Source organism: Micromonospora sp. URMC 107 (assembly GCF_051386315.1).
GTDB lineage: Bacteria > Actinomycetota > Actinomycetes > Mycobacteriales > Micromonosporaceae > Micromonospora.
Map to the genome: position 1 here is coordinate 1 of NZ_JBPQTK010000028.1, position 55,939 is coordinate 55,939.

52 protein-coding genes and 1 pseudogene (1 of these 53 cut by a window edge) are annotated in these 55,939 nt (G+C 74.2%); 23 read left to right on the forward strand and 30 right to left on the reverse strand.

From position 1 onward, the window contains the following. The 5 genes from ACSNN9_RS09380 to ACSNN9_RS09400 all read left to right on the forward strand — a co-directional run. Positions 1 to 946 (forward strand): carbohydrate ABC transporter permease (locus tag ACSNN9_RS09380; protein WP_436672562.1); only part of this gene is annotated, 946 nt, incomplete at its 5' end. A 10-nt stretch (positions 947 to 956) separates the two neighbouring features. Continuing rightward, positions 957 to 1,856, forward strand: a complete 900-nt coding sequence (locus ACSNN9_RS09385; RefSeq protein ID WP_436672563.1) for a carbohydrate ABC transporter permease — start codon at positions 957 to 959, stop codon at positions 1,854 to 1,856. Then, positions 1,853 to 2,866, forward strand: coding sequence for a glycoside hydrolase family 43 protein (locus ACSNN9_RS09390; RefSeq protein WP_436672564.1), 1,014 nt, complete (start codon positions 1,853 to 1,855; stop codon positions 2,864 to 2,866). Before ACSNN9_RS09385 ends, ACSNN9_RS09390 begins: the two co-directional genes overlap by 4 nt. A 593-nt stretch (positions 2,867 to 3,459) precedes the next feature. Further along, entirely contained in the window at positions 3,460 to 5,124 is a 1,665-nt protein-coding gene (locus tag ACSNN9_RS09395; protein WP_436672565.1) for a glycoside hydrolase family 10 protein, read from the forward strand. Positions 5,125 to 5,302: 178 nt separating this feature from the next. Beyond that, entirely contained in the window at positions 5,303 to 5,842 is a 540-nt protein-coding gene (locus ACSNN9_RS09400) for a phospholipase (protein WP_436672567.1), read from the forward strand. A gap of 77 nt (positions 5,843 to 5,919) precedes the next feature. On the opposite strand, the gene ACSNN9_RS09405 is transcribed toward ACSNN9_RS09400, so the two are convergent. Both ACSNN9_RS09405 and ACSNN9_RS09410 read right to left on the reverse strand, forming a co-directional pair. Further along, entirely contained in the window at positions 5,920 to 8,748 is a 2,829-nt protein-coding gene (locus ACSNN9_RS09405) for an ATP-binding protein (protein ID WP_436672568.1), read from the reverse strand. 200 nt (positions 8,749 to 8,948) lie between these two features. Further along, complete coding sequence (locus ACSNN9_RS09410; RefSeq protein WP_436672569.1) at positions 8,949 to 9,170, reverse strand: FmdB family zinc ribbon protein; 222 nt, start codon at positions 9,168 to 9,170, stop codon at positions 8,949 to 8,951. A 236-nt stretch (positions 9,171 to 9,406) separates the two neighbouring features. Here ACSNN9_RS09410 and ACSNN9_RS09415 point away from each other — a divergent pair, with 236 nt between their 5' ends. The 3 genes from ACSNN9_RS09415 to ACSNN9_RS09425 all read left to right on the forward strand — a co-directional run bounded on the left by ACSNN9_RS09415 (position 9,407) and on the right by ACSNN9_RS09425 (position 15,341). After that, on the forward strand, positions 9,407 to 10,876 hold the full coding sequence (locus tag ACSNN9_RS09415) for a lytic murein transglycosylase (protein ID WP_436672570.1): 1,470 nt from the start codon (positions 9,407 to 9,409) through the stop codon (positions 10,874 to 10,876). 72 nt (positions 10,877 to 10,948) lie between these two features. After that, complete coding sequence (locus tag ACSNN9_RS09420) at positions 10,949 to 11,965, forward strand: GNAT family N-acetyltransferase (protein ID WP_436672634.1); 1,017 nt, start codon at positions 10,949 to 10,951, stop codon at positions 11,963 to 11,965. Between the two features lie 97 nt (positions 11,966 to 12,062). Then, a complete protein-coding gene (locus ACSNN9_RS09425) occupies positions 12,063 to 15,341 on the forward strand; it encodes a lamin tail domain-containing protein (protein WP_436672572.1) in 3,279 nt (1,092 codons plus the stop codon). Positions 15,342 to 15,406: 65 nt separating this feature from the next. Here ACSNN9_RS09425 and ACSNN9_RS09430 read toward each other — a convergent pair whose 3' ends face one another. From ACSNN9_RS09430 to ACSNN9_RS09460, 7 genes are all read right to left on the reverse strand, one after another. Beyond that, positions 15,407 to 15,898, reverse strand: coding sequence for a helix-turn-helix domain-containing protein (locus tag ACSNN9_RS09430; protein WP_436672573.1), 492 nt, complete (start codon positions 15,896 to 15,898; stop codon positions 15,407 to 15,409). Between the two features lie 580 nt (positions 15,899 to 16,478). Further along, positions 16,479 to 16,715, reverse strand: coding sequence for a hypothetical protein (locus ACSNN9_RS09435; RefSeq protein WP_436672574.1), 237 nt, complete (start codon positions 16,713 to 16,715; stop codon positions 16,479 to 16,481). Positions 16,716 to 17,101: 386 nt separating this feature from the next. Further along, a complete protein-coding gene (gene hemB, locus ACSNN9_RS09440; protein ID WP_436672577.1) occupies positions 17,102 to 18,085 on the reverse strand; it encodes a porphobilinogen synthase in 984 nt (327 codons plus the stop codon). A gap of 19 nt (positions 18,086 to 18,104) precedes the next feature. Further along, a complete protein-coding gene (locus tag ACSNN9_RS09445; RefSeq protein WP_436672579.1) occupies positions 18,105 to 19,685 on the reverse strand; it encodes a uroporphyrinogen-III synthase in 1,581 nt (526 codons plus the stop codon). After that, positions 19,682 to 20,677, reverse strand: coding sequence for a hydroxymethylbilane synthase (gene hemC, locus ACSNN9_RS09450; RefSeq protein ID WP_436672580.1), 996 nt, complete (start codon positions 20,675 to 20,677; stop codon positions 19,682 to 19,684). Before hemC ends, ACSNN9_RS09445 begins: the two co-directional genes overlap by 4 nt. Further along, positions 20,674 to 22,095: a glutamyl-tRNA reductase gene (locus ACSNN9_RS09455; protein ID WP_436672583.1), complete on the reverse strand. Its 1,422-nt coding sequence runs from the start codon at positions 22,093 to 22,095 to the stop codon at positions 20,674 to 20,676. The genes hemC and ACSNN9_RS09455 overlap by 4 nt, the downstream gene beginning before the upstream one ends. Continuing rightward, positions 22,092 to 22,862, reverse strand: coding sequence for a redox-sensing transcriptional repressor Rex (locus ACSNN9_RS09460; RefSeq protein ID WP_357877913.1), 771 nt, complete (start codon positions 22,860 to 22,862; stop codon positions 22,092 to 22,094). The genes ACSNN9_RS09455 and ACSNN9_RS09460 overlap by 4 nt, the downstream gene beginning before the upstream one ends. A gap of 431 nt (positions 22,863 to 23,293) precedes the next feature. Here ACSNN9_RS09460 and ACSNN9_RS09465 point away from each other — a divergent pair, with 431 nt between their 5' ends. After that, positions 23,294 to 24,595 carry a sensor histidine kinase gene (locus tag ACSNN9_RS09465; protein ID WP_436672585.1) on the forward strand — a complete coding sequence of 434 codons (1,302 nt, stop codon included), beginning with the start codon at positions 23,294 to 23,296 and terminating at the stop codon, positions 24,593 to 24,595. A gap of 24 nt (positions 24,596 to 24,619) precedes the next feature. Then, positions 24,620 to 25,273, forward strand: coding sequence for a LuxR C-terminal-related transcriptional regulator (locus ACSNN9_RS09470; RefSeq protein ID WP_436672586.1), 654 nt, complete (start codon positions 24,620 to 24,622; stop codon positions 25,271 to 25,273). A gap of 12 nt (positions 25,274 to 25,285) precedes the next feature. Here ACSNN9_RS09470 and ACSNN9_RS09475 read toward each other — a convergent pair whose 3' ends face one another. From ACSNN9_RS09475 to ACSNN9_RS09485, 3 genes are read right to left on the reverse strand one after another with little or no spacing between them, the layout of a single operon-like run. After that, the gene (locus tag ACSNN9_RS09475; protein WP_436672587.1) at positions 25,286 to 25,936 is read right to left on the reverse strand and encodes an HAD family hydrolase; all 651 of its coding nucleotides are present in this window, start codon (positions 25,934 to 25,936) and stop codon (positions 25,286 to 25,288) included. Positions 25,937 to 25,958: 22 nt separating this feature from the next. Next, a complete protein-coding gene (locus ACSNN9_RS09480; RefSeq protein ID WP_436672589.1) occupies positions 25,959 to 26,210 on the reverse strand; it encodes a glutaredoxin family protein in 252 nt (83 codons plus the stop codon). Then, positions 26,203 to 27,945, reverse strand: coding sequence for an AMP-binding protein (locus ACSNN9_RS09485; protein WP_436672590.1), 1,743 nt, complete (start codon positions 27,943 to 27,945; stop codon positions 26,203 to 26,205). Before ACSNN9_RS09485 ends, ACSNN9_RS09480 begins: the two co-directional genes overlap by 8 nt. Before the next feature lie 554 nt (positions 27,946 to 28,499). On the opposite strand from ACSNN9_RS09485, the gene ACSNN9_RS09490 reads away from it, so the two are divergent. The 3 genes from ACSNN9_RS09490 (at position 28,500) to ACSNN9_RS09500 (ending at position 31,648) form a co-directional block, all read left to right on the forward strand. Beyond that, positions 28,500 to 29,474, forward strand: coding sequence for an ECF subfamily RNA polymerase sigma factor, BldN family (locus ACSNN9_RS09490; RefSeq protein ID WP_436672592.1), 975 nt, complete (start codon positions 28,500 to 28,502; stop codon positions 29,472 to 29,474). Between the two features lie 288 nt (positions 29,475 to 29,762). Then, entirely contained in the window at positions 29,763 to 30,647 is an 885-nt protein-coding gene (locus tag ACSNN9_RS09495) for a DUF5667 domain-containing protein (protein ID WP_436672594.1), read from the forward strand. Positions 30,648 to 30,772: 125 nt separating this feature from the next. Next, positions 30,773 to 31,648, forward strand: coding sequence for an HAD family hydrolase (locus ACSNN9_RS09500; RefSeq protein WP_436672596.1), 876 nt, complete (start codon positions 30,773 to 30,775; stop codon positions 31,646 to 31,648). 21 nt (positions 31,649 to 31,669) lie between these two features. Here the strand turns inward: ACSNN9_RS09500 and ACSNN9_RS09505 are convergent, their stop codons facing one another. The 9 genes and pseudogenes from ACSNN9_RS09505 to ACSNN9_RS09545 form a co-directional block, all read right to left on the reverse strand. Then, positions 31,670 to 32,572: a lysophospholipid acyltransferase family protein gene (locus ACSNN9_RS09505; protein ID WP_436672636.1), complete on the reverse strand. Its 903-nt coding sequence runs from the start codon at positions 32,570 to 32,572 to the stop codon at positions 31,670 to 31,672. A gap of 221 nt (positions 32,573 to 32,793) precedes the next feature. Then, positions 32,794 to 33,867, reverse strand: coding sequence for an NAD-dependent epimerase/dehydratase family protein (locus tag ACSNN9_RS09510; protein ID WP_436672598.1), 1,074 nt, complete (start codon positions 33,865 to 33,867; stop codon positions 32,794 to 32,796). Positions 33,868 to 33,987: 120 nt separating this feature from the next. Next, positions 33,988 to 34,089: a 30S ribosomal protein bS22 gene (locus ACSNN9_RS09515; RefSeq protein ID WP_007465623.1), complete on the reverse strand. Its 102-nt coding sequence runs from the start codon at positions 34,087 to 34,089 to the stop codon at positions 33,988 to 33,990. 216 nt (positions 34,090 to 34,305) lie between these two features. After that, complete coding sequence (locus ACSNN9_RS09520; protein ID WP_007465625.1) at positions 34,306 to 34,515, reverse strand: helix-turn-helix domain-containing protein; 210 nt, start codon at positions 34,513 to 34,515, stop codon at positions 34,306 to 34,308. A gap of 300 nt (positions 34,516 to 34,815) precedes the next feature. Beyond that, a pseudogene (locus ACSNN9_RS09525) lies at positions 34,816 to 34,986 on the reverse strand (ABC transporter ATP-binding protein); the annotation flags it as partial. Between the two features lie 32 nt (positions 34,987 to 35,018). After that, positions 35,019 to 36,629 (reverse strand): hypothetical protein, encoded by a 1,611-nt coding sequence (locus tag ACSNN9_RS09530; RefSeq protein WP_436672602.1) that lies wholly within the window; start codon positions 36,627 to 36,629, stop codon positions 35,019 to 35,021. Between the two features lie 79 nt (positions 36,630 to 36,708). Continuing rightward, positions 36,709 to 37,044, reverse strand: a complete 336-nt coding sequence (locus ACSNN9_RS09535) for a DUF2568 domain-containing protein (RefSeq protein WP_436672603.1) — start codon at positions 37,042 to 37,044, stop codon at positions 36,709 to 36,711. Then, positions 37,041 to 37,610, reverse strand: coding sequence for a TetR/AcrR family transcriptional regulator (locus ACSNN9_RS09540; protein WP_436672605.1), 570 nt, complete (start codon positions 37,608 to 37,610; stop codon positions 37,041 to 37,043). The genes ACSNN9_RS09535 and ACSNN9_RS09540 overlap by 4 nt, the downstream gene beginning before the upstream one ends. Next, positions 37,603 to 38,400 carry an alpha/beta fold hydrolase gene (locus ACSNN9_RS09545; RefSeq protein WP_436672608.1) on the reverse strand — a complete coding sequence of 266 codons (798 nt, stop codon included), beginning with the start codon at positions 38,398 to 38,400 and terminating at the stop codon, positions 37,603 to 37,605. Before ACSNN9_RS09545 ends, ACSNN9_RS09540 begins: the two co-directional genes overlap by 8 nt. 77 nt (positions 38,401 to 38,477) lie before the next feature. Here ACSNN9_RS09545 and ACSNN9_RS09550 point away from each other — a divergent pair, with 77 nt between their 5' ends. Beyond that, positions 38,478 to 38,888 carry a VOC family protein gene (locus ACSNN9_RS09550; RefSeq protein WP_436672610.1) on the forward strand — a complete coding sequence of 137 codons (411 nt, stop codon included), beginning with the start codon at positions 38,478 to 38,480 and terminating at the stop codon, positions 38,886 to 38,888. 1 nt (position 38,889) lies between these two features. On the opposite strand, the gene ACSNN9_RS09555 is transcribed toward ACSNN9_RS09550, so the two are convergent. Then, positions 38,890 to 39,810, reverse strand: a complete 921-nt coding sequence (locus tag ACSNN9_RS09555) for a proline dehydrogenase family protein (RefSeq protein ID WP_436672611.1) — start codon at positions 39,808 to 39,810, stop codon at positions 38,890 to 38,892. 131 nt (positions 39,811 to 39,941) lie between these two features. Between ACSNN9_RS09555 and ACSNN9_RS09560 the strand changes: the two genes are divergently transcribed. The 3 genes from ACSNN9_RS09560 to ACSNN9_RS09570 are packed head-to-tail and all read left to right on the forward strand — an operon-like array spanning position 39,942 to position 41,971. After that, a complete protein-coding gene (locus ACSNN9_RS09560; RefSeq protein ID WP_436672613.1) occupies positions 39,942 to 40,211 on the forward strand; it encodes a hypothetical protein in 270 nt (89 codons plus the stop codon). Between the two features lies 1 nt (position 40,212). Beyond that, positions 40,213 to 41,379, forward strand: a complete 1,167-nt coding sequence (locus ACSNN9_RS09565) for a glutathionylspermidine synthase family protein (protein WP_436672614.1) — start codon at positions 40,213 to 40,215, stop codon at positions 41,377 to 41,379. A gap of 19 nt (positions 41,380 to 41,398) precedes the next feature. Continuing rightward, positions 41,399 to 41,971 (forward strand): CGNR zinc finger domain-containing protein, encoded by a 573-nt coding sequence (locus ACSNN9_RS09570; RefSeq protein WP_358083116.1) that lies wholly within the window; start codon positions 41,399 to 41,401, stop codon positions 41,969 to 41,971. Positions 41,972 to 41,990: 19 nt separating this feature from the next. Here ACSNN9_RS09570 and ACSNN9_RS09575 read toward each other — a convergent pair whose 3' ends face one another. Together ACSNN9_RS09575 and ACSNN9_RS09580 are read right to left on the reverse strand one after the other, a co-directional pair. Then, positions 41,991 to 42,797, reverse strand: a complete 807-nt coding sequence (locus ACSNN9_RS09575) for a sugar phosphate isomerase/epimerase family protein (protein ID WP_436672615.1) — start codon at positions 42,795 to 42,797, stop codon at positions 41,991 to 41,993. Between the two features lie 163 nt (positions 42,798 to 42,960). Further along, complete coding sequence (locus tag ACSNN9_RS09580) at positions 42,961 to 43,905, reverse strand: Ppx/GppA phosphatase family protein (protein ID WP_436672617.1); 945 nt, start codon at positions 43,903 to 43,905, stop codon at positions 42,961 to 42,963. Positions 43,906 to 43,979: 74 nt separating this feature from the next. Between ACSNN9_RS09580 and ACSNN9_RS09585 the strand changes: the two genes are divergently transcribed. Further along, positions 43,980 to 44,789, forward strand: a complete 810-nt coding sequence (locus tag ACSNN9_RS09585; protein ID WP_436672618.1) for a hypothetical protein — start codon at positions 43,980 to 43,982, stop codon at positions 44,787 to 44,789. A gap of 53 nt (positions 44,790 to 44,842) precedes the next feature. Here ACSNN9_RS09585 and ACSNN9_RS09590 read toward each other — a convergent pair whose 3' ends face one another. Further along, positions 44,843 to 45,526: a response regulator transcription factor gene (locus tag ACSNN9_RS09590; RefSeq protein ID WP_088998216.1), complete on the reverse strand. Its 684-nt coding sequence runs from the start codon at positions 45,524 to 45,526 to the stop codon at positions 44,843 to 44,845. Positions 45,527 to 45,549: 23 nt separating this feature from the next. After that, positions 45,550 to 46,836, reverse strand: a complete 1,287-nt coding sequence (locus tag ACSNN9_RS09595; protein ID WP_436672619.1) for a sensor histidine kinase — start codon at positions 46,834 to 46,836, stop codon at positions 45,550 to 45,552. 199 nt (positions 46,837 to 47,035) lie between these two features. Between ACSNN9_RS09595 and phoU the strand changes: the two genes are divergently transcribed. Next, positions 47,036 to 47,689 carry a phosphate signaling complex protein PhoU gene (gene phoU, locus ACSNN9_RS09600; protein ID WP_436672621.1) on the forward strand — a complete coding sequence of 218 codons (654 nt, stop codon included), beginning with the start codon at positions 47,036 to 47,038 and terminating at the stop codon, positions 47,687 to 47,689. A gap of 63 nt (positions 47,690 to 47,752) precedes the next feature. Here the strand turns inward: phoU and ACSNN9_RS09605 are convergent, their stop codons facing one another. Then, positions 47,753 to 48,520 (reverse strand): phosphoglyceromutase, encoded by a 768-nt coding sequence (locus ACSNN9_RS09605; protein ID WP_358083131.1) that lies wholly within the window; start codon positions 48,518 to 48,520, stop codon positions 47,753 to 47,755. Between the two features lie 151 nt (positions 48,521 to 48,671). Between ACSNN9_RS09605 and ACSNN9_RS09610 the strand changes: the two genes are divergently transcribed. The 3 genes from ACSNN9_RS09610 (at position 48,672) to ACSNN9_RS09620 (ending at position 51,663) form a co-directional block, all read left to right on the forward strand. Further along, positions 48,672 to 50,057, forward strand: a complete 1,386-nt coding sequence (locus ACSNN9_RS09610; protein ID WP_436672623.1) for an MDR family MFS transporter — start codon at positions 48,672 to 48,674, stop codon at positions 50,055 to 50,057. A gap of 83 nt (positions 50,058 to 50,140) precedes the next feature. Beyond that, a complete protein-coding gene (locus ACSNN9_RS09615) occupies positions 50,141 to 51,535 on the forward strand; it encodes an MFS transporter (protein ID WP_436672624.1) in 1,395 nt (464 codons plus the stop codon). Positions 51,536 to 51,537: 2 nt separating this feature from the next. After that, the gene (locus ACSNN9_RS09620; RefSeq protein WP_436672626.1) at positions 51,538 to 51,663 is read left to right on the forward strand and encodes a hypothetical protein; all 126 of its coding nucleotides are present in this window, start codon (positions 51,538 to 51,540) and stop codon (positions 51,661 to 51,663) included. Positions 51,664 to 52,010: 347 nt separating this feature from the next. Here the strand turns inward: ACSNN9_RS09620 and ACSNN9_RS09625 are convergent, their stop codons facing one another. The 3 genes from ACSNN9_RS09625 to mshA all read right to left on the reverse strand — a co-directional run bounded on the left by ACSNN9_RS09625 (position 52,011) and on the right by mshA (position 55,110). Then, complete coding sequence (locus ACSNN9_RS09625; protein ID WP_436672627.1) at positions 52,011 to 52,916, reverse strand: hypothetical protein; 906 nt, start codon at positions 52,914 to 52,916, stop codon at positions 52,011 to 52,013. A gap of 190 nt (positions 52,917 to 53,106) precedes the next feature. Further along, entirely contained in the window at positions 53,107 to 53,685 is a 579-nt protein-coding gene (locus tag ACSNN9_RS09630) for a YbjN domain-containing protein (protein WP_436672629.1), read from the reverse strand. Positions 53,686 to 53,745: 60 nt separating this feature from the next. Beyond that, a complete protein-coding gene (gene mshA, locus ACSNN9_RS09635; RefSeq protein ID WP_436672631.1) occupies positions 53,746 to 55,110 on the reverse strand; it encodes a D-inositol-3-phosphate glycosyltransferase in 1,365 nt (454 codons plus the stop codon). Positions 55,111 to 55,291: 181 nt separating this feature from the next. Here mshA and ACSNN9_RS09640 point away from each other — a divergent pair, with 181 nt between their 5' ends. Beyond that, positions 55,292 to 55,939, forward strand: the 5' portion of a protein-coding gene (locus tag ACSNN9_RS09640) for an SDR family NAD(P)-dependent oxidoreductase (protein WP_436672632.1). The gene runs 114 nt beyond the window's last position; 648 of the gene's 762 nt are visible here — the first part of the coding sequence; it begins with the start codon at positions 55,292 to 55,294; its stop codon lies beyond the right edge, outside the window.

Sequence of the window (55,939 nt, forward strand, 5' to 3'; positions counted from 1 at the left end):
CCCCCCCCCCCCCCCCCCCCCCCCCCCCCCGGCGGCCGACGCCGCCCGCCCGGACGCCCCGGCGCGCCGGGCCGGGCGGGCGACGCCGTACCTCTTCCTCGCCCCGTACCTGCTCCTGTTCGGGGTCTTCGGCCTGCTGCCGATCCTGCTCGGTCTCTGGCTCAGCGTGCACCAGTGGGACTTCCAGTTGCCCAACCGGCCCTTCGTCGGGCTGGACAACTACCAGGAGCTCTTCTCCAGCGACTCGGCCGTCTACGGCGACTGGTGGCAGAGCGTCCGGGCGACGGCGATCTTCACCGTCTTCGCGGTGCCGCTGCTGGTGGTCGTCCCGCTCGGGCTGGCGCTGCTGCTGAACCGCTCGTTCCCCGGCCGGACCTTCTTCCGGGCGATCTACTTCGCGCCGTACGTGCTGGGCGTGGCGGTGATCGGCCTGCTCTGGCGCTTCCTGCTCGACGCCAACCTGGGCCTGGTCAACCGGCTCGCCGGCATGGTCGGGCTGCCGGCCGACACCCCGTGGGTGACGGACGTGCCGTGGGCCTGGGTCTCGCTGGTCGGGGTGACCGTCTGGTGGACCTCCGGCTTCAACGCCGTGATCTACCTGGCCGGGCTCCAGGACATCCCGCAGGAGCTGTACGAGGCGGCGAAGGTGGACGGCGCGACCGCCTGGGAACGGTTCCGGCACGTCACGCTCCCCGGGCTGCGTCCGGTGCTGCTCTTCGTGATCACCACGACCGTGCTCGCCTCGGCGAACGTGTTCGGCCAGTCGTTCCTGATCACCCAGGGCGCGCCGGGCACCGAGACCCGCACGGTGGTCTGGTTCATCGTCGAGGAGGGGCTGCGGGACAACGACGCCGGCCGCGCCGCCGCGATGAGCATCGTGTTCGCGCTGATGCTGGCGGTCGTGAGCATCGCCAACTTCCGCTTCTTCCGCTACCGGGAAGACTGAGGGGACCGCCATGACGACGCCCACGCGCACCACGCGCGCCCCCGCGCCGACCCGCACCGGAGCCCCGGCGACGAGCCGCGCCCCGGGGACCGCGCTGCGCCGGACCGCGCTCTACGCCACCCTGGTCGCGCTCGCCCTGGTCTTCCTGCTGCCGCTGGTGTGGATGGTCATCACCTCGCTGAAGACCTACACCGGGGCCCAGCAGATCCCGCCGACCTGGCTGCCGGACCCGCTCTCCGGGTACGGCTACGAGCAGATCCTGAACAACTCCGCCAACCCCGTGCTGCGCTGGTTCGTCAACAGCATGCTGGCCGCCACCGCGCACGCGCTACTGGTGCTGGCGACCGCCTCGATGGCCGCGTACGCCCTGGCGCGGATGCGGTTCCGCGGCCGGGGGGTGCTCTTCGCGCTGATCGTCGGGACGCTGTTCATCCCGCCGACCTCGCTGATCATCCCGAACTTCCTGATCGTCGACGAGCTGAACTGGATCGACACCCTGACCGTGGTGATCGTCCCCGGAGCGGCGAGCGCGTTCGGGGTGTTCTTCCTGCGGCAGTTCTTCCTCTCCCTGCCCCGGGAACTGGAGGAGGCCGCGGTGCTGGACGGGGCCAACCAGTGGCAGATCTTCTGGCGGGTGGTGCTGCCGCTGTCCAAGCCGGCGCTGGCCACCCTGGCGGTGCTGTCGTTCCTCACCAACTGGAACGACTTCCTCTGGCCGATCTTCGTGCTGTTCAGCCCGGAGACGCTCACCCTGCCGCCGGGCCTGGGCCTGCTCCAGGGCTCCTACGTCACCGACTACCCGGTGATCATGGCGGGGGCGGTGCTGGCCAGCGTGCCGGTGCTGATCCTCTTCGTGCTCGCCCAGCGGCACATCATCCAGGGCGTCTCCCGCAGCGGCCTGAAGGGATGACGGTCGGGATCCGGTGGCGCGGCGCGGCGGCGGTGCTCGCCGCCGCGCTGCTCGCCGCCGGTTGCGGTGGTGCAGATGAACCTTCGAGCACGGGAGACGACGCGCGCATGTTCACCAACCCGGTCGTACGCACCGACGCGCCCGACCCGCAGGCGATCCGGGTGGGCGACACCTGGTACCTGTTCCACACCAACGCCGGGGGCCGCAACGTCCCGGTGCTCACCTCTGCGGACCTGGTCGACTGGACCCCGGCCGGGGACGCGCTGCCCGAACTGCCGGCGTGGGCGGACGCCGGGAAGACCTGGGCGCCCGAGGCGATCGAACTGGCCCCGGGCCGGTTCGCGCTCTACTACACCGTCGCCGGGCGCGAGTCGGGGCGGCAGTGCGTCGGGCGGGCCGTGGCGAGCGCGCCGCAGGGGCCGTACCGGGACGACTCGACCGGGCCGCTGATCTGCCAGGCGGAGCTGGGCGGGGCCATCGACGCCAGCCCGTTCCGGGACGCCGACGGCAGCCTCTGGCTGCTGTGGAAGAACGACGGCAACGCCATCGGGGTGGACACCTGGATCTGGTCGCAGCGCCTCTCGGACGACGGGCTGCGCCTGGTGGGCGAGCCGACGAAGCTGCTGAAGCAGACCGAGCCGTGGGAGGGCACCCTGATCGAGGGCCCGTTCCTGCACCGCCAGGACGGCAGGCTCTTCCTGTTCTTCGCCGCGAACGCCTACGACCGCGCCGAGTACGCGGAGGGCTACGCGGTCTGCGAGTCGCCGGCCGGGCCGTGCGTGAAGGCCCCGGAGAACCCGATCCTGAAGACCAACGAGGTCGCCTCCGGGCCGGGGCACGCCTCGATGGTGGTCAAGGACGGGCGCACCTGGCTGCTCTACCACGCCTGGCCGCCCGGCCAGGAGGGCACCGTCGACCCGGGCCGCCAGGTCTGGCTCGACGAGGTCGTCTGGACCGACGGCAGGCCCGTGGTCAAGGGCCCGACGGCGGGGCCGCAGCAGAGGCCCTGACGGCCGGAGACACCGACAGCGCGGCACCCGACGGGATCGGGTGCCGCGCTGTCCTCGTACACCAGGGCAAGCGCGACCGAACCGCGGCGGCCGACCCCGGAGGGTTTCCGATGAGCCGGAACCCCGCCCGAGATGGTCCCAGCCGATGATCCAGGCGAGGCCGGTGAGGTCGCGGGCGCCGAGCCGGCGCTTCAGGCCGGGCCCGCCGTCGTCGCCGTCGGCCTCGCTCTGCGCGATGACGTCCCCGATCGGTTTGGTACGCAGCACGGACACGTGTCACCCCTCCCACCGCCCGGACCACCCCCGTGGCGGCCGGTGACCGGCGATGCCACCCAGGGCGGAACCCCCTCAACCCCCACGTCTCGGGTCATCAGGGTCACCACCCGGCGTGTGCGTCCCACCACGGTGCGCCCCGTGAGCCCGGCCACAGGGAGGAGCCGGTGTCGACGGACGGATCGATCCCGCCCAGACTCTTGCGCAGAGCCCGTGAGGTGTGAAAATTTCCTACCAGCGGCAGATTGTCAACGGCGAATCTTGCCGTCTGCGTCGCGATCCACCCCTGACACGGGAGCCCCAACGAAGGGACACAGCGCATGAAGGCAACTCGGCTCGGAGCCGCCGGGCTGGCCGCCGCACTGCTCGGCGCGCTCGTCGCCGCCACCCCGGCGAGCGCGGCGCCCGACACGGCGACCACCGCCGCCTCCACCACCACCTGCGTCACCGACCCGGCCACGCCGAAGCGGCAGTTCCGGGCCATGTGGATCTCCTCGGTCGTCAACATCGACTGGCCGAGCAAGGCGTCCCAGACCTCGCCGGACCGCGTCGCCGCGCAGCAGGCCGAGTACCGCCAGCTGCTCGACCTCGCCGAGCGGCTCAACCACAACGCCGTGGTCGTCCAGGTCCGGCCGACCGCCGACGCGTTCTGGCCGTCGCCCCACGAGCCCTGGTCCGAGTACCTGACCGGGGTCCGCGGCGAGAACCCGGGCTGGGACCCGCTGAAGTTCGTGGTCGAGGAGGCGCACAAGCGGAACCTGGAGTTCCACGCCTGGTTCAACCCGTACCGCGTCTCCATGCCCGCCCCGGGCGGCGCCGGCGCCGACATCACCAAGCTCGCGCCGAACCACCCGGTGCGCGAGCACCCCGAGTGGACCTTCGCCTACCCGCCGGCGGGGGTCGCCGGCAGCCGGCTCTACTACAACCCCGGCATCCCGGAGGTCCGCGAGTTCGTGCAGACCGCGATGATGGACGCGGTCAAGCGGTACGACGTCGACGGCGTGCACTTCGACGACTACTTCTACCCCTACCCGAGCGGCACCCACCAGGTGCCCGACGACGCCACCTTCGCGGCGCACAACCGGGGCTTCACCGACAAGGCCGACTGGCGGCGGGACAACATCAACCTGCTGGTCCAGGAGATGAACGCCAAGATCAAGGCCGAGAAGCCGTGGGTGAAGTTCGGCGTCAGCCCGTTCGGCATCTGGCGCAACCAGTCGGCCGACCCGCTGGGCTCGGACACCACCGGCAGCCAGTCGTACGACATCATCTCCGCCGACACCCGCAAGTGGGTCAAGGAGGAGTGGATCGACTACATCGTGCCGCAGCTCTACTGGTACATCGGCCAGTACCCGGCCGCCGACTACGCCCGGCTGGTGCCGTGGTGGGCGGACGTGGTCAAGGGCACCCGGGTGCAGCTCTACATCGGGCAGGCCGACTACAAGAGCGGTGACCCGGTCTACGGGCCGTTCTGGCAGAACCCGCGCGAGCTGTCCGACCACCTGACGCTGAACCGGCAGTACCCCGAGGTCCTGGGCAACATCCACTTCTCGGCCGTGCAGGTGCGGGCCAACCGGCTCGGCGCGACCGACATCTACGCCGCCGAGCACTACTCCCGCCCGGCGCTCATCCCGACCATGCCGCACCTGCCGAAGAAGCCGCTGCTCATGCCGGTGGTCACCCAGGCCGCCCGGCAGGACGACGGGGTCCACCTGAGCTGGCGCCAGCCGGCCGACGGCGTGGGCCCGCTCGGCACCGCCACGTCGTACGCGGTCTACCGCTTCGACGGGGTCGGCCTGGCCGACCGGTGCGACTTCGCCGACGCGGCGCACCTCGTCGACACCGTCCGCGCCGACGCGGCCACCCGGACCCAGTCCTGGGTGGACACCACCGCCGAGGCCGGCAAGCGGTACACCTACTACGTGACCGCGCTCGACCGACTGGCGAACGAGAGCCCGGCCAGCCCGCCGGCGTTCGTCCGCTGACGTCCGACCGAATGCCCCGGGTGCCTCTGGCACCCGGGGCATTCGTCTGTTTCGACGCCTGTCACCAATTGTTCGCGGGCACCGCATCCTCCGGAACGATCATTGACCGAAACTGATCGGCATCCCGGTGACCCGCCGGTAACCCCCGTCCCACCCGCACATCCCCGCGGAGGTACCCGTGCCCAGACGCCTCACCACCCTGCTCGCCTCGGCCGCACTCACGATGCTCTTCGTCTTCGGGGTCTCCTCCCCCGCCGCCGCCGTCACGACCTCCCAGAAGCTGTCCGTCCTCTCCAGCTGGACGCAGACCAGCGCCACCAGCTACAACTCCTGGAACTCGGGCCGGCTGAACAAGGGCGCCTGGGCGGCGTACGGCTTCGACTGGTCGACCGACTACTGCTCGTCGAGCCCGGACAACCCGCTCGGCTTCAACTTCACCCTCTCCTGCTACCGGCACGACTTCGGCTACCGCAACTACAAGGCGATGAGCCGGTTCTCGGCGAACAAGGCCCGCCTGGACAGCGCCTTCTACGCCGACCTGAAGCGGGTCTGCGCCACGTACAGCACCGTCGTGCGGCCCGCCTGCTACAGCCTCGCCTGGACGTACTACCAGGCCGTCAGCGCCTTCGGCTCCGTCGCCGCCGTGCAGCAGGCCGACATCGACCGCGCCGCCCGGATGAAGGCCGACGCCGAACGCCGCGCCGCCCTGCGCCGCTGACCCACCCGTACCGTCCAGGGGTTCGCGTTCCCGGCCCGCCCGGGTGACGCGGACCCCGACCGGCGGGCCCTCCGCCGTCAGGCGTGACCGGTGTGGTGGCGGCGGCGGTCGGGAGTGACGGGCTGGCGGGGAGCCACGCGGGCGGGACCGGCGGCGAACCTCGCCGAGCCCACCGCCAGGTCCGGGTGCTCGACGGCGAGGGCCAGCGCCGCCGCCTCCTCCAGCCCCAGCTCGGTCCCCTCGCCGTACGCGCCGTCGAAGGCCGCGTCGCCCAACTCCCGGCGCAGCTCCCCCTGCCGCTGCGCCCAGTACCCGCCGTAGATGCCCGGGGCGCACCGCATGCTCGCCCGGGTCGCCCCCGCCGCGCCGAACAGGCGGGCCGCCGTCAGCCCGTCGCCGCCTGCCGCGCAGCGCACCGCCATCGCGTTCAGCGTGTCGCAGGCCCGACCGTGGAAGCCGTGGCTCATTCGCGACCGGAGCGCCACCTGAAGATGCTCGTGCGCGGCGACCAGGTCACCGCGCGCCAGGGCGACCATCCCGAGCAGCATGTCGACCGAGCGCCGCCCCCGCTCCACCGGGCGCGCCGCCTCCACCGGCCGGGCCGCGCCCAGCAGCTCGGCCGCCTCGTCCAGGGCGCCCCGCCGCCAGAGCAGCTCGGCCAGGCTGAACACCCCGAAGAGCGCGTCGCCGAGCACCTCCTGGCCGGACGCCCAGTCGATCACCTCGCGGCAGATCCGCTCGGCCTCCGCGAACTGTCCCATGTCGACCAGCGGAGCCGCCCGCCCGGCGAGCACCCGGGCGAGCAGGCCGGCGTCGCCCGCCTGCCGGGCCGCCGCCTCCGCGCGCTGGGAGTAGCGCAGCTCCTCGGCGAACTCGCCGTCCGCGCCGGCGTGCAGCGAGTGCATGTGGTACGCCGCCGCCAGCTCCGCCTCCGGGATCCGCTCGCCCGTCTCGGCGATCCGCCCGTACAGCCGGAAGAGCCAGAGCCGCCCCTCCCGGGCCAGGCCCCGCTCCCGCCACCACTGGTCGAGGCCCCCGGCCAGCCGCAGGCCGGCCCGGGCACTGCCGCCGGTGGCGCACCAGCGCAACGCGGCGCGCAGCTCGCCGGCGAGCGGGTCGAGGGCGTAGAGCGAGAGGGTCACCGGCCGCCCGTCCGGGCCCAGGTGGGCGCGCTCCAGCGCGTGCCTCGACCACGCCACGTGCCGGTTGCGGGCCGACCTCTCCTCCCCCGCCTCCACCAGCCGCCGCGCCGCGTACGCCCGGATCGGGTCCAGCATCCGGTAGGTGCTGCCCGAGGCGTGCGGCTCCGCCAGCACCATCGACTTGTCGACCAGTACCGAGAGCGGATCGAGCGGATCGTCGCCGAGCAGCCACTCCACCGTCGCCAGATCGACCGGGCCGGCGAAGACCGCCAACCAGCGCAGCAGCCGGGCGGCGCGCGGCCCCAGCGTGCGGTACGACCAGGTGACCGTGGCCTGCATGGTCAGGTGCCGTTCGGTGGCGGGGCGCTGCACCGCCCGGACGCCCGGGCCGGGCGACGCCATGCCCACGGTCGCCGCCACCGGCTCCCGCGGGTCGTCCGACCGGCCCGGCTCCACCGGGGGCGGGTCCGGGTCCTCCCGGCCGGCGTCCAGGGTGCCCAGCACGTCGTCGAGGCGCTCGGCGAGCTGCCCGACGGAGAGCACCCGCAGCCGGGCGGCGGCCAGCTCGATGGCGAGCGGCAGCCCGTCCAACCGCCGCACCACCCGGCGCAGGTCGGCCGACTCGGCCGGGTCCGGCGGCCGGCCGCCCCGGGCCGCCGCCGTCCGGTCCAGCAGCAGCGCCACCGCGTCGCTCTCCGCCCCGTCCGTCGGCGGGTCGACCGACAGCGACGGGATCCGCCAGACCACCTCGCCCGGCAGGCCGAACGACTCCCGGCTGGTGGCGAGCACCCGGACGCCCACCCCGCCGGCGAGCAGCCGGGAGATCACGTCGGCCGAGGCGGCCGGCTGGGCGTCGCAGGTGTCCAGGAGGACGAGCATCCGGCGCGCGGCCGCGTACTCCACCAGCGTGTCGACCATCGGGCGGCCCGGCTCGGGACGCAGACCGAGCACGGCCGCGACCTCGAACGCCACCAGCCCCGGGTCGGTGACCGCGGCGACGTCGACGAACCAGACACCGTCCGGATGGGACTCCACCAGGTCGACGGCGAGCTCCACGGCCAGCCGGGTCTTGCCCGCACCGCCCGCGCCGAGGACGGTGACCAGCCGGTGCGTCTCCACCAGCCGCCTCAGCTCGGCCCGCTCGGCGTGCCGGCCGACGAACGAGGTGACCGGGGTGGGGAGGTTGTGCGCGGTCGCGTCGGCGGTGCGGGGCCGCGGGAACTTCCGCTCCAGGCCCGGAGCGACCAGTTGGAAGAGCCGCTCCCGGTCGTCGAAGCCGCGCAGCCGGTGCAGGCCGAGGTCGAGCAGGGACGCGCCGGGCGGCAGCGGCTCCACGTGCCGCGCCGTCGACCCCGAGCAGAGCACCTGGCCGCCGTGGGCGGCGGCGGCGACCCGGGCCGCGCGGTGCACCTCCGGGCTGACGTACTCGCCGTCGCGCGGCTCCGCCCAGCCGGTGTGCAGCCCCATCCGGACCCGGGGCACGGCGTCGGCGGTGGGCCACTCGTGGCTGGCCAGCGCCCGTTGCGCGGTCAGGCAGGCGGTCAGCGCGGCGGTCGCGTCGCCGAAGGCGAGGAAGAACGAGTCCCCCTCGGTCAGCAGCTCCGCGCCCTCGGACGCGGCGATCGTGCGGCGCAGCAGGCGGCGATGCTCCCGCAGCACCGGCCGGTAGTCCGCGCCGAGCAGCTGGGCCAGCCGGGTGGAGCCCTCGATGTCGGTGAAGACGAAGGTCACCAACCCGCTCGGGAGGTGGATCCGTGGCGACATGGTGGAACCTCCGCCCGTGACGTCGGACTCATGCTGCCTGATACCGGACCATCACGCATCGTGAGAACGGTCGGCCGGTCCCGGCCCGGGAAGCCGTCCGGCCCCCCGGTGACCAAGGGGGCGCGCCGACGGGCGTCGGGGCGGACGAGGAACCGGCCCGGTGCGGGCGGACGAGGCGGGACCGACGACGGACCCGCCGGTCAGCAGCCGCAGCCACCGCCGCAACAACCACCGCCGGCCGGCGCCGGCGCGCCACCGGCCGTACCCCCGCCGCCCCGGCCGGTGACCGCGACGGTGGAGAGGAGCTTGACCGTGTCGGCGTGACCCGCCGGGCAGGACGCCGGCTCGGCGGCCTGCGTCATCGGGCGGTTGACCTCGAAGGTGTCGCCGCAGGCGCGGCAACGGAACTCGTACCGGGGCATGGCACCAGGGTACGACCGGTCCTGACGTACGGGGGGACATGGGTGATACTCAACTTGTGGTGGACGGCGAGGACAGGACGACCCTTCGGCCCCTGCGGCCGGCGGCACCGGTCGACGGGCCGCTCGCCGGTTCCGGCGCCGCGCCCGAACCCGCGCGGCGATTCCCGCGTCCCCGCCGCCCCTGGCTGAGGTCCGCGACCGCCCCCGACGCGGACGCCCCGGCGCCGTCAGCTCCCGTGCCCGCCAAGCCGGCGTCGACGCCGGCCGCGTCCTCCGCACCGGAGCCGACGACGACCGAGCCGACGCCCACCGCCGCCGGGCGGCCCGGCGACCCCGACAGGCCCGACGTCGCGCAGCCGACCGCCGAGGCCAATCCGGCCGGCGGGACCGCCGCCGAGGCGAAGCCGGACGACAAACCCGCCGCCGAGGCCAAGCCGGGCGAGAAGCCCGCCGCCGAGGCCAAGCCGGCCGGCGGGACCGCCGGCGGGGCGAAGCCGGCGGACACGGCGGGGACGGGCGACGAGCCGGCCACGGCCAGGAAGCCGGACGACAAAACCGCACCGGCCGCGAAGCCGGGCGACGGGACCGCACCGGCCGCGAAGCCGGGCGACGGGACCGCCGCCGACACGAAGGCCGGCGGCGCGGCGGACGGGACCGGGGCGAAGGCCGGTGCCGACACCGGCGCGTCGTCGGGCGCGGGCGACCTCGCGGAGACGAAGACCGACGTGCCCGCGACGAGACCGGCCACCGGACCCCGGCGGCGCCGGGTGCAGTTCGCGCACGCCGTACGCCGGCCGCCGCACCGCATTGCGATGACCGCCGCCCGCGCCACCCGGGAGTGGTCGCGGCGGCCCAGCGGCCGGCTCACCCTGCCCGGGGTGTTTCTGCTCGCCCTGGTCGCGGCGACGGCCGCGGCGGGCGCGCTGCTGGTGCCCGCGACGGCGCGGGGGCCACGTCCGGTCGCCGTCGACGCCACCTCCCTCGCGCCGACCACCGTTCCGCAGGGGCCGCTGCCGGGCGGGACGCCGCTGCCCGGCGAGACGCCGTGGCCCGGCGGGTCGCCCCTGCCCGGCGGGACGGTGCCGCCGGTCGGCACGGTGCCGACCGGCCCGCCAGTCGGCGGGAGCACCGGCCGGCCGTCGGACGCGCTGGCCGGCTGGGCCGCCCAGGTGGGACCGAAGGTCGGCATCTCGCCGGTGGCCATGCAGGCGTACGGCTACGCCGAGGTGGTGCTTGCCCAGACCAACCGCAGCTGCGGGCTGAGCTGGACCACCCTGGCGGCCATCGGGTTCGTCGAGTCGGGGCACGGTCAGGCCAACGGCGCGACGCTCCGCCCGGACGGCAAGGCGCTGCCCGAGATCATCGGACTGCCGCTCGACGGGCAGGGCGGCCGGATGCGCATCCCCGACACCGACCGCGGTGTGATGGACAAGGACCCGGTCCTCGACCGGGCGGTCGGGCCGATGCAGTTCATCCCGACGACCTGGCAGGAGATCGGGGCCGACGCCGACAACGACGGCGTCAAGGACCCGCACGACCTGGACGACGCCGCCCTCGCCGCCGGCAACTACCTCTGCAAGGGCGGCCGGAACCTCACCATCCCGGCCGACTGGTGGAACGCGATCCTGTCCTACAACGACGTCCGCCGCTACGCCCAGGACGTCTACGACACCGCCAACCGGTACGGACAGGCCAGCCGCACGTGAAGTGATCGTCCGCATACATTGGAGAACTGGGCACTTCCCCCGGGCAGCGGTTAGCGGCAAGCTAGACGGGTGATGGTGCGCGAGTGGGACCCCAGGACCGCGTCGTCCGCCGAGATCGCGTCGCTGTTGGACACGCTGAACGCGGTCCTGGCGGCCGATCTGCCGCAGGACCCGCCATGGCGGGAGCGTTCCATGCGGGAATACCTCGCCGAGGTGATGCCCGGCGAGCGACGGATCTCCTGGGTCGCCCAGGCGGAGCCGGCGGCCGACGGCAGCCCGGGGGCGATCCTGGGCCACGTGCACGTGCTGCTGCTCGGCGACATCGGGGTGCTCGAGGTGCTGGTGCACCCCTCGGCGCGGCGCACGGGCCTCGGCCGGGACCTCGTCCTGACCGCCGCCCGGCGGGTCTACCAGGAGGGCTTCCAGTCGATCGGCGTGGAGGTGGTCGGCGACACGCCGGCCGTCGCCTTCTACGAGTCGCTCGGCTTCTCGAAGGAATACGTCGAGACCCGCAGCGTGCTGGACCTGTCCGGCGTGGACTGGGCCGAGCTGGCGGAGATGGCCACCGGCATCAGCGCGGGCTACCACCTCCAGTTCCACCCCGGCGGCCCGCCGGACGAGCTGATCGAGGCGTACGCGCGGGCCAAGGCGGAGGTGCGCGACGTCGAGGACGGCGAGCTGCGCCCCAGCTCCTACGACCCCGAGCGGCTGCGGGACAGTCTGGACTGCCTGCACCGGCGGGGCATGAAGCCCTACATCGTGCTCGCCCTGCACGAACAGACCGGGGAGGTGGCGGGGCTGACCGAGGTGGTCGTGCCCGTCCAGCATCCGACCCGCGCCGACCAGTACGACACCATCGTCGTGCAGGACCACCGGGGCTACGGCATCGACCGGGCGATCAAGGCCCGGATGCTGTTGGAGCTGCGCTCGGCGGAGGCGGAGCTGACCGAGGTACAGACCTGGAACGCGCAGGCCAACGAGGCCATGCTCAAGGTCAACGCCGAGTTGGGCTATCGTCCGGACCGCGAATGGTGCGAATACAGCATCGACGTGGCCGAGCTGGTGCACCGCCTCGACGCCGGACGCTGACCGGAGAGTTCACGAAACTGTCCAGTGGGGGATGGACGGCGGTCAGCGGCGACCCTTAACGTGCGTTAGTTCCCTGTCCACCCATCGTGGAGGCCCCATGCGCCCGCGCCGCACTCTTGCCGCGCTCGCGACCGCCACCGCCGCCGTGACCGTCACGGCCGTCGGCGTCGCACCCACCGCGGCCAGCGCCGCGCCCACCGACCTCTTCATCTCCGAGTACGTCGAAGGCTCGTCGAACAACAAGGCGATCGAGCTGTTCAACGGCACGGGCGCCGCCGTCGACCTGGCCGCTGGCGGCTACCAGCTCCAGTTGCACTTCAACGGCTCCACCACGCCGACGAACCTGGCCCTCACCGGCACCGTCGCGGCCGGTGACGCCTTCGTCCTCGCCGCCGCCTCGGCCGCGCCGGCAATCCTCGACCGGGCCGACCAGACCACCGGCGCCAGCCTGTTCAACGGCGACGACGCGATCGTGCTGCGTCGGGGCGGCACCGTGCTCGACTCGATCGGCCAGGTCGGCGTCGACCCGGGCACCGAGTGGGGCACGGGCGTCACCAGCACCGCCGACAACACGCTGCGTCGCTCGGCCGCCGTCGCCTCCGGCGACACCGACCCCTCGGACGCGTTCGACCCGGCCGCCCAGTGGGCCGGTTTCCCCGTCGACACGTTCGACGGCCTCGGCACGCACGCCGTCGACGGCGGCGGTCCGGTCGACGCGCCCGCCACGCTCACCTGCGGTCCGACGTTGGTGACCTCGGCCGGCACGGCGGCCACCCGGGAGGTCACCGCCACCGACGCGGACGACCGGATCGTCGACCTGGCGGTCACCTCGGTCAGCCCGACCCCCGCCACCGGCTCCGTCAGCCGCTCGGCGGTCACCCCGGCCGACGCGGTCGGCGGCACCGCCCGGGCCACGGTCGGCACGAGCGCCGACCTGGCCGCCGGGGCGTACACCGTGGTGCTGACCGCGACCGACGCGGACGGCGGCACCGCCACCTGCACGCTGGCCGTGCAGGTGACCCGGGAGCTGACCGTCGGCGAGGTGCAGGGCCCGACCACCGACGGCGAGTCCGGCCCCGCCGACCGGTCGCCGCTCGCGCCGGGCACCGGCAACGGGACCAGCAGCACGCTGTACGACGTACGCGGAGTGATCACCCAGCTCACCCTGGCACGCGACTCGGCGGGCCGGGACCAGCGCGGGTTCTTCCTGCAGAGCCGCTCGGACGCCACCGACGGCGACCCGACCAGCTCGGACGGCATCTTCGTCTTCATGGGCTCGTTCACCTCGCTGATCGGCGGCTACGTGCCGACGGTCGGCGACGAGGTGGTGCTGCGCGCCCGGGTCTCCGAGTACTTCAACTTCACCCAGCTCTCCGGCGCGTCGCTGGTCCGTCGGATCGCCTCCGGCGTCGACGTGAACGCCGAGGTCGAGGTGACCGACGCGGTGCCGCCGGTCGAGGTGGCGGCGGCGCAGCGCTTCTTCGAGCGGCACGAGGGCGCCCGGCTGCGGGTGCGTGCCGGCAGCGGCGCGGTGAGCGGGCGGAACGTCTTCGCCTCCACTGCGGACGCGGAGATCTTCGTGATCGACCGGGACGACCCGCTGCTCGACCGCGCCGACCAGTACGCCCGCCGGGTGTTCCGGGACGCGCATCCGCTGGACAACGACCCGAGCCGCCGCTTCGACGACGGCAACGGGCAGCGCGTCCTGCTCGGCAGCATGGGCGTCAAGGGCGCCACGGGTGACAGCGGCGCGCTGCTGCCGCCCGCGCGTACCTTCGACACGCTGACCGCCGACGCGGTCGGCGGGCTCTACTACTCGTTCGAGAAGTACGGCGTGCAGGTCGAGGCGGCCGCGTTCACCAGCGGGGCCGACCCGTCGACGAACAACCCGCCGAAGCCGGCCAACCGGTCGGAGGAGGTCGCGGTCGCGACCTACAACGTCGAGAACCTGTACGACTACCGTGACGACCCCTTCGACGGCTGCGACTTCGCCGGCAACGCCGGCTGCACCGGGGTACGCCCGCCGTTCGACTACGTGCCGGGCAGCGAGCAGGAGTACCGCGAGCAGCTCGCCGCGCTGGCCGACCAGATCACCACCGACCTGCACTCCCCGGACCTGATCCTGGTGCAGGAGGCCGAGGACCAGGACATCTGCTCGGTCTCCGGCAGCGAGCTGGTCTGCGGCACCACCGACAACGCGGACGGCGCGCCGGACTCCCTCCAGGACCTGGCGCTGACCATCGCGGCCGCCGGTGGCCCTGCCTACCAGGCCGCGTACGACCGGACGGGCGCGGACGCCCGGGGCATCACCGCGGCGTTCCTGTTCCGCACCGACCGGGTGTCGCTGGCGGCGCCCACCGCCGGCGACCCGCTGCTGGGCTCGGCGCCGACGGTGCGCTACCGGGGGGCGGCGCTGCCGGGCAACGCGGACGTGCAGAACCCGAAGGCGCTCAACGCGGTGCTCCCCGCCGACGTGGACACCTCCACCGGCAAGGACGGAAACAACGTCTTCACCCGCGCGCCGCAGCTCGGCAAGTTCACCGTCGCGGCAGCCCCCGGCTCCACGGAGCGGTACACGCTCTGGGCCGCGAGCAACCACTACTCGTCGGGGCCGGACAGCCGCGTCGGGCAGCGCCGGGAGCAGGCCGCGTACGGCGCCGCGATCGTCACCGCGATCGAGGCGTCGGACCCGCACGCGCGGGTGGTCTACGGCGGGGACCTCAACGTCTTCCCCCGCCCCGACGATCCGATCGCCACGGCGGCGGAGCCCACCGGGTCGGACCAGCTCGGGCCGCTGTACGAGGCGGGCATGCGCAACCTCTGGGACGACCTGCTCGCCGACGCGCCGTCGTCCGCCTACTCGTACAGCTTCGAGGGGCAGGCGCAGACGCTCGACCACCTGTTCGTGAACGGCGCGCTGCACCGGGACCTGGTGCAGATGCGGGCCGCGCACATCAACGCCGACTGGCCGGCCGACCACGCGGCCGACGGCAGCCGGGGCTCCAGCGACCATGACCCGCAGGTGGCCCGCTTCCGCTCCCGGGCCTCGCTGAGCGTCAGCGACGCGTTGGCGGTCGAGGGGGACCGGGACACCCGGCCGCTGACCTTCACGGTCACCGTGTCGCGCCCGTTGTCCCAGCCGGTGCTGCTCTGCGCCGCCACCTACGGCACCACGGCCCAGGCCGGCGCCGACTACGACCCGTACGTCGGATGCAAGGTCCTGGCCGCCGGGCAGACCTCCCTGGCCTTCCCGGTGGCCGTGCGGGGTGACCGGAAGCGGGAAGCGGACGAGAAGGTGAACCTGGTGGTGGCCGGGGTGCCGGGCCTGCGCCTGGCGGACCCCGTCGCCGTGGGCACCATCGCCGACGACGACTGACGTCACACCGGAGCGTGTCCCGACGGCCCGTCGCCCAGGATCTTCCTGGCCGGCGGGCCGTTCGCTCACCACGGGAAGCGCGGGTCGCGCACGCGCGGCGGCGGGGGCACGCCGCGGTACTGCGCGACCCGCACCTCCCACTGGCTGCGCCGCCGCATGGCGTCGCGGACCCGGCGGTTGCGGTGGAACGTCTCCGGCGGACGGGCCAGCCCGTAGACGTCCGCCCACCACTCGCCCGGCTCGGGGTCGAGGATCGTGTCCAGGTGCGAGGGGTAGCGACGCCCCGCCCCGTCGCGGGTGTCCTGCCAGTCCCGCATCGGCTTCAGCACCTGCCCGAACTCGTCGACCACGGCCAGCCGGAACCCGGCGACCCCGAGGATGCGGCGCAGGAGCAGGATGCTCGGCACCAACCGGCCCGCCTCGATCCGCCCGACGGTGGAATGGTTCACCCCGGCCCACCGGGCCAGCTCCCGCTGGCTGAGGCTGGCGCGCCGCCGGAGCGCCCGGACGATGCCTGCGGCCGGCCACGGAGTGTCGAACGGCTCGGTCAGCATCATGGGCGGCTCGCGCGAGCCCGCCGGCTGGTCGGAACCCGACACCCCGGCGGAGCCCGACTCCGCTCCGGAGCCCGACGTCCCGGCACAGCCCGACGTCCCCGCGCAGCCCGACATCGCGGCGCAGCCCGGCATTCCGTCGGGACCCGACAGTTCGTCGGGGCCCGGCAGTTGGTCGGGGCCCGGCGGTCGGTCGGAGCCTGACATGCGGTCGGAATCCGAGGGCCGGTCGCTCTCCGGCTCGGCGGGACAGTCGGTCATCCCGCCACGATCCTGGCGGCGGAGCCACTTCCGCAATCCCGCCCGCTCCGCCTGTGGACAACGCGGCCGCCTGTGGAAAACCGCCGACGGATCCTGCCGTCCCACCTCGGACACATTCCACTCGCACGGTAACGCTGAGCGACCGACCCGGCGCCTTCGCCAATTACTACGATAAGTAACGACGGCCTCGGGCGCTGACGGAGCCTCTGCCACCGCCGGCGGCGATGACAGCGCCGCGACCAGCACATTCATCGAAGGCCGCCCTCGGAAGCAATCAACCCCTGTGCGCCCTTTGCTCTGCATCCTCATACGCAACAGGCACTCAGGGTTGCTGGTGCGTATGAGGGTGCAGAGCAAAGCGTCCGAAGGACAGTGGCGTCGGACCACGGCTTGAATACTCAGCGTCACCGACGTCGAACCGTTGCCGAGATGTGAAGCGGGCAGCCGGTTCAGCGCTGACGACCGCAGCACCCACGCCCTTCAACTGCCGAGGACGCACAGCACCCACACGGAGACCGACCACCAGCACCAGCACCAGCACCAGCACCAGCACCAGCACCAGTGAGTCGACCTGGGCGAGGAGGGCAGACGCGGATTCCGGTGTGGGCGTCCCTGACGGGCGACGGAGGGATGGGCGGCGCGGGTCGGACCCTGGCCAGTCAGACCCGACCCGCTCAGGCCAGGCGCGGCCGAACCCTGCCGGTCAGGTCCGAAGCCCGGGTTGTCCAGGTCCCGTCGTCGAAGGCAGCAACGACGGGCCGCGGCTGGCCGGGGCCACGGGCCAGGCGAGGCCACGGGCCAGCCGAGGGTGCGGGCCGGGCCAGCCGAGGGCGCGGCCTGGGCCGCGGGCCGGGCCGCGTGGGCCAGTCGGGGCCGTATCTGGGCCGCGCGGGCCAGTCGGGGCCGTATCCGGGCCGCGTGGGCCAGTCGGGGCCGCGGGCCGGGTCAGTAGCGCTGGCGGAGGAGCCGGGCGGCCTCGACCGCCCAGTAGGTGAGGATGATCTGGGCACCGGCCCGACGGATCGAGGTGAGCGACTCCATCATCGCCCGCTCCCGGTCGATCCAGCCGTTCGCGGCGGCCGCCTCGACCATCGCGTACTCGCCGGAGACCTGGTAGGCGGCGACCGGGACGTCCACCGCCGCGCGGATCGCCGACACCACGTCGAGGTACGGCAGGGCGGGCTTGACCATCACCATGTCGGCGCCCTCGGCGACGTCCAGCTCGACCTCGCGCAGCGACTCCCGCAGGTTGGCGGGGTCCTGCTGGTAGGCGCGGCGGTCGCCCTCCAGGGCCGACTCCACCGCGTCGCGGAACGGGCCGAAGAAGGCCGAGGCGTACTTGACGGCGTACGCCAGCACGGCCACGTCCTGGTGGCCCGCGGCGTCGAGCGCCCGGCGTACGACGCCGACCTGGCCGTCCATCATCCCGGACGGCCCGACCACATCGACCCCGGCGGCGGCCTGGGCGACGGCCATCTCGGCGTACGCCTCCAGCGTGGCGTCGTTGTCGACGCCGCCGTCGGGGGTGAGCAGGCCGCAGTGCCCGTGCGAGGTGAACTCGTCCAGGCAGAGGTCGCTCATCACCACGGTGGCGTCGCCCACCTCGGCGACGACGTCGCGGATCGCGACGTTGAGGATGCCGTTCGGGTCGATCCCGCCGGACCCGGTGGCGTCCCGCCGCTCCGGCACGCCGAAGAGCATGATGCCGCCGACGCCCGCCTGGACCGCCTCGGCCGCGGCCTTGCGGAGCGAGTCCCGGGAGTGCTGGAGCACCCCCGGGAGCGACGCGATCGCCCGCGGCTCCGCCAACCCCTCCTTGACGAACATCGGCACGACCAGCTCGGCCGGGTCGACGCGGGTCTCGGACACCAGCCGTCGGACGGCCGCGTTGCGGCGCAGCCGGCGGGGCCGGATCTCGGGGTACGGCATCACGGACCTCCTGCTACGACTACCGGAACCTCAGTGCGGTCGGCCCCTGCACCTTCGAGCCACGGCGCTGCTTCGCCGGCATGGCGGCGAGCTTCTCGCGCAACTCGACGGCGTAGGCGGCGAGCGCCTCCACCAGATCGGGCACCGAGGCGTGCGGCGGCTGGACGTCGACCCGCAGGCCGAACTCCGTCGCGGTCTCCGCCGTCTTGGGCCCGATCACTGCAACGACGGTACGGGCGTGCGGCTTCCCCGCGATACCCACCAGATTGCGCACTGTCGAGCTGGACGTGAAGAGCACCGCGTCGAAGCCACCCGACTTGATCGCGTCCCGGATCTCGGCGGGCGGCGGGGCGGCCCGGACCGTCCGGTAGGCGGTCACGTCGTCGACCTCCCAACCGCGCTCGGTGAGCCCGGCGGCGAGGGTCTCGGTGGCGATGTCGGCGCGCGGCAGCAGCACCCGGCCGACCGGGTCGAGGATCTCGTCGTGCGGAGAGAACTCGGCGAGCAGCCCATCGGAGGACTGCTCCCCGGACGGGATCAGCTCGGGCTGGATGCCGAACGCGCGCACGGCGTCGGCGGTCGCCTCCCCGATGCAGGCGATCTTGACGCCGCCGAAGTGCCGGGCGTCCAGGCCGTGCTCGGCGAACTTCTCCCAGACCGCGCGGACCGCGTTGACGGAGGTGAAGATCACCCAGGCGTACCGGCCGTCGACCAGGCCCTTGACCGCCCGCTCCATCTGGGCCGGGGTGCGCGGCGGCTCGACCGCGATGGTCGGCACCTCGCAGGGGATGGCCCCGTACGCGCGCAGCCGCGCGCTCATCACGCCGGCCTGCTCCTTGGTGCGGGGCACGAGGACCTTCCAGCCGTACAGCGGCCGGTTCTCCCACCAGCTCAGCTTGTCCCGCTGGCCGACGCCCTCGCCGACGGTGAGCACCACCCGGCCGGTGAAGCCGAGGGCCGCCGCGACGAACGAGTCGACGGTCGAGGTGGTGGTGTACTGCGTCTCGCCGGTGCCGTCCCCGGTCACCCCGACGCCGGTGGTGCCCTCCACCCCGGCGGCGAGCAGCCCGTCGCGGATCGCGGCGAGGTCGCCGGCGTCCACGGCCAGGGCCAGCGAGCCCCGGCCGACGGCCGCGGCCAGCGCGTCGAAGTCCAGCGAGCTGACGTCCTCGACGTCGGCCGCCGTCCGTACGCCCGGCAGCGGCACGCCCGCGTAGGTCGCCACCCCCTCGGCCTGGCCGACGCCGGGAACCACCTCGAAGTGCGCGGCGGTCCGCGCGACCGCCTGCACCTCCTTGACGACCGACTCGTGGCCGAACGGGTCGCCGGCGACCAGGTGCACCGCGTTCAGCCCGGAACGGGCCGCCGAGATCAGCACCTTCGCCACGTCACCCGGCGCGCCCTCCGCCGGAGTGAACTGGGCGTCCTCCCTGGCCTGGGCGCGCACGGCGTCGAGCAGCGACTCCGGGACTCCCCGGTCGTACACCACCTGGTCGGCGTCGACCAGGGCGTCGTGCGCCCGGCGGGTCAGCAGGCCCGGGTCGCCGGGACCGGCCCCGACGAAGGCGATGCGGCCTACGGGCTTACGGGTGCGGGTCATTCTGTGCTCCCAAATTGCTGGGTCCCCGGGCCGGCGTGTCCATCGTGGCCGAGGATCGAGTCGGCGCCGAGGTCGAGGAGTTCGGCGGCGAGTGCCTTGCCGATCTCCGCCGCGTCGGCGAGCGTTCCGGTGCGGGACAGCCGGAGGTCTCTCGTGCCGTCCGGACTGATCACCGCCCCGCGCAGATAGATCTCCTGGACGACATCGCCCTCGCCACCCGAGCCGGTTGGCTCGCCTTCGGCGACGACGGCGTAGGCGGCGACCGGTGCGGAGCATCCGGCCTCCAGGGTGGCCAGCAGCGCCCGTTCCGCGGTGACCGCGGCGTGGGACGGTGCGTGGTCGAGCACGGCGAGCAGCTCGACCAGGTCCGTGTCGTCGGCCCGGCACTCCACCGCCAGCGCGCCCTGGGCGGGCGCGGGCAGCATCAGCATCGGGTCGAGCGTCTCCGTGATCACGTCGGTCCGCCCGATCCGGGCCAGCCCGGCCCGGGCCAGGACGACCGCGTCGAGGTCGGCCTCCGGGCCGAGCACCCGCGCGACGCGGCTGTCGATGTTGCCGCGGATCGGGGTGACCTCCAGCTGCATCCCGAGGGCGTGCAGCTGGGCGATGCGGCGCAGCGCGCCCGTGCCCACGGTCGCGCCGGAGGACAGCTCGGTGAGCGTCCGGCCGTCCCGGGCGACCAGCGCGTCCCGTGGGTCCTGCCGGGTCGGCACCGCCGCGATGTGCAGCCCGGCCGCCGCCGCGGTGGGCAGGTCCTTGTAGGAGTGCACCGCGAAGTCGATGGTGCCGGCGGTCAGCGCGTCGCGCAGGGCGGAGACGAAGACGCCGACGCCCAGCCGGTGCACCGGCGCGGACGAGCGGTCGCCGGCGGTGACCACCTCGACCAGCTCGACGGGCCGGCCGGTGGCGGCGGTCAGGGCCTCGGCGACGTGGCCGGACTGGGCCATCGCCAGTTTGCTGCCCCGGGTACCGAGGCGCAGGGGCGTGCTCATCGCTCACCTCCGATGGGCGGGACGTCGGCGGAGCCCGTCGACGGTGGAATGTCGGCGAGGCCGAAGGGCGGCGGCACCTCGGCGAGGCCGAACGGCGGCGCGGCGTCGCCGGCCACGATGTCGGGAACGCCGTCGACCGGGGACGTCTGCGGCACCTGGAGGTCGAACAGCTCGCGCAGCAGGGCCGCGTACTGGTCGCCGCCGGGTTCGGCCGCGAGCTGGCGGACCCGCACGGTCGGCTGGTGCAGCAGCCGCTGCACCACGCGGTGCACGGTCCGGGCCACCTCGGCGCGCTGGTCGTCGGTGAGGTCCGGGCGGCGCTGGGCGAGCCGGCGCAGCTCGGCGCCGACCACGTCGTCGGCGCGGCCACGCAGGGCGGCCACCGTGGGCGCCACGTCGGCGCCGCGCAGCCAGGTGAGGAAGGCGTCGACCTCGCCGACCACGATCCGCTCGACGGCGGCGGCGTCGGCGGCGGCGGGGCCGTCGGCGAGCAGCGCCGCCATCCGGTCGATGTCGATCATCTCGACGCCGGGCAGCTCGGCGACGCCGGCCTCCACGTCGCGCGGCACGGCCAGGTCGAGCAGGACCAGCGGCCCCCGGCCGGGGTCGCGCGCGGCGAGCGCCCGGGTCACCACCTCACGGGTGAGGACCGCTTCGGCGGCCGCGGTGGCGGCCACTACGATGTCCACTGTGGAGAGAACGGTGGTCAGCTCCGCCATGGGTGACGCGCTGGCCCCGTACGCCTCGGCCAGCCGGACGGCCCGGTCGGCGCCCCGGTTGGTGACGGTGAGCGGCCCGGCGCCCAGCCGGGACAGCGTGGCGACGCCCAGCGACCCCATCGCGCCCGCGCCGACCACCAGGGCGGGACGGCCGGCGAGGTCGCCGTCGAGGTGCCCGGCGGCCAGCTCCAGCGCGGCGGTCACCACGCTCTGGCCGGCCCGGTCGATCCCGGTCTCCGCGTGGGCCCGCTTGCCGACCCGCAGCGCCTGCTGCATCAGCTCGTGCAGCAGCCGCCCGGCGGTGTCGGCCCCGGTCGCGGAATGGTAGGCGTCCCGGAGCTGGCCGAGGATCTGCGCCTCGCCGACCACCATCGAGTCGAGCCCGGCGGCGACCCGGAAGACGTGGTCCACGGCGGCGGCGTCGAAGTGCACGTAGAGGTGGTTGGCGAGCGCCGCGGGCTGGCAGCCGGCCTGCTCGGCCAGCACCGCGCAGATGTCGCCGAGGCCGCCGTGGAAACCGGACACGGCGGCGTAGACCTCCACCCGGTTGCAGGTGGAGACGAGCACGGCCTCGGTCACGTACGGCTGGGCGACCAGCCGGTCCAGGGTGCGGGTGAGGTCCGCGGGGCCGACCGCGAGCTGCTCCAGCGTGGCGACGGGAGCGGTGCGGTAGGACGCGCCGACGACGAGCAGTTTCACGTGCCGATCGCCTCCTGCGGGTCGGTGACGGCGAGCCCCCCGGGCAGGGCGGTGAGGGCGGACCCACCGGTGGCGGGGAGCGCGGTCAGTGATGCCTTGCGGTGCTCGTGGAAGGACAGGATCTGCAGCTCGATGGCGAGGTCGACCTTGCGCACGTCGACCCCCTCCGGGACCGAGAGTACGCACGGGGCGAAGTTCAGGATGCTCGTCACACCCACGGCCACGAGCTGGTCCGCTACCGCCTGGGCGGCCGGGGCGGGGGTGGCGATCACGCCGATGGCGATGGCCTCCTCGACGGCGACCCGGGGCAGCTCGTCGATGTGCCGGACGACCAGCCCGTTGATCTCCTCGCCGACCCGGCCGGGGTCGGCGTCGAAGAGGGCGGCGATCCGGAAGCCGCGGCTGGCGAAGCCGTCGTAGCCGGCGAGGGCGTGACCGAGATTACCCACGCCGACCAGGGCGACGGCCCGCCGCTGGGTGAGCCCGAGCACGAACTCGATCTGCTCGATCAGCAGCGCCACGTCGTAGCCGACGCCACGGGTGCCGTACGAGCCGAGGTGCGAGAGGTCCTTGCGGAGTTTCGCGGAGTTCACGCCGGCGGCGCTGGCCAGCCCCTCGCTGGACACGGTCTCGTGGCCGGTTTCGGCGAGGTTGTGCAGGGCACGGAGGTATTCCGGGAGCCGCGCGACGGTCGCCTCCGGCAGATCCGGGAGCGCCGGTACGGCACCGGCGCGGCCGGGCGCGCCAGGGTGACGGTGCTGACTCATGAGACTCCGTGCGGTGCGATCCTCGGCCAGCTCCAGCGGCCGGCCGTTTCGGGATCCCCGCTGGCGACCGAGATTGCCGGCTGTGCTAGCAGGGCGCGTCGGAACTACAGAGTAGGCGCTTGTGAAGGCGTGCACAAATCGCGATCTTGAAAGCTCGCGACGCGGCTTCACCAGCCCCTCCATTCCGCAAGATCGATCCGGCGACCGCCTCCGGCCGCCGCCCGACCTCCGGGCGACGCCGATGGTGCTGGCCGCGCCGATTATTGCTCAATTACGACTTCTCTGACCAATGGCGCGACCATGGCTCGCCCACGATCCGGTCACGGCGGCCCACGGTCCGCCCACGATCCGGTCACGGTAGGGCCAGCCCTACGCCGGAGAGAAGGGCCGACGGGATGGGTCGGTCCCCCCGCGCTGCCTAGCCTCGTGGCATGACCGCCGTACCCGTCGCCGCCGACCCGCCCGTCCCGGTGCCGACCATCTCCCGACAGCTCCTGCTGGACTCCGGCTACGTGCTGCTGGGACTCCCGCTGGCCCTGGCCAGCTTCGTCGTCCTGCTGGTCGGCCTGGCGGCCGGGCTCGGGCTGGTCGTGACGGTGATCGGCCTGCCGATCCTCAGCGGCACCCTCTACGCCGCCCGGGGCCTCGCCGACATCGAGCGGCTCCGCCTCCCCGCTGTGCTGCACCAGGCCCGGATCCGCCCCCAGTACCGGCTCCCCGAGCCCGGGGCGAGCGCCTGGCGGCGGATCTTCGTGCCGATGGGGGACGCGCAGTCGTGGCTCGACCTGGCGCACGGCATCCTCAAGCTGATCGTGGCCATCCTCACCTTCGTGGTCACGCTGGTCTGGTGGGCCGGCGCCGTCGCCGGCACCCTCTACTGGGCGTACGACTGGGCGCTGCCGCACGGCGACCCGGAGGACGTCGGCCTCCCCCAGCTCCTCGGTCTGGGCGACTCGACCGTCGCCCGGATCGGGCTGCACACCGCGATCGGGGTGTTCTTCCTGATCACCCTGCCGATCGTGGCCCGGGGCTGCGCGCTGCTCCAGGCCAGCTTCGGCCGGGCCCTGCTCACCGGCGTGGCCGAGATGCGCAACCGGATCACCGTGCTGGAGGAGCAGAAGCGGGCCGCCGTCTCCGCCGAGGCGAGCGCGCTGCGCCGGCTGGAGCGGGACATCCACGACGGCCCGCAGCAGCGCCTGGTCCGGCTCGCGATGGATCTCAGCCGGGCCCGCCAGCAGCTCGCCACCGACCCGGCGGCCGCCGGCCGCACCCTGGACGAGGCGGTCACCCAGACCCGGGAGACGCTCGCCGAGCTGCGCGCCCTGTCCCGGGGCATCGCGCCGCCGATCCTGGTCGACCGGGGACTGCCCAGTGCCCTGGCCGCGCTGGCCGGACGCGGCCTGATCCCGATCGAGCTGCGGGTGGACCCGGAGCTGGCCAGCCCGGACGGCCGGCTGGACCCGGCGGTGGAGAGTACCGCCTACTTCGTGGTGTCCGAGGCGCTGACCAACGTCGCCAAGCACAGCCGGGCGACCGAGTGCCAGGTCACCGTGGCCCGGCACGACGGGCGGCTGGAGGTCGACGTCGACGACGACGGACAGGGCGGCGCGCACCTGGCGAAGGGTCACGGGCTGGTCGGCATCGCCGACCGGGTCCGCGCCGCCGGCGGCCGGCTCTCCGTGGTCAGCCCGGCCGGTGGGCCCACCAAGATCCGCGCGGAGCTCCCGCTGTGAGCCGTACGTGGTAGACAACAGGACATGCGGATCGTGATCGCGGACGACGCGGTGCTGCTCCGGGAGGGGCTGGTACGGCTGCTCTCCGAGCGCGGGCACGAGGTGGTGGCCGCCGTGGCCGACGGCGAGGCGCTGGTGGTGGCGGTGGTGGCCCACCGGCCGGACGTGTCGATCGTCGACGTCCGGATGCCGCCGTCGCACACCGACGAAGGGCTGCGCGCGGCGGTGGAGGCCCGCCGGCTGGTGCCCCGCACCCCGATCCTGGTCCTCTCCCAGTACGTCGAGGTGTCGTACGCCGACGACCTGCTCGCCACCACCGGCGGCGGCGGGGGCGGGATCGGCTACCTGCTCAAGGACCGGGTGGCCGCGATCGACGAGTTCCTCGACGCGCTGGACCGGGTGGCCGCCGGCGGGACGGTGCTCGACCCCGAGGTGGTCGGCCAGCTCTTCGCCCGGCGCCGGCGTGACGACCCGCTGCGCGAGCTCACCCCGCGCGAACGCGAGGTGCTCGCGTTGATGGCCGAGGGCCGCTCCAACACGGCGATCGCGAAGACCCTGGTGGTCACCGACGGCGCCGTCGAGAAGCACGTCCGGAACATCTTCACCAAGCTCCAGCTCCCGCCCGACACGGAGCAGCACCGCCGGGTCCTGGCCGTGCTGGCCTACCTGCGCAACTGACCGCCGGCCCGGTCAGGGCAGCGTGGCCGCCAGGCGCACGGCCTCGCTGAGGGTGTCGGCGACCGGGTGGCCGGAGGCGCGCAGCCGCGCCGGGTCGGTGAACCCGCCGGTGTAGAGGACGGCGCGGCCCCCCACCGCCTCGGCGGCGTCGGCGTCGTCGACGGAGTCCCCGATCAGCACCACGTCCCGGCCGTCGACGCCCAGCTCCGTCAGGTGCCCCCGCAGCGACTCGGCCTTGCGGTCCCCGCCGACGCTCGCCCGCAGCCCGTCCACCCGGACGAAGCGCCCGGTGAGGCCGTACGTGTGCACGGTCGGCACCAGCTCCTCGTGGAACCACATGGACAGCAGGGACTGGCTGCCCGGCCAGGCCGCCATCGCGTCGGTGGCGTCGTGCGCCAACTCACAGGTCGTCAGCCCGGTGCGGTACGCGTCGTGGAAGATCCGGTCCAGCCGGCCGAACGCGTCGTCGTCGACCGCCCGGCCGAGCACCTCGGCGTAGTAGTCGGCGATCGGCCGGCGGAACCGCACCCGGTGCTCGTCGGTGGTCACGGCGGGCCCGCCGACGCTGGCGAAGGCGACGTTGGTGGAGGCGACCACCAGGCTCAGGTCGTTGAGCAGGGTGCCGTTCCAGTCCCACACCAGGTGGTGGCGCGCAGGGGTCATCGGAGCACCCTAACGCCTGGCGCTACAGCTGCGGCGTGGTCAGGTCGCGCAGCAGCCGCTCCTCCTCCACCCGCCAGTAGCCGTGCTCCTTGCCGTCGAGCAGCACCACGGGCAGCCGGTCGCCGTACTCGCGTTCCAGCTCGATGTCGTCGGTGACGTCCTTCTCGGTCCACCGGTCCCCGGTGACCGCCACCACCCGGTCCAGCGCCGCCCTCGCCTCGTCGCAGAGGTGGCAGCCGGGGCGGGTGATCAGGGTGAGTCGGGGCTCACGCATCGCTCTCCTCCGTCGTGCTGGTGCCGGCCGGGGCCGGCGGGCGGGTCTCCGGCGACGCCGCCGGGGACGGCACCGGGGCCGTCGGGGGCGACCCCGGCCGGAGCAGGGTCTTGCGCACCTTGCCGATCACCGAGTGCGGCAACTCGTCGACGAACTCGACGGCGGTCGGGCACTTGAACCGGGCCAGGTTGCGGGCGCAGTGGGCGAGCAGTTCCGCACCGGTCACCGGACGCCCCGGTGCCGGCACCACGTACGCCCGCACAGTCTCGCCGGTCCGCGGGTGCGGCACACCCAGTACCGCCGACTCGGCCACCCCCGGGTGCGCGGAGAGCACCAGCTCGACCTCGTGCGGGTACACGTTGAAGCCGTTGACCAGGATCAGCTCGCCGATCCGGTCCACCAGGAAGAGGTCGCCGTCGGAGTCGGCGTACGCCACGTCGCCGGTGGCCCACCAGCCGTCGGCGTCCGGGCCGCCCCGGCCGTCCGGCCAGTAGCCGGCGAAGACGTTCGCCCCGCGCACCACGACCTGGCCCGGGTCGGTGCCCGGCGTGACGTCGGAGAGGTCCAGCTCGTCGGCGTCGGCGTCGGCGTCCGACTCGGCCACGCCGTCGCGCCACAGGTCGGCCCCGTCCGCGCCGACCAGGCGCAGCTCGACGCCGGGCAGCGGGCGGCCGATCGAGCCGGCCTTCGGTTCCCCGCCGACCAGGGTGGAGGTCAGCACCGGCGCGGTCTCGGTCAGCCCGTAACCGACGTGCACCGGGCGACCGGCGACCTCGGCGAAGCGCGCCGCGACGGCCGGCTCCAGCGGCGCTGCGCCGCAGACCACGACCCGGACCGACGCCATCGCCGCGGCGATGGCGGCGGCGTCCGCCGTGGACCAGGCGGCCACCATCGACGGTACGCCGACCAGCACGGTGACCCGGTGCCGGGCGATCTCGGCCAGCCCCGCGTCGGGGCCCAGGTCGTCGACGAGCACCCCGGTCGCGCCATGGTGGACGACCGCGCCGAGCCCCGCGTTCAGCCCGTACGCGTGGAACAGCGGCAGCGCCAGCAGCACGGTGTCGTCCGGCCCGACGACGGCCGGGTCGATGCGGCCGACCTGCTCGTGGTTGGCCGCCAGCGCCCGGTACGTCAGCATCGCGCCCTTCGGCCGCCCCTCGGTGCCGGACGTGTAGAGCAGCAGCGCCAGGTCGTCGCCGCCCCGCTCGGGGAACGGGTGGCCCGCGTCGGCCACCGGCGGCGCGGTGTGCACGGCGAGGAGCGCGGGCAGGTCCCCGGCGACGCCGGCGGCCAGGTCGCGCACCCGCTCGGTGCCGATCAGCACCGAGGCGCCGGAGTCGGCCAGCACGTGCCGCAGCTCGGGGGCGGTGAGGCCGGGGTTGACCGGCACCGCGACCAGCCCGGCGCGCAGCGCGGCCAGGCAGCTGACCACGAAGTCCGGCGAGTTGCCGAGCGCGACGGCGATCCGGGGCGGGTGCCGGTCGGCGGCGGTGGTGCCCGGCGTCGGGCGGGGCCCGGCGGGCGCCCCGGTCAGGGCCGCCAGGGCGTGGGCCGTGGCCGTCACCGAGGCGTCCAGTTCGGACCAGGTCGTGGTCCGCTCGCGCCAGTGCAGCGCGGGTCGGTCGCCGTGGGCGGCGGCGGCCCGGTGGAGCCGCTCGACGAGGGTCGAGGCGGGGCTGTCGGTTGCGTCCTGCACGGTGGCTGAGTCTGGCACAGCGCGGGGCCTGGGGGCCATGCCCGCGGAAGGCCGACGTGGACGTCGCCGGCCGGCGGGAACGGCGGCCCGGGGAGTCCCGTGCACGGGACTACCGGCGTGCGCGGACGGGACGGAACCGGTCCCGTCCACAGGACACGCCGGACGCACCGGGTGTGCCGGACGGTCCTGACCCGACACCCGCGACGCCGCCCCGCCCCGGCACCGCCACGCGCACGCTGACCTGGAATTACATTCGCGTCCACGCCGTAATCCGAAAGTCAACCGCACACGACGGACAACCGGTCCGCCAGGTGTGCGACGCGACGGGAAATACTTCCGCCCTGTGTAACGGACTTGCCACGCGTGGGTGACGTTGGCCCTATCATCACTCGGGTCGGCTCACCCCATTTGCCGTGAGTCGACACCCCTCAGCCCGAGGAGGCCCCCGTGCCTGTGAGCGCATTGGACCAGCACCTCAAGGGGATCTGCCGCCCGTCGGCACACCCCGAGCCAGCCCTGCCCGGCCGTGCCGGCCGGGCAACTACGGCGACGCGTCGACCGGCGCGGTCGGCCGGTGGGACGGAGGCGGCGCGGTGACCACCTTCGGATACGCGGAACGGCCGGCCGGCCTGACCAACCCGGCCGTCCGCGGCGCGGTCAACGAACGGCCCGCCGCCCGCGGCCCGCTGGACGACACGGGCAGCCTCGCCGTCCGGGGAGAGGGCGCGTCGAGCCGGACCCGCAGCCGGCCGCACCAGAACGAACCGCCGCCCCGCACCGCGACACCGGGCGGCAACGCGAAGCCGGCCGGCGGCCGGGTCGCGGTCCCCGCCCGGCCCACCATGCCGGCGCAGGGCCGCCGCACCACGGAGCCCGCCAAGGCGCCCGACGAGTCGGGCGCGGAGACGGCGGTACTCCCGGCCGTGCCGGCCGCCGCCGCGCCGGCCCCCGCCGCGCCGGTCAACACCTCGACGGGCTTCCCCAGCCGCCCGGACCCGTCCGACCCGGCCACCGAGGTCTGGGGGCTGGTCGAGCGGGCCCAGGCCGGCGAGTCCGAGGCGTTCGGGCTGATCTACGACCGGTACGTCGACACCGTGTTCCGGTTCGTCTACTTCCGGGTGGGCAACCGCCAGCTCGCCGAGGACCTCACCTCCGACACCTTCCTGCGCGCCCTCAAGCGGATCGGCAGCTTCACCTGGCAGGGGCGCGACCTGGGCGCCTGGCTGGTCACGATCGCCCGGAACCTGGTGGCGGACCACTTCAAGTCCGGCCGCTACCGGCTGGAGGTCACCACCGGGGACGTGCTGGACGCCGACCGCGAGGATCGGGGCCCGGAGGGCAGCCCGGAGGCGGCGGTCGTCGAGCACATCACCAACGTGGCCCTGCTCAGCGCCGTCAAGCAGCTCAACCCGGAGCAGCAGGAGTGCATCGTGCTCCGCTTCCTGCAGGGCTTCTCCGTGGCCGAGACGGCCCGCGCGATGGGCAAGAACGAGGGCGCGATCAAGGCGCTCCAGTACCGCGCGGTGCGCGCCCTGGCCCGACTGCTGCCGGACGGCTTCCAACCGTAGGCCCGTGCAGGAGACTGCCGCGCATCGATCGATGTGCGCGCAGGCCAGTGGCGTTGTGCCCCCGTGACGGCGATCACTTTCCGTGATTTCGCCTCCGCCGGCCCCGTAACCCATGTCCGGTCCGGACCGTTTCTCCGGGTGCGACCGGTGGTAGCCCCGGCATCCCCCGGGCCCCCGAGGTCCGGCAGTGCGGCCGGCCACGACCTTCGTCCGTGGTGTCACGCCGTCACCGGTCGCTGTCGATGACAGCGGCCGACCGGCCGCGACCAGCGAGAGGAGGTGCCCGCGGTGGACAGCAACCTCTTCTCCCGTCGGCGCGCGGAGCGCTTCGCGCAGCTTCTCGACGAGGCCAACGGGGGCCGGCGACACCACGTCCGGTCCCGGGCCGACGACCAGTTGGCCGCGCTCGTCGCGGTGGGTCAGCGGCTGCCCGCGGCCCCGCCCGCCGTGGAGGTGGACCCGGAGTTCCGCACCGGACTGCGGGCCATGCTGCTGGCCACGGCCGAGCGCGAGGGCATCGGCGCCCCGGCCGCCGCCACGACCGAGCCGTCGTCCCGGCGCTCCGCCGCCGACGCCGGCCGCAACCGGCTGCTGCCGGCGGTGACCGCCCGCCGGGCCCGCGCCCGCGGCGCCGTCCTGGTCGGCATCGCGGCCGGCGCCGTCGCCCTCTCGGGCATCTCGGCCGCCAGCGAGAACGCCGTCCCCGGCGACGCGTTGTACGGCATGAAGCGCTCCACCGAACGCGCCCAGCTCGCGCTGGCCAGCTCGGACGTCAGCCGGGGCCAGCTGTTCCTGGACTTCGCCCGCACCCGGCTCGCCGAGGCGGCCGCCCTGCGCGGCGACGAGGACGGCTTCAGCGCGGTGCTGGACGACATGGACGCCGACACCCGTCAGGGCGTACGCCTGCTGACCACCTCCGCGACGCAGCGTTCCGACCCGGCGGCGCTGGACGCGGTCAACTCCTTCCTCACCGGTCAGCGCCGGGCGGTCGGCGGGCTCCTCGACGACGCCAGCCGGGCCGAGCGCGACCGGATCCGCCGCTCCCTCGCCCTGCTCGACGCGGTCCGCAAGCGCTCCGACGCGCTGCGCGCGGCGATCGCCTGCGGCCTGCCCGCACCCGCCGGCAGCGACGCCCTCGGCCCGGCCCCGGCTGCCTGCCCCGGCGACCGCTGACCACCTCGACCGAGTCCGGCGGGGACGTCCGCGCCACACTTCACCCCTCGGGCGGCCGTCCGTCACCCGCGCCCGGCTACCCTCGCCGGAGGCACACGTCGCGCCGGTGAGCGGAGGGAGGTCGCGTGGCCCGCAGCCGCAAGGTGACCGTCAGCACCGACGCCCACGGTCACACCGCCGGCTGGGCGGAGACCGACCTCGCGCCCCTGGCTCCCCCGGAGCCCGATCCGACCGCGGCGGCCTTCTTCGACGTCGACAACACGATGATGCGGGGCGCGTCGATCTACTGGTTCGCCCGGGGCCTCGCCGCGCGCAACTACTTCACCACCACCGACCTGGCCCGGTTCGCCTGGCAGCAGCTGCGGTTCCGATTGCTCGCCACCGAGCACGCCGGAGACATGTCGCAGGCCAAGGAGGCCGCCCTCGCCTTCGTCGAGGGCTGGCGGGTGGGCGACGTGGAGCGCCTCGCGGAGGAGATCTTCGACGAGCTGATGGCGCCCCGGATCTGGGCCGGCACCCGCCAGCTGGCCCAGCGGCACCTGGACGCCGGCGAGCGGGTCTGGCTGGTCAGCGCCGCGCCGGTGGAGATCGGCCGGGTGATCGCCGCGCGACTGGGCCTGACCGGCGCGGTGGGCACGGTCGCCGAGATCGTCGACGGCGCGTACACCGGCCGGCTGGTCGGCGACCTGATGCACGGCCCGGCCAAGGCGGAGGCGGTCACCCAGCTCGCCGCGGTCGAAGGGCTGGACCTGCGCCGCTGCACCGCCTACAGCGACTCGTGCAACGACCTGCCGATGCTCTCCATGGTGGGCCGGGGTGTGGCGGTGAACCCGGACGCCGCCCTGTTCAGGGAGGCCCGGCAGCGCGGCTGGGACGTCCGCGACTTCCGCACCGGCCGCCGCGCCGTCAAGATCGCCGTGCCGTCCACCGCGGCGGCCGGCCTGGTCGCCGGGGCGGTCGGCGCCGGGCTGGCGCTGCACCGTCGCCGCCGCGACGGCTGACGCCACCGCCCGCCCGCGCCCCTAGGGACCGAACGGGTCCGGACGCCGCTCCAGCAGCTGGTGCAGGGTCTGCTGGATGGTCTCCCGCACCTGGTCGGCGAGGTTGAACACGACCAGCGGGTCGTCGGCGGAGTCCGTCAGGTGCGCGGTGGGGATCGGCGGGCAGAACTCGATCAGCCACTTGCTCGGCAGCGGCACCATGCCGAGCGGCCCCAGCAGGGGGAAGGTCGGCGTGACCGGGAAGTAGGGCAGCTTGAGCAGGCGCGCCAGAGGCTTGATGTCGGCGAGCATCGGATAGATCTCCTCGCCGCCGACGATGGCGACCGGCACGATCGGGGTGCCGGTGCGCAGCGCCGCCGAGACGAACCCGCCCCGGCCGAAGCGTTGCAGCTTGTAGCGCTCGGAGTAGAGCTTGCCGATGCCCTTGAAGCCCTCGGGGAAGACGCCGACCAGCTCGCCGTTGCCGAGCAGCCGCTCGGCGTCCGGGTTGCAGGCGACCGTCCCGCCGGTCTTGCGGGCGATCTCGGAGACCACCGGCATCCGGAAGACCAGGTCGGCGCCGAGCAGCCGCAGGTAGCGGCGGGCCGGGTGCTGGTCGTGCAGCGCGGCCGAGAGGATCAGCGCGTCCAGCGCCACGGTGCCGGAGTGGTTGCCGACCACCAGGCCGGCGCCCTCGGCGGGCACGTGCTCCAGGCCGGTGACCTCGGTGCGGAACCAGTCCCGGTAGAGCATCCGCAGCAGCGGGTGGAAGACCGCCTCGGTGATCTCCGGATCGAAGCCGAACTCGTCGACCTCGTATTCGCCGGAGAGCCGCCGACGCAGGAACGCCAGGCCCCTGGCGACCTTGCGGTCCCAGTGGTCGCCGGGCCGGTCCGGCACCGCCGGCTTGTTCGGACCCGCGCCGCCCGGCGCCCGGTCCGCCACGGCGGCCGGCGCGTCGGTGGCCCCGGTGTCGGGCGGGTCGAGGGCGGCCGGCTCGTCGAGGGCGGCCGGCGCTTCGTCCGCGACCAGCTCGTCGGTGGCGAACGTGTCGGGCTCGTCGGGCGTGGCGCGGTGGTGTCCGTTGGCCCGCGCCGGCTCCGCGTCCGGTGCGGCCACGGTCAGCGGTACGTCGTAGCGGCCGTCGCGCCGCTCCTCCGGGCCGGTCACGAGCCCTCCCGCACGGCCGCCCGGACCTGCCGGATCCCGTCCTGCACGAGCTGCTCCGCGACGGCCAGCTGGTCCCGGTGCACCACGACCCCGCCGTGGTGGGCGCGGATGAAGTCGTCGAAGGCGGCGGCGGTGGAGCGGGGCGTGAAGCCGTACTCCCGCTCCAGCCGGCTGGTGTCGACGACCCGCCCGTGCACGAAGAGGTCGACCTGGTCCAGGCCGTAGCGGCCGAAGCCGAGGTTGCGGGCGATCGCGGCGGCGCTGGAGAGGCCGGGCTCCAGCACCGGCACGGCGACCCGGCCGGCCCGGCGGATCGCCTGCGACAGGGAGAGCACCCCGGGCCCGGCCACGTTGTACGTCCCCGGATGGTCCTCGACGATCGACCGGTGCAGCACCTCCAGCGCGTCGTCGAAGTGCAGGAACTGCAACCGGGGGTCACGCCCGAACACGGTGGGCACGACCGGCCGGGAGAAGTAGCGGGTGAGGGTGGTGTCGGCGGTCGAGCCGATGAACGGCGCGAAGCGCAGCACGGTCGCGGTGACGTCGGACCGGCGGCGGCGGAAGCCGCGGACGTACCCCTCGATGTCGAGGATGTCGCGGCCGAATCCCCCGCGCGGCACCTCGCGCGGCTCGGTCTCCTCGGTGAAGACGGCCGGGTCGCGGAACGACGCCCCGTAGGCGGCGGTCGACGAGCGGACCACGAGCTTGCGCAGGCGGGGGGCGCGCTGGCAGGCGGCGAGGAGCTGCATCGTGCCGATGACGTTCTGGTCCTTCATCGCCGAGCGACCGCCGTGCTGCGGGTCCGGCGAGGTGACCAGTGCGAGGTGGACCACCGCGTCGACGTCGAGATCGGCGAGGAGGCCGCCGAGCGAGCCGGGGTCGATGCGCACGCGCTCGACCCGGTCGAGCAGGTCGGCGACCTCCGCGCCGGGCTCGGGCTGGTCCACGCCGATGACCCGCTCGATGCGGGGATCGGCGGCGAGCCGAGCGGCGACGTGCGCGCCGAGGTAGCGGCTGACCCCGGTGACGACGACCACCCCCGGGGCACCTGGGGTGCCACCGGGGGTCATGTCGCGCACCTCCCTCGGCAGGTGGGATCGAGCCGGGACATCCGCGGCGTGATCACCTGAGCCTCCGAGGGTCGACAGTTGGCAAGTGACGACGGGAGCCGGGCCGGAACCCGGCCCCGGTCACTTGCCGAGACGGCGACGCTGGACGCGGGTCTTGCGCAGCAGCTTGCGGTGCTTCTTCTTAGCCATGCGCTTGCGGCGCTTCTTGACCACCGAGCCCATACGAAAGCCTTTCGATGCAACGTGCGGGGCGACCGGATGACGCCACAACGTGGCGTCGGCGACCGCTTGCGGACAACGGACCGGACCAGCGGGGTAAGCGGCAGGGCGCACCTGCGGTCACGGTCGGGGTCCAGGGTAGCCGGAGAGCGTCAGCAGGACCAACGCGCCCCCGTCGATGCCCGTTACGTCGTGCTCGAGGGGCGGTCCGCGGGAGGGTCAGGCGGTCTCCTGAAAGGCGCCCCGCAGGTATTCGTGCACCGCGTGTTCGGGCACCCGGAACGACCGGCCGACCCGCACCGCGGTGAGCTCACCGCTGTGCACCAGGCGGTAGACCGTCATCTTCGACACCCGCATCACCGTCGCCACCTCGGCGACGGTGAGGAACTTGACCTCCGACAGCCGTCCGTCGGACTGCGACCCGGCCATGGCTCACCGACCAATCCCATGCCCGGCGCGTGCCACCGGACGGGTTCGTCCCGCCCGGACCGGCGACGCGCGTGTTACCAGTACGGTAGCGGGACGGCTGTGACCGGCGCGATCCCTTCGTACAACTGATCATGATTCTCGCCGGTGTCCACCCGACCGGTCGGTTCGTTGTCGAACCTGTTGCGCGCGGCGTCCGGTCGGTCCTCGTCCGGGCGCTGCCGTCCCCGTGCCGCCCGGTCCCCAGGCGGTCGAACCGCTGCCCGGCACCCCGGACGCCACCCGCCCCGCCACGATCGGATCGGGGGGCCGCCCGCCGAGCGGAAGGCGCCCGGTGGCTCCGGCGGCGCCACCGGAGCCACCGGGCGGGTGCCCCGGGCCGCTTCCGGACGCGGACCGGGGCTCCGCGCTGGGAGCGGGCACCAGTGTGTCAGGTCGGCCGGCGCGGCCCGACAGCGGTCGATCATGATTGCCGCGACCGCCCCGGACGGCGCCGCTCGGATCCCTCAGCCGACCACGGCGCGGACGTGTCGGACGCACTCGTCGTGCAGGGCGGACCAGGGTTCGCCGAGGACCCGCTCGGCCGCCCGGTCCAGCGGCGTGCGCTCGTGCACCACGGCCGCGAAGAAGGCGAGCAGCCGCTCCGGGCCGAACCGGTCGACCAGATGCCGTACCGCCAGGTAGGAGATGCCGTAGCTGCCGCTGACCCGGTCGGCCGGGGCGTCGTCGGCCGGGCTGAGGCTGTCGAGACGGCCGTCCCAGCCGCCGCCGAGCAGGCGCCGCACCTCGGCCAGCCCGGCGTACCGGTCGATCGGCTCGCCGTCGGCGCCCGCGTACTCGGCCAGCCCCTCGACCAGCCACCAGGTGCCCTTGCCCGGGTAACCCCGCTCGGGCAGGGACGCGGCGTGGGTCAGCTCGTGCCGGAGCAGGTCGTCCACCCCGCTGGCGGCGAGCCCGTCGGCGTTCAGCACCACCTCGTGGTGGCCGCCGCCGACCGTGACCGCGTACCCGCCCGTCCACTTCGGCCGGCCGCCGCCGTACCAGCGCTGCCACTCGCCCCGGCCTGCGTAGAAGATCCGGTACCGGTCCGGCGTGCGGCCGTCCACGGCGTACGTGTCGGCGATCCGGGCGGCGGCCTCCGCCTGGGCGAGCAGGCCGGGCAGTTTCCTGCGCAGGGCGGGAGTGGTGGCCACGAGCGTACGCGGGCCGACGGCCACGGCCAGCTCGCTGACCTCCCAGGGCCGGGTGCCGGTCTCGGCGGACCGGGACGGTTCCACGGCGAGCAGCCGGGGCCGCTCCCCCTCGCGCCAGCGGGTGCCGGTCAGCACCCGGCTGGTGCGGCAGCCCGGCGTGACGAAGCAGTAGCGGAACTCGACCAGCAGCCGCCATTCGCCGGGCCGGCCCTCGACCGGGGTGGGCAGGCCGGTCGCGCCGGCCTGCCAGGCGGTCACCCGCAGCGCGCGCAGCGCGGCGTACCGGCGGCGCAGGTCCGGGTGCGCGGCCGGCTCCGCGACCGCCAGGAACCCGGCGCGGTCCCCGCCGAGCAGGGCGGCGGACTGCCGGACCAGTTCCGCCGTCATGCGCTCACCGAGCCGGCGGGCGGCCGCGGCGGCGGGGTCGTCGGGTGCGTCGGCGGACGGCCCCGGGGCCGGCGGGTCGCCGGCCCGCACCAGCCCGGTCAGCAGCGCCGCGGGCAGGCCACAGGCCAGCAGCAGCACGACCGCCGCCAGCACCACCCCGAGCGGCCGGAGCCGCCGCGACGGTCGCGCGGGGCCCGCGGCCGCCGGAACGGGCCCGACGGGCCCGGTCCCGGCCGCCGCGACAACCGGTGCGCCGGGAGCCGCCGGTCCGCCGGCGGCAGCAGTCGGTACGGGCGGCGCGCTCACGACGGCCGGCGCGGGCGGCACGGCGGGCTCGGCTCTCTCGGCGGGCTCGACCTCGGCAGTGAGTCCCGCCCGGTCAGCGGGCTCGGCCTCGTCAGCCGGGTCGGCGGCGTCAGCCGGGTCGGCCTCGACAGTGGGCTCGGCCCGGTCGGGCGGCTCGTCCTTTGCTGTGGCGGTGGCCGGCGTGCCGTCCGTCACCGGTCGGCCGTCCGTGCCGGGCTGCCCGTCAGTCACCCGCCGAAGGGTACGACCATCGGGCCGCCCCGGCGACCACGGCCCGGCGAGCCACGCCGCCCGGCAAACCCCGGGTGGTTCAGGCGGGGCGGCCCGTCAGGCGGAGCAGGGTGACGGTGACCGCCCACGCCACGACGAGCGCGACCCCGGCCAGTGGCAGTCCGCGCAGGGCGAGCATCCCGCCGCCCGCCACGAACCAGGCGGCCTGGAACGCGTGCTTGCCGGCCGGCGGCAGCGGCACGCGGGCCTTCGGCGAGCCGAGGACGCCCCAGAGCGCGGCGAGCAGCAGTGGCACGGCGACGGCGGCGGCCACCCGCACGGGCGGCGCCGCGTCCAGGGTCCAGCCCCACCAGGCGCCGGCGGCCAGGACGGCCAGCTCCAGCAGGAAGAGCAGCAGCAGGCCCAGGGCCTTCACGGGTGTCGCCAGGACCGGAACGCGCCGTCCAGCGCGGCGACCAGGCTGTCGAAGGAGGCGTCGACGGCGCGGGGCAGGCCGAACCCGCCGGCCGCCTCCAGCGAGACGAACCCGTGCAGGGTGCTGCGCAGCATCCGGGTCGCGTCGAGGGCGTCGTCGCCGTCGAGCCCGTAGCCCCGCAGGGTGGCCCGGATCGCCCCGACGGCCCGCTCCCCCGCGGCGACGTGCTCCGGGTCGGTCGGGTCGGGCACCCGCTGGCTGGCCGGGTAGCGGCCGGGGTGCCGGTGGGCGTACGCCCGGTAGGCGGCGGCGACGGCCCGCAGCGCCTCCCCGCCGGCCCGGCCCGCGACGGCGGCGGTCAGCTCGTCGGCGAGCTCGGCGGTGGCCAGCGCGGAGAGCTTCTGGGCGAGCGCGTCGGCGCCCCGGACGTGCTTGTAGAGGCTGGGCAGCGCGACGCCGAGCCGGCCGGCCAGCGCGGCGAGGGTGAGCTGGTCGGCCCCGACCTCGTCGGCGAGCCGGGCCGCCTCGCGCACCACGCTCCGCTGGTTGAGCCCGACCCTAGGCACCGGTGACCGCCAGGAACTCGGTGAGCTGGGCGGCGGTGCGGGCCGGCTGGTCGGCGTGGGGGTAGTGGCCGGAGTCGTCGATCATCCGCGCCTCGGCGGTGGTGAAGAGCCGGCGGGCCGCCCGCGCCCCGGCGCCCGGGTCGGGGAAGTCCGGGTCCTTCGTGCCCATCAGCACCAGCACCGGCTGCCGGACCTCGCGGGCGCGGGCGGTCCAGTGCGGCTCGGCCGGCGCGAGCACGCCGCGCATCGCCGCCATCCGGCCGGGTTCGCGCAGGTTGGCGACCATCGCCCTGCGGTACGCCGCGTCGTCGGCCGGCCGGTCGCACGGGAAGAGCGTGCGATGGAACAGCCCGAAGATCCGGGGGCTGCGCAGCACGGCGGTCTGGACCACCCGCGTGACCGGGTTGAGCTTCGGCTCCTCGACGAACGGGGCGACCTGGACGATGCCGTTGACCAGGGCGGGGGCGTCGGCGGCGGCGAAGACCACGGCCGCCGCGCTGGACGAGCTGCCGACCAGGGTGGCCGGCCCGCCGCCCAGGTCGCGGACCACCGCGAGCAGGTCGGCGCCGACCTCCGCCGGGGTGTACGACGGCCAGCCGGCGCTGGACGCGCCGTGCCCCCGGACGTCCACCGACGCCACCCGGTGCCCGGCCGCGACGAGCAGCGGGACCAGATGGCGGAAGGAGCCACGGTTCTCGCCCACACCGTGCGAGAGGACGACGAGCGGCCCCCGCCCGTGCGCCTCGTAGGCGATCCGTCCGCCGTCCCGCTCCACGTAGCTAACAGTCATAACCTGAAAGCTAATCCAATTAGCCAACGCCGTCAAGGGCTCGACCTCACGCCGGCTTCAGGTCGCACGATCCACTCATGCCGCTCACCCCCGCCGCCGCCCCGCACCTGCGCATCGCCCGGCCGAGCCGCGACCTGGCAGCCGCCGAACGCTTCTGGGTCGACGGGCTCGGCCTCGACGTGCTCTGGCGCTCCGCCGCCGAGGCGCCGGGCGAGCACGACCTGCTCATGGTCGGCCGGCCGGGCGACCACTGGCACCTGGAACTCGTCGGCGGGGAGCAGCTCGCCGTGACGCCGGCGCCGACTCCTGTGGACCTGCTGGTGCTCTACCTCGACGGCCCCGTCGAAGACCAGTTGGTCCGGGAACTGGAACGGGCCGGCGGGACGAGGGTCTCCGCCGGCCCGTACTGGGACCGCTGGGGGGTGACGGTGGCCGATCCGGACGGCTACCGCCTGGTGCTGAGCACCCGGGGCTGGTCGAACGGCTGACTCACTTCTTCGAGACCACGGCCCGGCCGAAGAACACCAGGTTGGCGGGGCGCTCGGCGAGCCGGCGCATCAGGTAGCCGTACCAGTCCTCGCCGTAGGGCAGGTAGGTCCGCACGGTGTAGCCCTCGCCGGCCAGCCGGGCCTGCTCCTCCGGGCGGATGCCGTAGAGCATCTGGAACTCGAACCGCTCCGGGCCGCGGTCGAACCAGCGGGCCCGGTCCTCCCCGATCGCGATCAGGCGGGGGTCGTGGGTGGCCAGCATCGGGTAGCCGTCGCCGGACATCAGGATGTTCATGCAGCGTACGTAGGACTTGTCGACCTCGCGCGCGGACTGGTAGGCCACCGACTCCGGCTCCTTGTACGCGCCCTTGCACAGCCGCACCCGGGAGCCGGCCGTGGCCAGCTCGCGGCAGTCCGACTCCGTCCGCCGCAGGTACGCCTGGAGCACGGCGCCGGTCGACGGGTGGTCCTTGCGCAGCTTGGCGAGGATGTCCAGGGTCGAGTCGGTGGTGGTGTGGTCCTCCATGTCCAGGGTGACCGTGGTGCCCGCCTCCTCGGCGGCGGCGCAGATCGCCCGCGCGTTGTCGTAGGCGAGCTGCTCGTCGAACATCTGGCCGAGCGCCGACAGCTTGACGCTCACCTCGGCGGCCGGGGTGAGCCCCGCCCCGGAGAGCAGCTTCAGCAGCCCGACGTACTCGTCGCGGGTGGCGGTGGCCTGCTCGGGGGTGACGGTGTCCTCGCCGAGATTGTCGATGGTGACCGCGAGACCGTCGTCGACGAGTTCGCGGGTCGCGCGCAACGCGTCGTCGGTCTTGGCGCCGGCGACGAACCGGCGGACGAGGTCCCGGGTGAACGGGGCCGTCGCGACGAGCCGCTCGACCTGGGATGACCGGGACGCGGCGAGGATGACGGTACGGAGCATGGATCGAGCCTAACGCCCGCCGGTGGCCCCGCGCGGGGCAGCGGCGCAGCCTCGGTGGTCAGGTCCCAACCGCATCACAGGCACCCCCCGCGGGCGGACGACGGTGGCCCCCATCGGTTACAACCATGGACGTGGAACAACGCCCCCGCCGCCGACTCCGGTCGGCCTCCGTGCAGCTCGGCGCGCTCACCGTCCTCGCGCTCACCCTCTCCGGCTGCAACATGTCCTCGGACGACGACGATGACGACTGCGCCCTCGGCCCGGTGGGCGGCGGCGAGACGGTGGCCCTGGCGCTGCGCGCGCCCACGGTGACCGCCGGGCGCAGCGCGCCCGAGCCCGCCGCCGCGGCGGTGCCCGACCGGGGCGGCTTCGGCACCCACCTCGCCTCCTGCGGCGGCTGAGGTGCGCCGGGAGTCGGTCACCCCCCGGCCGGACTGGGACGCCACCATCCGCTCCCAGGGCCTGGTGTACGTCGACACCGAGCTGCCCGACGGCGGCATCATGTCGTACTGGGACGAGACCGCCGCGTACGCGTTCGAGCTGGACGAGGTGCTGCGGCTGGAGGAGGCGACCGAGGAGCTGCACCGGATGTCGGTCGCCGCCGCCGAACACGTCGTCGCGCGCCACCGCTACGCCGAGTTCGGCATCCCGGCCTGGGCGGCCGAGGCGGTGGCCCGGTCGCTGCGCGAGGCGCCGCCCACCCTCTACGGGCGCTTCGACCTCGCCTACGACGGCAGCTGGCCGCCCAAGCTGCTGGAGTACAACGCCGACACCCCGACCGCGCTGGTCGAGGCGAGCATCGTCCAGTGGTACTGGCTGGAGCACACCCGGCCGGAGCTGGACCAGTGGAACAGCCTGCACGAGCGCCTCGTCGGCGCGTGGGCGAAGATCGGCGCGGGGCTGCACGACCGCCGGGTGCACGTGGTCTGGTCGAACGAGGAGGAGTCGGGCGAGGACCACATGACCGCCGGCTACCTCGCCGAGACCGCCCGCCAGGCCGGGCTGGAGGTCACGCTCCAGCCGATCCAGGAACTCGGCTGGGACGGCCGGCGCTTCGTCGACGCGGCCGACCAGCCGGTCACCACCTGCTTCAAGCTCTACCCCTGGGAGTGGATGCTCGCCGAGCCGTACGGGCCGCTGGCGCTGGAGCCGGGCACCCCGACGACCTGGATCGAACCGGCGTGGAAGCTGCTGCTGTCGAACAAGGCGCTGCTCGCCGTGCTCTGGGAGCTCTATCCCGGGCACGAGCTGCTGCTGCCGGCGTACCTCGACTCGCCGCGCGGCATGCCGGAGTACGTGGCCAAGCCGCTGCTCGGCCGGGAGGGCGGCTCGGTGCGGATCGTCACCGGCGACACCGAGATCACCAACCCGGGGATCTACGGCGACGAGGGCTGGTGCTACCAGGAGTTCCGGGCGCTGCCGGAGTTCGCCGGCAACCGGCTGGTGCTGGGCAGCTGGATCGTCGACGGCGAGTCGGCCGGGGTGGGGCTGCGGGAGAGCGCGAGCCTCATCACCGACGGCTACGCGCGGTTCCTGCCGCACTACATCGACGCGCCACGGGCCCCCTGAGTCGTCTACGGTTGTGGGCGTGAACTTCGACGCGTACGCCCGGACCGGCGTTGACCTCGTCAACGCCCGCCTGGACGACCTCGACGACCTGCGGGCCCTCTTCCCCGACGACAACGCGTGGATGCGCGACGAGGTGGCGGAGCGGGATCTCGCGACATTCCGGCGGGCGCAGAAGCGGCTGCGCGACGTCTTCGAGTACGGCACCTCCGGGCGGGACGCCCGGGCGGTGACCGAGCTCAACGCGCTGCTGGAGGCGTTCCCGGTGCAGCCCCGCATCTCCGGGCACGACTCCAGCGACTGGCACATGCACGTGACCAGCCGGGGCGCCTCGGTGAGCGCCGAATACCTGGCCGGCGCGGTCTGGGGGCTGTCGGTCTGGCTCTGCGAGTACGGCAGCGCCCGGTTCGGGGTGTGTGCCGACGAGCGCTGCGGCAACGTCTACCTCGACACCTCGTCCAACTGCTGCCGGCGGTTCTGCTCGGAGCGTTGCGCCACCCGCTCGCACGTGGCCGCCCACCGCGCCCGCAAGCGCGCGGCCATCGGCGAGCAGGCCGGCGCGAGCGCCAAGGAATCGCTCACCACGGTCGTCTGACGCCCGGCCCGGTCGGCGCTCAGGCGTCGACCGGGGACGGGGTGCCGAGGTGCTGGCGGGCGAACTCCAATGCCTCCCGCAGGTCGGCCTCCCGCACGGCGCGGCTCTTCGCGCCCCGGGTGGTGACCTCCACGGCGACCGAGCCGGTGAACCCGCGCCCGGCCAGCGAGGAGAGCAGCTCGCCGCAGGGCTGGGTGCCGCGACCCGGCACCAGGTGCTCGTCGCGGCCCTCGCCGGTGCCGTCGCCGAGGTGCACGTGGGCCAGGTTGGCGCCCATCCGGTCGGCCATCGCCATCGAGTCGGTGTGCGAGGCGGCGCAGTGCGACAGGTCGAGCGTGTAGGAGGCGTAGCCCGTCTCGGTCGGGTCCCAGCCCGGGACGTACGGCACGAACTGCCGCCCCGCCATCCGGACCGGATACATGTTCTCCACCGGGAAGCGCAGGTCCGGGTACTCGGCGGCGATCGCGGCGAGCCCGTCGGCGAAGTTGCGCGCGTAGTCGCGCTGCCAGGTGAACGGCGGATGCACCACCACGGTGGGCGCCCCGAGCGTCGCCGCCAGCTCGGCGGAGCGGCGCAGCCGCTCCCACGGGTCGGGGCTCCACACCCGCTGCGTGACAAGCAGGCAGGGCGCGTGGACCGAGAGCACCGGGACGCCGTAGTGCTCGGCGAGCCCGCGCAGCGCGCCGGCGTCCTGGCTGACGGCGTCGGTCCAGACCATCACCTCGACGCCGTCGTAGCCGAGCGCGGCGGCGAGCTGGAACGCCGCCGCGGTCCGTTCAGGGAAGACCGAGGACGTGGACAGGAGCACGGGGACGCGGGAAGTCACACCATCGAGGGTAGCCGGGGTCGATCGACAGCTCGTGACGAGAGACCGCAAACCGCGCGAATCACACGGGGCCGCCTCTCGTCCGCGACCAACGGGGTCCGCACGCTCACTCCGGGCCGCCTTTTGTTCGCGACCGCGGAGTCCGCAAGCTCACTCCGCACGCTCACACCGGGCCGAGCTGGTCCAGCCGCCGCAGGATCACGCCCTCGCGCAGCGCCCAGGGGCAGATGTCCAGCGCCTCGACGTCCAGCCGGCGCAGCACGGCCTCGGCGACGACCGCCCCGGCGAGCAGCTGGTGGGCCCGGCCGGCGCTGACCCCCTCCAGCTCGGCGAGCTGGGCCGGCGGGATGTGCCGGATGAACGCGAGCACCTGCCGCAGCCCGGCGCGGGTGAGCCGGCGCGGTGCCCACAGGCCGGCGCCGGAGGGTGCCGCACCGGCCAGCCGGGCCAGGGTCCGGAACGTCTTCGAGGTGGCCACCGGCCGTTCCCAGCCCACCGCGGTCATCTGCGCGACGACCGGTTCCAGCAGCCCGTCGACGTACGCCCGCAGCTCGTCGACGGCCTCCGTCGGCGGCGCCACCGCGCTGTCGGGGTCCACCCGGAGCCGGTCGCGGGTGAGGCGGCCGGCGCCGAGCGGCAGGGAGACCGCGACGGCCGGGTCCTCGTCGATGCCGGCCGCGATCTCCAGCGAGCCGCCGCCGATGTCCAGCACCAGCAGCCGGCCCGCCGACCAGCCGAACCAGCGCCGCACCGCGAGGAAGGTCAGCCGCGCCTCGTCCGCGCCCGGCAGCACCTCCAGGCGTACGTCTGTCTCGTCGCGCACCCGGGCCAGCACCTCGGCGGCGTTGGTGGCGTCGCGGACGGCGGAGGTGGCGAACGCGATCAGGTCCTCGGCGCCCAGCCCGACGGCCGCCGCCTTGGCCATGCCGACCGCCTTGACCAGGCCGTCCGCGCCGGCCTCGGTGAGCGCGCCGTCCGGGCCGATCTGCTCGGCCAGCCGCAGCATGACCTTCTCCGAGTGCGCCGGCCAGGGGTGCGCCCCGTGATGGGCGTCGACCACCAGCAGGTGCACCGTGTTGGAACCGACGTCGAGGACACCCAGTCGCATGCTGAAGACACTAGGGCCAACCGGATTGCGCGGCTCGGCGGACCGGTGGGGGCACCGGGCGTACGCTGGGCCGGGTGACAGGCCAGATCGAACTCCGCGTGCTGGTGGACGACCCGGACGACCCGCGCAGCCGTGAGGTGTCCCTGGACTTTCCCCGGGAGTGGATCGAGTTCCCCGACCCGGCGGACGACAACCACCTGATCCGGGCCGACCTGACGTGGTTGCTCTCCCGCTGGACGTGCATCTTCGGCCGGGGCTGCCACGGCATCGTCGCCGGCCGGGCCGCCGACGGCTGCTGCTCGCACGGCGCCTTCTTCACCGACGCCGAGGACGAGCAGCGGGTCCGGGCCGCGGTGAAGCGGCTGACCCCGTCGACGTGGCAGCACTTCCGGCGCGGGTTCAAGAACTGGACCGAGAACGACACCATCGACGGCAAGAACTCCGCCCGCCGCACCGCCACCCAGGGCGCGGACGGGCCGTGCGTCTTTCTCAACGACGCCGACTTCCCGGCCGGCGCGGGCTGCGCCCTGCACGCCCAGGCGCTGCGCGACGGGGTGCACCCGCTGGAATACAAGCCGGACGTCTGCTGGCAGCTGCCGATCCGCCGCGACCAGGAGTGGGTGAAGCGGCCGGACAACACGAAGGTGCTGGTCTCCACGCTCGCCGAGTTCGACCGGCGCGGCTGGGGCGCGGGCGGGCACGACCTGGACTGGTGGTGCACCTCCTCCACCGACGCGCACGTCGGCACCGAGCCGATGTACGTCTCCTACGGCCCGGAGCTGACCGCGCTCATCGGCGCCCCCGCGTACGCGAAGCTGGCCGAGGTCTGCGGGGCGCGCGGGCGGCAGGGCCTGGTCGCCCCGCACCCCGCCGACGGCGCCTGACCGACCGACGACGGGGCCCGCGCGCGGCGCGGGCCCCGTCGTGCGTACGCCGATCAGGGCTCGAACTTGTAGCCCAGACCCCGCACGGTGACGATGAAGCGCGGCGCGGACGGCTCCGGCTCGACCTTGGAGCGCAGCCGCTTGACGTGCACGTCGAGGGTCTTGGTGTCGCCGACGTAGTCGGCCCCCCAGACCCGGTCGATGAGCTGACCCCGGGTGAGCACCCGGCCGGCGTTGCGCAGCAGCAGCTCCAGCAGCTCGAACTCCTTGAGCGGAAGCTGGACGGGGGCGCCGTCGACGGTCACCACGTGCCGCTCGATGTCCATCCGGACCGGGCCGGCGGCCAGCGTCGGCCCCCCCGACTCGGCGGCCTCGGCGCTCTGCCGCCGCAGCACCGCCCGGATCCGGGCGACCAGCTCCCGGGGCGAGTACGGCTTGGTGACGTAGTCGTCGGCGCCGATCTCCAGGCCGACCACCTTGTCGATCTCACTGTCCCGGGCGGTGACCATGATGATCGGCACGTGCGAGCGCTGCCGCAGCTGGCGGCACACCTCGGTGCCGGACATCTCGGGCAGCATCAGGTCGAGCAGCACGATGTCGGCGCCGGTCCGGTCGAACTCGGTGAGGGCGGAGGTCCCCGTCGCGGCGACGGACACCTCGAAACCCTCCTTGCGGAGCATGTACGACAAGGCGTCGGAGAACGACTCCTCGTCCTCGACCACCAGAACGCGGCTCAACGGAACTTCCTTTCCATGTGCTGTCAGACCTGCCGGAGCTCGGCCGGACCGGCCTCGATCCCAGCGGAGGGCGGTGTCGCCAGGACCTCGTCCGAGCCACGGGTGGGCAGCCGGAGGGTGAACGTCGACCCACCACCAAGAGTGCTCGACACCTCCACCCTCCCGCCATGGTTGCCGGCGATGTGTTTCACGATGGCCAGCCCCAGGCCGGTGCCGCCGGTCGATCGGGACCGGGCCTGGTCGGCCCGGTAGAACCGCTCGAAGATCCGGTCGACGTCGGTCGGGGCGATCCCGATGCCCTGGTCGGCGACGGACACCTCCACGTGTTCGTCGGTGGCGCGGGCGGTGATCCGGACGGTGGTGTCCTCGCCCGAGTAGTTGACGGCGTTCTCCACCAGGTTCGCCACGGCCGTGGCGAGCTGGGTGTCGCTGCCGTGGACGGTCAGGCCCCGCTCGGCGTCGACGGTCACCTCGATCCGCCGGGCGGCGGCGGAGGTGCGGGTCCGGTCGATCACCTCGGCGATCACCCAGTCGATCGCGACCGGCTCCGGGGGCGGCTGCGGCTCGGCGCCCTGCAGCCGGGTCAGCTCCAGCAACTCCTGCACCAGGCGGCCCAGCCGGGTCGACTCGTGCTGGATGCGCTCGGCGAACCGGCGGGCGGCGACCAGGTCCTCGGAGAGGTCGGGCGCGCCCGCCCCGGCCGGCTCGGTGGCGTCCAGCAGCGCCTCGGCGAGGAGTTGGAGGGCGCCGATGGGGGTCTTGAGCTCATGGCTGACGTTGGCCACGAAGTCCCGGCGGACGCGGGCCAGCCGGTGCGACTCGGTCACGTCCGACGCCTCGACGGCGATGAAGCCCGCCCCGATCCCCATCGCCCGCAGGTGCACCCCGAGCGGGTTCACCCCGGCGTTGTCGCGGCCCCGCGGCAGGTCCAGCTCGATCTCGCGCCGCACGCCGGTGCGGCGCACCTGCCCGGCGAGCGTACGGATCAGCGGGTGGGCGGCGATCGAGCCCTGGGTGGGACCGGTGCGGAGCAGCCCCATCGCGCGGGCGGCGGGGTTGACCAGGACGGGCAGGTCGTCCGGGTCGAGCACGACCACGCCGGCCCGCAGCGAGTCGATGGTCCGGCGGCCGATCCCGGACTGCGGATCCTCGGCGATCGGGTGCCTCCCCCTGTTGAAGGGGAAGCCGGACCGGCTCCCCGTCCGCGTGGCGCGCTCGCCCGGCGCCGGGACGAGCCGGGGCAGCAGCAACCCGGCGATCAGCCCGACCGCCAGTGCCACGGCCACCGCGACCGTCTCCGCCCATTCCACCCGGCGATCGTAGGGTCATTGTTAACCTGGGAACCCCCGCAAATGGGATGAATCACCTTCACTTCCGGGAAAGTTCACTCCCGCGTCCGGCGTCGTTCACCGAGGTTCACCTCGGGTCCGCCCGTCCGACCTACCGTGGGCGGCGCACCTGCTCCCCGCCGACCTCCGGGCCGGCGACCACCGACCACAGGACGTGACAATGCGCGACGAGTTCCGGGCTGACCTGCAGATCGTCAGCCAGCTGCTGGTGGACATGGCCGAGGGGGTCCGGGCCGCGATGCGGCAGGCCACCCGCGCCCTGCTCACCGCGGACCGCCGGGCGGCCGAGACGGTGATCGAGCGGGACGCCGAGATCGACGAGCTCTACCGGCACGTCGAGGAGCGGGTCTGCGACCTGCTCGCCCGGCAGGCCCCGGTCGCCTCCGACCTGCGCGCGATGATCACTGCGCTGCACGTCGCGGCCGACCTGGAGCGGATGGGCGACCTGGCCGACCACGTCGCCAAGACCGCCCTGCGCCGGCACCCCTCGCCGGCCGTGCCGGCGGAACTGCGGCCGACCTTCACCGACATGGCCGCCATCGCCGACCGGATGGCCATCAAGATCGGCTCGGTGCTCGCCAAGCCCGACGCGGACCTCGCCGCCGAACTGGACGGCGACGACGACGCCATGGACGACCTGCACCGGAGCCTGTTCGGGCTGCTGCTCGGCGAGGACTGGCCGTACGGGGTGGAGACCGCCATCGACGCCACCCTGCTCGGCCGCTTCTACGAGCGCTTCGCCGACCACGCCGTCAACGCCGGCGAACACGTGGTCTACCTGATCACCGGCCAGAACGCCCCCACCCCGAACTGAGCCACGGACGAGGGCCCCTTCCCCGCTCGTCGCGTGGGGGAAGGGGCCCTCGTCGTGGCTACGTCAGCGGCCCTGGTTGGCCACCGCGGCGGCGGCCGCCTTGGCAGCGGCCGGGTCCAGGTACGTGCCGCCCAGGGTGAGCGGGCGCAGCTGCGGGTCCAGGTCGTAGCGCAGCGGGATGCCGGTGGGGATGTTGAGCTTGGCGATCGCGGAGTCGGAGATCTGGTCCAGGTGCTTGACCAGGGCGCGCAACGAGTTGCCGTGCGCGGCCACCAGCACCGTCCGGCCGGCCAGGATGTCCGGCACGATCGAGTCGTACCAGTACGGCAGCATCCGCTCGACGACGTCCTTGAGACACTCGGTGCGCGGCATCAGCTCGCCCGGCAGCAGCGCGTAACGCGGGTCGCCGACCTGCGAGAACTCGTCGTCGTCGGCGATCGGCGGCGGCGGGGTGTCGTACGAGCGGCGCCAGAGCATGAACTGCTCCTCGCCGTACTCCTCCAGGGTCTGCTTCTTGTTCTTGCCCTGGAGGGCGCCGTAGTGCCGCTCGTTGAGCCGCCACGACCGGCGCACGGCGATCCAGTGCCGGTCGGCGGCGTTGAGCGCCAGCTCGGCGGTGCGGATCGCGCGGCGCATCACGCTGGTGTGCACCACATCCGGCAGCAGGTCGTGCTCGCGCAGCAGCTCGCCGCCGCGGCGCGCCTCGTTCTCGCCCTTCTCGGTCAGGTCGACGTCGACCCAGCCGGTGAAGAGGTTCTTGGCGTTCCAGTCGCTCTCGCCGTGCCGCAGCAGGACCAGCGTCCCGACGGTGGGCCCCTCGCTAGCAGTCATGCCGATCATCCTGCCGCACGGCGTCGGACGACGCGCGGGCGGTGGTCGTGACGACCACCACGTGGAAAAGGCGCTGCCCGGACATCCGGCCTGGCACTAGGTTGTAAGGCGCAATAATCAAGGCGGTCATTACGGGGCGGGGGCGCCGAACGTGCGGACGATGCGGGGTTGGTTCCGGGACACCACCGGCGGCCTGCCGGTCACCTTCTGGTACCTGTGGGCCGGCACGCTGATCAACCGGCTCGGCTCGTTCGTCCTGGTCTTCCTCGCCATCTACCTCACGCAGGAACGCGGCTTCTCCCCGTCGCAGGCGGGGCTGGTGCTCGGCCTGTGGGGTGTCGGCGGCGCGCTCGGCACCACCGCCGGCGGCACGCTGAGCGACCGCTGGGGCCGCCGGCCCACCCTGCTCACCGCGCACCTCGGCGCGGCCGCCATGATGCTCGCGCTCGGCTTCGCCCGGGAACTGTGGGCCGTGGGGCTCGGCGCCCTGCTGCTCGGCATGTTCGCCGAGGCGGCCCGGCCCGCGTTCGGCGCGATGGTGATCGACGTGGTGCCGGAGAAGGACCGGCTGCGGGCCTTCTCGCTGAACTACTGGGCGATCAACCTCGGCTTCGCCAGCGCGGCGATCCTCGCCGGCCTCGCGGCCGAGGCCGGCTACCTGCTGCTCTTCGTGGTCGACGCGACCACCACCGTGATCACCGCACTGATCATCTTCGCCAAGGTGGGCGAGACCCGGCGGGCCCCCACCGGCGCGGTCGCCCACGAGGGCGGCGGCGCGCCGGTCGGGGCGCTGCGCACCATCCTGCGCGACCGGGTCTTCCTCGGCTTCGTGACGCTCAACCTCTTCGCCGCGTTGGTCTTCCTCCAGCACATCTCGATGCTGCCGATCGCGATGGGCGACTCCGGCCTCAGCCCGGCCACCTACGGCTCGGTGATCGCGCTCAACGGGGTGCTGATCGTCATCGGCCAGCTCTTCGTGCCCCGGCTGATCAGGGGCCGGAGCCGGTCGCACGTGCTCGCCCTGGCGTCCGTGGTGATGGGCGTCGGGTTCGGGCTCACCGCCTTCGCCGACACCGCCTGGTTCTACGGCCTGACCGTGCTGGTCTGGACGGTCGGCGAGATGCTCAACTCGCCGTCCAACGCCACCCTGATCGCCGAGCTCTCCCCCGCCGAGCTGCGCGGCCGATACCAGGGCGTCTTCTCCCTCTCCTGGCAGGGGGCGGCCGCGGTCGCGCCGGTCCTCGGCGGCCTGGTCCGGGAGCAGGCCGGCAACGCCCAGCTCTGGCTCGGCTGCGCCGCCATCGGCGGACTGATGGCGCTCGCGCACCTGATCGCCGGCCCGGCCCGGGAGCGCCGGGCCGCGACCCTGCGGACGGCCACCGGTCCCGTCGTGCCGGTGGTGGCGATCCGGCCGCCCGCCCCGCAGGCGGCCGAGGCGGCGGCGACGGCCCCCGCCGAGCCGGTGGATCCGGCGCGGGGCGACGGCCTGCCGGACAGGGGCCCGGGGCGGACGGCGGAGCCGACCGGAACGCGGTGACCAGCGACACGCTGGCGCGGCAGCGCTCGGCTTCCTACCGTCGAGGTCGCTTCGGTTAGGAAACAAAACTGTCGGGAGGACGGGTGCGGGCCCTGCGCCGCTGGCTGGACGACACCGCGGGCGGGCTTCCCGCCACCTTCTGGTACCTCTGGGCCGGCCTGCTGATCAACCGGGCCGGCGCCTTCGCGATGCTCTTCCTGTCGCTCTACCTGACCGAGGCGCGGGGCGCGAGCGAGGCGCTCACCGGGACGGTCGTCGGGGCGTACGGGTTGGGCGGGGCGGCCGGAGTGCTGCTCGGCGGGGTGCTGGCCGACCGGTGGGGCCGGCGGTCCACCCTGCTCGCCGCCCACCTGGTCACCGCCGGGCTGATGGTCGGGCTGGCCTTCAGCCGGCACCTGGCGATGATCGCGGCGCTCGCCGCCCTGGTCGGGGTGGCGCACTCGATGCCCAGCCCCGCCTTCGTGGCGGCGATCGTCGACGTGGTGCCCGAACGGCGTCGCTCCCGGGCCTTCAACCTCCAGTTCTGGGCGTTCAACCTGGGCATGGCCGTGGCCTCGCTGCTGGCCGGCCTGCTCGCCGAGGCGAGCTTCGTCGCGCTCTTCCTGGTCGACGCCGCCGCCACCGTCCTCGCGGCGGCGGTCATCGCCTGGAAGGTCCCGGAGACGCTCCCCCGTCGCGCCGCCACGCCTGCACCGATCTTGGACACTTCCCGTTCCGACCGGACGGCAGGTGTCCAAGATCTTCGGCCGGCACCGGTCGGCGGAGCGGCGCCGCTGCGGGCGGAGGCCGCGCGGCAGACGGAGGCGGGGCGGTCGCGGCAGCCGGGGCTGCACACCGCGCTGACCGACCGCACCTTCCTCACCTTCGTGGGCCTGACCTTCGTGCTGGCCGTGCTGACCATGCAGACGTCGACGATCATGCCCCTGGCAATGCGGTCGGACGGCCTGCGCCCGTCGGCGTACGGGGCGGTGGTGGCCCTCGGCGGGGTGCTGATCGTGCTCGGACAGCTCTTCGTGCCGCGGCTGATCGAGCGGCACCGCAAGGACCGCGTCCTGGCCGTCTCCACCGCGCTGCTGGCGCTCGGCTTCGCCACCCTCGCGTTCGCCGACGACGTGGCGGTCTACCTGGCCGCGGCGGTGGTCTGGACGGTCGGCCAGATGCTCGCCGCGCCGCCCAACGCGCAGATCAACGCCGATCTCGCCCCGCTGGAGCTGCGGGCCCGCTACCAGTCCGTGTTCTACCTGGCGTTCCCGGCGGCGTCGTTCGTGGCGCCCACCCTCGGCGGGGTGAGTCTGCAGTACCTCGGGGACCGGCACTGGCTCATCGTCGGCGGGCTGGGACTGCTGGCCGCCGGCTGCCACCTGCTGGCCGGCCCACCCCGCGAACGCCGCGTCGCCGCTCTCCGCCAACTCTCCACCCCGACCGCTGCCGCTGCCGCTGCCCCCGGCCCCGCCCCGGTGCGCGCCTCCGTGCGTTGATCATGAGGTTGGCGGCGGCCCTGGAGATCCACACCGCCGCCAACCTCATGATCAACGCGGGGCGGGAGCGCCGGCAGGAGCCGGGCGGGCCGGCGGGCGGGCAGCAGAACGCCCATCGCGACTCGTGATCGCGATGGGCGTTCGCACCGTATGACCGGCGGCGGCGGGCGAAGCCCACCCCCGTAGGCGTCGCCCGCTCACGCCGCCGGTCCAAACAGGTGGCCACCGTCCCCCAACGGTGTTGTTCCACCCGTCCCCTGCGCCTCGCTCGGTGCACGGATCTGATCGATCCACCGCTCCCCCGAACGGTTCCAAGCGTGGCGCGGTGCAATAAAGTTAGTTCGCCCGGGATTACGAAGACAACCTGGATGGGCTGTCTCGCCGGTCACAGCTCCGTCGTCGGACCGGAGTGCCCCCGCCTCGGGTCTCGGTCATGGCCAACAGCGCTTACCCGTCGACCATTCCCCCAAACACGTCAGGCGTCCTCACGATCGGGCGATTCCGTACGGAAGAAGTTGCTCGGTCGGCCGTCCCGGAGCTGCTCCTGGTAGATCAGGTTCAGCTTCCGCTCGTCGAAGGTCCGGAACCACTCGTCCCAGGTGATCTCGCGTACCCGGCTGCTCTCCCGGTAACCCGGCATGTTGAAGGTGAGCACGCCGGCCCGGCCCTCCCGCTCGGTGCCCGCGATCGTCGCCGGCCTGGCGCCGCGCTCCCCCGCCCAGCGCCGGATCACGTCGTGGTTGGTGGTGACCAGGCTGCGGCCGGGGCGCTCCGGCCGGTCGGCGGTGGACGAGATGAGCTGCGAGGAACGCACCGACCGCGAGGTGCTCCGCCCGGTCCGGGCCCCGGTCGCCGTACCGCCGCGCGTCGTGCCCGCCCGCGACGGCGCCGGCGCCGACGTGCGGGCCGCAGAGGACGTGCGGGCCGGCGTGGATGCGCGGGCCGCTGCGGACGTGCGGGACGGCGCGGACTTCCGGGCCGCCGACGTGGTCTTCTTCGCCGGGGCCGCCTTCGCGGCGGCCTTGCGGGCCGGCGCCTTCCTGGCCGGCGCCTTCTTCTCGGCCGCTCTCTTCTCGGCCGCCTTCTTCGCCGCCGCCTTCTTCGCCGGGGCGGTCTTGTTCGCCGCCTGCGCCCGGCCCGGAGCGGCCTTGCCCGCCGCCCGGCCCGATGCCGCCTTCTTCGTGGCGGCTGCCCGCCCGGCCGACGCCCGCGTGCCCGTCGCCCGGCCGGCGGGCCCGGTGCTGCGACGCGCGGCACCACCCGAGGGGCGCTCCGCCCGCAGGGTCTTCGCCAGCGTCTTCACCAGTTCCGGCTTGCGCAGGGCGGAGATGCCGGAGACCCCGCGCTTGCGGAGCTGTCCCCGGATCTCGTCCACCTTCATCCGGGAGATCTCGGACTCGGAGACATTCGGGGTGTTCGGGGTCTGGTTGCCCGCCTGCCGTTTCGTCCTGGTCGCAGTCCCGCCGCGACCTGAGCTGTTCCGCTGAGCCATGGGACGCTCACGCTCCTCGACAGTTGGTCCTCGGCGCGCGGCCGGTCCCAGTGCCGCACCGCGCGGTGCGGCATACCCGTCAGGACCGGTCCGAACCTCCGACCGGGGCATCCGCGCCCGAGGCGTCGGCGGTGGCACCCGACTGCCCGGGCCCACCGCCGCCCGGGGACGGCTCGAAGAGGTGCGCGAACGCGGCGAGGTTGGCGGTGGACTCGCCCCGCTTGACCCGCCACTCCCACTCCCGCCGAATCGAGCTGCCGAAGCCGATCTCCAGCATGGTGTCGAAGGACTCGTCGGCGTACGTCAGCACCGCGCCCAGCAGCCGGTCCAGCTCGTCGGCGTCGATACCGGCGGGGTTGACGCGACCGGTGAGGTAGACGTCGCCGACCGCGTCGACGGAGAACGAGACGCCGTACATGCGGGCGTTGCGCTGCAACAGCCAGGCCCACAGCTCCTCGCGCCGCTCGTCCGGCTGGCGCATCACGAACGCCTCGATCCGCAGCGCGTGCTCTCCGACGATCAGGTTGCAGACCGTCTTCAGCTTGTGGGTGCCCGGCAGCGTGACCGCGTACGAGCCCGGGCCGGTCGACTCCCAGGCCAGCTCCCGCTCGTCGCAGACCGACTCGATCAGGGCCGCAAGATCGCTCTTCCCGCTCATCGGCTCCACTCTACGGCCGCCACCGCCCCGGCACCCGGCGGCGACGGCCGGCGCGACCGGTCACCAGGAGCAGGACATCGCCGGGCCGCCGGCCAGCTCGGAGGCGAGCCGGGCCCGGTGCGCGGCGATCGCCTCGCCGTAGACGGCGAGCAGCCCGGAGGCGGTGCGGTGCCAGGAGAAGTTACGGGCGTGCCGCGCGGCGCCCCGGGCCAGTTCGGCGCGGTGGAGCCGGTCCGGCAGCAGGCGCCCGAGCGTACGGGCCCAGTCGGCAGGGTCGTGGCCGTCGATCAGCACGCCGCTGACCTCGTCCCGCACGGCGGTCACCAGGCCGCCGACGGCGGCGGCCACCACCGGCGTACCGCAGGCCTGTGCCTCCAGCGCGACCAGGCCGAAGGACTCGTTGTACGACGGCACCGCGACCAGGTCCGCGGCCCGGTACAGGGCGGGCAGGTCGTCGCCGGTCTGCGGGGGCAGGAAGCGCACCCGGTCGGCGACGCCGAGCGTGGCGGCCAGCTCCATCAGGGCGGTCGGCCGGTCCAGCCCGCTGCCGCTGGGGCCCCCGCAGATCACCACGGTCACCTCGCCGGCGAGCACCGGGTCGCGCTCGCGCAGCGCGGCCACCGCACGGATGAGCACGTCCGGGGCCTTCAGCGGCTGGATGCGGCCGACGAAGGCCACCACGTAACCGGTGGCGGGCAGCCCGAGCCGACGACGGGCGGCGGCCGCGACGCGATCACGGTTCCCCGGCGCCGGGCGGAACCTCTCCAGGTCCACGCCGGGCTCGACCACCGCGACCCGGGTCGGATCGGCGTCGTACCGGTCGATCAGGTCGCGGGCCTCGACCGTCGTGTTCGCGATCAGCCGGTCGGCCTCGGCGACCACCTGCTCCTCGCCGATGACACGGGCCTTCGGCTCGGGCCGGTCCCCGGCGGCGAGCTGGGCGTTCTTGACCTTCGCGAGCGTGTGCGCGGTGTGCACCAGCGGCACCCCCCAGCGCTCCTTGGCCAGCCAGCCGACCTGCCCGGAGAGCCAGTAGTGGGAGTGGATCAGGTCGTAGTGGCCGGGCGGCCGGGACGCCTCGGCGCGGAGCACGCCGGCGGTGAAGGCGCAGAGCTGCCCCGGCAGCTCCTCCTTGGTGAGCCCGCCCAGGGGGCCGGAGTTGACGTGCCGGACGTGCACGCCCGGCGCCGTCTCGACGATCGGGGGGAGGTCGCGGGAGGTGGCCCGGGTGAAGATCTCCACCTCGACGTCCGCCTCGGCCAACCGCCGGGCGACCTCCAGGATGTAGACGTTCATGCCACCGGCGTCGCCGGTGCCCGGCTGGTGCAGGGGTGAGGTGTGCACCGAGAGCGTCGCGATCCGCCGGGGGCGGGGCCACGGGCGCGCACCGCGCTGACGACCCACACCGGTGTGCAACTCCGCCACGTCCGCTCCCTTTGTCACGGTTGATGCCGTCCGCACGCCCGGCGCCTTTCGGACAACGTCCCCGGCCAATGTCATCTTCCCCATCGGGCACGCGTAATGCGCCGGGACGGCGCCCGGGCGTGACGGACCTCATCACCGCGCCACCGGCAGCCACCCCCGCCCTCCGGGGGAGAATGACCGGATGACCTCTGTCGCCGTCGTCACCGGAGCGTCCAGCGGGATCGGGGCGGCCACCGCCCGCCGGCTCGCCGCCGAGGGATTCCACGTCCTCGCCGCCGCGCGGCGTACCGACCGGTTGGCCGCCCTGGTGGCCGAGATCGAGGCCGCGGGGGGCGCGGCCACCGCCGTGGCCTGCGACGTCACCTCCGACGAGTCGGTGGCCGGCCTGGCCGGGGCGGCGGCGGCCCTGGGCCCGGTCACCCTCCTGGTCAACAACGCCGGCGGCGCGCGCGGCCTGGACCCGGTCGAGTCCGGGTCGGTCGGCGACTGGCAGTGGATGTACGACGTCAACGTGCTCGGCACGCTGCGCGTCACCCAGGCGCTGCTGCCCGCGCTGGAGGCGTCCGGGGCCGGCACCATCGTGGTCGTCTCCTCGACCGCCGGCTTCACCGTGTACGAGGGCGGGGGCGGCTACGCCGCCGCGAAGCACGCGCAGACCGCGATCGCCGGCACGCTGCGGCTGGAACTCTGCGGTCGACCGGTGCGCGTCATCGAGATCGACCCCGGCATGGTCAGGACCGACGAGTTCGGGCTGGTCCGCTTCGCGGGGGACGCCGAGCGGGCGGCGGCGGTCTACGCCGGGGTCGCCGAGCCGCTGGTCGCCGAGGAC

What these genes read in the sequence shown, in the direction of transcription:
- ACSNN9_RS09385 (WP_436672563.1), top strand. Translation starts at nt 957, where the DNA reads ATGACGACGCCCACGCGCACCACGCGCGCCCCCGCGCCGACCCGCACC.
- ACSNN9_RS09390 (WP_436672564.1), top strand. Translation starts at nt 1,853, where the DNA reads ATGACGGTCGGGATCCGGTGGCGCGGCGCGGCGGCGGTGCTCGCCGCC.
- ACSNN9_RS09395 (WP_436672565.1), top strand. Translation starts at nt 3,460, where the DNA reads ATGAAGGCAACTCGGCTCGGAGCCGCCGGGCTGGCCGCCGCACTGCTC.
- ACSNN9_RS09405 (WP_436672568.1), bottom strand. Translation starts at nt 8,748, where the DNA reads ATGTCGCCACGGATCCACCTCCCGAGCGGGTTGGTGACCTTCGTCTTC.
- ACSNN9_RS09410 (WP_436672569.1), bottom strand. Translation starts at nt 9,170, where the DNA reads ATGCCCCGGTACGAGTTCCGTTGCCGCGCCTGCGGCGACACCTTCGAG.
- ACSNN9_RS09420 (WP_436672634.1), top strand. Translation starts at nt 10,949, where the DNA reads ATGGTGCGCGAGTGGGACCCCAGGACCGCGTCGTCCGCCGAGATCGCG.
- ACSNN9_RS09425 (WP_436672572.1), top strand. Translation starts at nt 12,063, where the DNA reads ATGCGCCCGCGCCGCACTCTTGCCGCGCTCGCGACCGCCACCGCCGCC.
- ACSNN9_RS09430 (WP_436672573.1), bottom strand. Translation starts at nt 15,898, where the DNA reads ATGATGCTGACCGAGCCGTTCGACACTCCGTGGCCGGCCGCAGGCATC.
- hemB (WP_436672577.1), bottom strand. Translation starts at nt 18,085, where the DNA reads ATGCCGTACCCCGAGATCCGGCCCCGCCGGCTGCGCCGCAACGCGGCC.
- ACSNN9_RS09445 (WP_436672579.1), bottom strand. Translation starts at nt 19,685, where the DNA reads ATGACCCGCACCCGTAAGCCCGTAGGCCGCATCGCCTTCGTCGGGGCC.
- hemC (WP_436672580.1), bottom strand. Translation starts at nt 20,677, where the DNA reads ATGAGCACGCCCCTGCGCCTCGGTACCCGGGGCAGCAAACTGGCGATG.
- ACSNN9_RS09460 (WP_357877913.1), bottom strand. Translation starts at nt 22,862, where the DNA reads ATGAGTCAGCACCGTCACCCTGGCGCGCCCGGCCGCGCCGGTGCCGTA.
- ACSNN9_RS09465 (WP_436672585.1), top strand. Translation starts at nt 23,294, where the DNA reads ATGACCGCCGTACCCGTCGCCGCCGACCCGCCCGTCCCGGTGCCGACC.
- ACSNN9_RS09470 (WP_436672586.1), top strand. Translation starts at nt 24,620, where the DNA reads ATGCGGATCGTGATCGCGGACGACGCGGTGCTGCTCCGGGAGGGGCTG.
- ACSNN9_RS09475 (WP_436672587.1), bottom strand. Translation starts at nt 25,936, where the DNA reads ATGACCCCTGCGCGCCACCACCTGGTGTGGGACTGGAACGGCACCCTG.
- ACSNN9_RS09480 (WP_436672589.1), bottom strand. Translation starts at nt 26,210, where the DNA reads ATGCGTGAGCCCCGACTCACCCTGATCACCCGCCCCGGCTGCCACCTC.
- ACSNN9_RS09485 (WP_436672590.1), bottom strand. Translation starts at nt 27,945, where the DNA reads ATGGCCCCCAGGCCCCGCGCTGTGCCAGACTCAGCCACCGTGCAGGAC.
- ACSNN9_RS09510 (WP_436672598.1), bottom strand. Translation starts at nt 33,867, where the DNA reads ATGACCCCCGGTGGCACCCCAGGTGCCCCGGGGGTGGTCGTCGTCACC.
- ACSNN9_RS09515 (WP_007465623.1), bottom strand. Translation starts at nt 34,089, where the DNA reads ATGGGCTCGGTGGTCAAGAAGCGCCGCAAGCGCATGGCTAAGAAGAAG.
- ACSNN9_RS09520 (WP_007465625.1), bottom strand. Translation starts at nt 34,515, where the DNA reads ATGGCCGGGTCGCAGTCCGACGGACGGCTGTCGGAGGTCAAGTTCCTC.
- ACSNN9_RS09545 (WP_436672608.1), bottom strand. Translation starts at nt 38,400, where the DNA reads ATGACTGTTAGCTACGTGGAGCGGGACGGCGGACGGATCGCCTACGAG.
- ACSNN9_RS09550 (WP_436672610.1), top strand. Translation starts at nt 38,478, where the DNA reads ATGCCGCTCACCCCCGCCGCCGCCCCGCACCTGCGCATCGCCCGGCCG.
- ACSNN9_RS09555 (WP_436672611.1), bottom strand. Translation starts at nt 39,810, where the DNA reads ATGCTCCGTACCGTCATCCTCGCCGCGTCCCGGTCATCCCAGGTCGAG.
- ACSNN9_RS09580 (WP_436672617.1), bottom strand. Translation starts at nt 43,905, where the DNA reads ATGCGACTGGGTGTCCTCGACGTCGGTTCCAACACGGTGCACCTGCTG.
- phoU (WP_436672621.1), top strand. Translation starts at nt 47,036, where the DNA reads ATGCGCGACGAGTTCCGGGCTGACCTGCAGATCGTCAGCCAGCTGCTG.
- ACSNN9_RS09605 (WP_358083131.1), bottom strand. Translation starts at nt 48,520, where the DNA reads ATGACTGCTAGCGAGGGGCCCACCGTCGGGACGCTGGTCCTGCTGCGG.
- ACSNN9_RS09620 (WP_436672626.1), top strand. Translation starts at nt 51,538, where the DNA reads ATGAGGTTGGCGGCGGCCCTGGAGATCCACACCGCCGCCAACCTCATG.
- ACSNN9_RS09625 (WP_436672627.1), bottom strand. Translation starts at nt 52,916, where the DNA reads ATGAAGGTGGACGAGATCCGGGGACAGCTCCGCAAGCGCGGGGTCTCC.
- ACSNN9_RS09630 (WP_436672629.1), bottom strand. Translation starts at nt 53,685, where the DNA reads ATGAGCGGGAAGAGCGATCTTGCGGCCCTGATCGAGTCGGTCTGCGAC.